This is a genomic window from Mycobacterium sp. RTGN4, assembly GCF_033804635.1.
Classification (GTDB): Bacteria; Actinomycetota; Actinomycetes; order Mycobacteriales; family Mycobacteriaceae; genus Mycobacterium.
The window spans coordinates 227,472-282,962 of record NZ_JAPZLB010000005.1; the positions used below are offsets into that span (position 1 = coordinate 227,472).

58 protein-coding genes, 1 tRNA gene and 2 pseudogenes (2 of these 61 running past the window's edge) are annotated in these 55,491 nt (G+C 65.1%); 22 read left to right on the forward strand and 39 right to left on the reverse strand.

The features are described 5' to 3' along the window. Nucleotides 1–769 carry the 3' portion of a gephyrin-like molybdotransferase receptor GlpR gene (gene glpR, locus SLQ30_RS13080; RefSeq protein WP_319446716.1) on the forward strand. It extends 380 nt beyond the left edge of the window, so only the last 769 of its 1,149 coding nucleotides appear in the window; its start codon lies off the left edge, out of view; it ends in the stop codon at nt 767–769. A gap of 50 nt (nt 770–819) precedes the next feature. Further along, nucleotides 820–895: transfer RNA gene (locus tag SLQ30_RS13085), tRNA-Ala, on the forward strand. An 80-nt stretch (nt 896–975) separates the two neighbouring features. Here the strand turns inward: SLQ30_RS13085 and SLQ30_RS13090 are convergent. From SLQ30_RS13090 to SLQ30_RS13125, 7 genes are all read right to left on the reverse strand, one after another. After that, the gene (locus tag SLQ30_RS13090; protein ID WP_319446717.1) at nt 976–1,674 is read right to left on the reverse strand and encodes a cation transporter; all 699 of its coding nucleotides are present in this window, start codon (nt 1,672–1,674) and stop codon (nt 976–978) included. Further along, nucleotides 1,674–2,000 (reverse strand): metalloregulator ArsR/SmtB family transcription factor, encoded by a 327-nt coding sequence (locus SLQ30_RS13095; RefSeq protein ID WP_319446718.1) that lies wholly within the window; start codon nt 1,998–2,000, stop codon nt 1,674–1,676. Before SLQ30_RS13095 ends, SLQ30_RS13090 begins: the two co-directional genes overlap by 1 nt. 286 nt (nt 2,001–2,286) lie before the next feature. Next, on the reverse strand, nt 2,287–3,111 hold the full coding sequence (locus SLQ30_RS13100; RefSeq protein ID WP_319446719.1) for a hypothetical protein: 825 nt from the start codon (nt 3,109–3,111) through the stop codon (nt 2,287–2,289). Beyond that, nucleotides 3,108–3,737 (reverse strand): TetR/AcrR family transcriptional regulator, encoded by a 630-nt coding sequence (locus tag SLQ30_RS13105; protein WP_413468024.1) that lies wholly within the window; start codon nt 3,735–3,737, stop codon nt 3,108–3,110. The genes SLQ30_RS13100 and SLQ30_RS13105 overlap by 4 nt, the downstream gene beginning before the upstream one ends. Before the next feature lie 202 nt (nt 3,738–3,939). Further along, nucleotides 3,940–4,632 carry an SDR family oxidoreductase gene (locus tag SLQ30_RS13115; protein ID WP_319446720.1) on the reverse strand — a complete coding sequence of 231 codons (693 nt, stop codon included), beginning with the start codon at nt 4,630–4,632 and terminating at the stop codon, nt 3,940–3,942. 49 nt (nt 4,633–4,681) lie between these two features. Continuing rightward, on the reverse strand, nt 4,682–5,536 hold the full coding sequence (locus tag SLQ30_RS13120) for an alpha/beta hydrolase (protein WP_319446721.1): 855 nt from the start codon (nt 5,534–5,536) through the stop codon (nt 4,682–4,684). A gap of 26 nt (nt 5,537–5,562) precedes the next feature. Next, nucleotides 5,563–6,435 carry an alpha/beta hydrolase gene (locus SLQ30_RS13125; RefSeq protein ID WP_319446929.1) on the reverse strand — a complete coding sequence of 291 codons (873 nt, stop codon included), beginning with the start codon at nt 6,433–6,435 and terminating at the stop codon, nt 5,563–5,565. A gap of 92 nt (nt 6,436–6,527) precedes the next feature. On the opposite strand from SLQ30_RS13125, the gene SLQ30_RS13130 reads away from it, so the two are divergent. From SLQ30_RS13130 to SLQ30_RS13140, 3 genes are all read left to right on the forward strand, one after another. Further along, nucleotides 6,528–7,133: a TetR/AcrR family transcriptional regulator gene (locus tag SLQ30_RS13130; RefSeq protein WP_319446722.1), complete on the forward strand. Its 606-nt coding sequence runs from the start codon at nt 6,528–6,530 to the stop codon at nt 7,131–7,133. Between the two features lie 17 nt (nt 7,134–7,150). After that, nucleotides 7,151–8,152 (forward strand): NADP-dependent oxidoreductase, encoded by a 1,002-nt coding sequence (locus SLQ30_RS13135; RefSeq protein ID WP_319446723.1) that lies wholly within the window; start codon nt 7,151–7,153, stop codon nt 8,150–8,152. Nucleotides 8,153–8,311: 159 nt separating this feature from the next. Continuing rightward, entirely contained in the window at nt 8,312–9,220 is a 909-nt protein-coding gene (locus SLQ30_RS13140; protein WP_319446724.1) for a short-chain dehydrogenase/reductase, read from the forward strand. Between the two features lie 16 nt (nt 9,221–9,236). Here SLQ30_RS13140 and SLQ30_RS13145 read toward each other — a convergent pair whose 3' ends face one another. Beyond that, on the reverse strand, nt 9,237–9,917 hold the full coding sequence (locus SLQ30_RS13145) for a TetR/AcrR family transcriptional regulator (protein WP_319446725.1): 681 nt from the start codon (nt 9,915–9,917) through the stop codon (nt 9,237–9,239). 127 nt (nt 9,918–10,044) lie between these two features. Between SLQ30_RS13145 and SLQ30_RS13150 the strand changes: the two genes are divergently transcribed. Genes SLQ30_RS13150 through SLQ30_RS13170 form a run of 5 tightly spaced genes read left to right on the forward strand, consistent with a single transcriptional unit; the run spans nt 10,045 to nt 15,490 of the window. Beyond that, entirely contained in the window at nt 10,045–11,019 is a 975-nt protein-coding gene (locus SLQ30_RS13150; RefSeq protein ID WP_319446726.1) for an enoyl-CoA hydratase/isomerase family protein, read from the forward strand. Continuing rightward, the gene (locus SLQ30_RS13155) at nt 11,016–11,933 is read left to right on the forward strand and encodes an alpha/beta hydrolase (RefSeq protein WP_319446727.1); all 918 of its coding nucleotides are present in this window, start codon (nt 11,016–11,018) and stop codon (nt 11,931–11,933) included. Before SLQ30_RS13150 ends, SLQ30_RS13155 begins: the two co-directional genes overlap by 4 nt. Before the next feature lie 11 nt (nt 11,934–11,944). Next, nucleotides 11,945–13,411 (forward strand): class I adenylate-forming enzyme family protein, encoded by a 1,467-nt coding sequence (locus SLQ30_RS13160; protein WP_319446728.1) that lies wholly within the window; start codon nt 11,945–11,947, stop codon nt 13,409–13,411. Next, a complete protein-coding gene (locus SLQ30_RS13165) occupies nt 13,408–14,652 on the forward strand; it encodes an NADH:flavin oxidoreductase/NADH oxidase family protein (RefSeq protein WP_319446729.1) in 1,245 nt (414 codons plus the stop codon). The genes SLQ30_RS13160 and SLQ30_RS13165 overlap by 4 nt, the downstream gene beginning before the upstream one ends. Then, on the forward strand, nt 14,642–15,490 hold the full coding sequence (locus SLQ30_RS13170; protein ID WP_319446730.1) for an SDR family NAD(P)-dependent oxidoreductase: 849 nt from the start codon (nt 14,642–14,644) through the stop codon (nt 15,488–15,490). The genes SLQ30_RS13165 and SLQ30_RS13170 overlap by 11 nt, the downstream gene beginning before the upstream one ends. 190 nt (nt 15,491–15,680) lie before the next feature. On the opposite strand, the gene SLQ30_RS13175 is transcribed toward SLQ30_RS13170, so the two are convergent. The 7 genes from SLQ30_RS13175 to SLQ30_RS13205 form a co-directional block, all read right to left on the reverse strand. Beyond that, nucleotides 15,681–16,178: a hypothetical protein gene (locus SLQ30_RS13175; RefSeq protein WP_319446930.1), complete on the reverse strand. Its 498-nt coding sequence runs from the start codon at nt 16,176–16,178 to the stop codon at nt 15,681–15,683. A 21-nt stretch (nt 16,179–16,199) separates the two neighbouring features. Further along, a complete protein-coding gene (locus tag SLQ30_RS13180; RefSeq protein ID WP_319446731.1) occupies nt 16,200–17,993 on the reverse strand; it encodes an alpha/beta hydrolase in 1,794 nt (597 codons plus the stop codon). Nucleotides 17,994–18,039: 46 nt separating this feature from the next. Continuing rightward, nucleotides 18,040–18,327: a type VII secretion target gene (locus tag SLQ30_RS13185; protein ID WP_319446732.1), complete on the reverse strand. Its 288-nt coding sequence runs from the start codon at nt 18,325–18,327 to the stop codon at nt 18,040–18,042. Between the two features lie 112 nt (nt 18,328–18,439). Next, complete coding sequence (locus SLQ30_RS13190; RefSeq protein WP_319446733.1) at nt 18,440–19,072, reverse strand: maleylpyruvate isomerase family mycothiol-dependent enzyme; 633 nt, start codon at nt 19,070–19,072, stop codon at nt 18,440–18,442. Next, nucleotides 19,069–19,557: an SRPBCC family protein gene (locus SLQ30_RS13195; RefSeq protein ID WP_319446734.1), complete on the reverse strand. Its 489-nt coding sequence runs from the start codon at nt 19,555–19,557 to the stop codon at nt 19,069–19,071. The genes SLQ30_RS13190 and SLQ30_RS13195 overlap by 4 nt, the downstream gene beginning before the upstream one ends. Beyond that, nucleotides 19,557–19,871 carry a metalloregulator ArsR/SmtB family transcription factor gene (locus SLQ30_RS13200; protein ID WP_319446735.1) on the reverse strand — a complete coding sequence of 105 codons (315 nt, stop codon included), beginning with the start codon at nt 19,869–19,871 and terminating at the stop codon, nt 19,557–19,559. The genes SLQ30_RS13195 and SLQ30_RS13200 overlap by 1 nt, the downstream gene beginning before the upstream one ends. A gap of 89 nt (nt 19,872–19,960) precedes the next feature. Next, the gene (locus SLQ30_RS13205) at nt 19,961–20,320 is read right to left on the reverse strand and encodes an Rv2640c family ArsR-like transcriptional regulator (protein ID WP_319446736.1); all 360 of its coding nucleotides are present in this window, start codon (nt 20,318–20,320) and stop codon (nt 19,961–19,963) included. Nucleotides 20,321–20,417: 97 nt separating this feature from the next. Between SLQ30_RS13205 and SLQ30_RS13210 the strand changes: the two genes are divergently transcribed. The 4 genes and pseudogenes from SLQ30_RS13210 to SLQ30_RS13225 all read left to right on the forward strand — a co-directional run bounded on the left by SLQ30_RS13210 (nt 20,418) and on the right by SLQ30_RS13225 (nt 24,064). Continuing rightward, nucleotides 20,418–20,897, forward strand: coding sequence for an ArsI/CadI family heavy metal resistance metalloenzyme (locus tag SLQ30_RS13210; RefSeq protein WP_319446737.1), 480 nt, complete (start codon nt 20,418–20,420; stop codon nt 20,895–20,897). 4 nt (nt 20,898–20,901) lie between these two features. After that, a pseudogene (gene arsB, locus SLQ30_RS13215) lies at nt 20,902–22,421 on the forward strand (ACR3 family arsenite efflux transporter). 143 nt (nt 22,422–22,564) lie between these two features. Continuing rightward, the gene (locus SLQ30_RS13220; protein ID WP_319446738.1) at nt 22,565–23,512 is read left to right on the forward strand and encodes a tripartite tricarboxylate transporter substrate binding protein; all 948 of its coding nucleotides are present in this window, start codon (nt 22,565–22,567) and stop codon (nt 23,510–23,512) included. Nucleotides 23,513–23,572: 60 nt separating this feature from the next. Beyond that, entirely contained in the window at nt 23,573–24,064 is a 492-nt protein-coding gene (locus SLQ30_RS13225) for a GNAT family N-acetyltransferase (RefSeq protein ID WP_319446739.1), read from the forward strand. 31 nt (nt 24,065–24,095) lie between these two features. On the opposite strand, the gene SLQ30_RS13230 is transcribed toward SLQ30_RS13225, so the two are convergent. Both SLQ30_RS13230 and SLQ30_RS13235 read right to left on the reverse strand, forming a co-directional pair. Beyond that, entirely contained in the window at nt 24,096–26,462 is a 2,367-nt protein-coding gene (locus SLQ30_RS13230) for an arylsulfatase (RefSeq protein WP_319446740.1), read from the reverse strand. 247 nt (nt 26,463–26,709) lie between these two features. Next, nucleotides 26,710–27,333: a TetR/AcrR family transcriptional regulator gene (locus tag SLQ30_RS13235; RefSeq protein ID WP_319446741.1), complete on the reverse strand. Its 624-nt coding sequence runs from the start codon at nt 27,331–27,333 to the stop codon at nt 26,710–26,712. Between the two features lie 190 nt (nt 27,334–27,523). Here SLQ30_RS13235 and SLQ30_RS13240 point away from each other — a divergent pair, with 190 nt between their 5' ends. Beyond that, nucleotides 27,524–28,267, forward strand: a complete 744-nt coding sequence (locus SLQ30_RS13240) for a maleylpyruvate isomerase family mycothiol-dependent enzyme (protein ID WP_319446742.1) — start codon at nt 27,524–27,526, stop codon at nt 28,265–28,267. Between the two features lie 46 nt (nt 28,268–28,313). Here the strand turns inward: SLQ30_RS13240 and SLQ30_RS13245 are convergent, their stop codons facing one another. The 7 genes and pseudogenes from SLQ30_RS13245 to SLQ30_RS13270 all read right to left on the reverse strand — a co-directional run bounded on the left by SLQ30_RS13245 (nt 28,314) and on the right by SLQ30_RS13270 (nt 34,555). Next, complete coding sequence (locus SLQ30_RS13245) at nt 28,314–29,684, reverse strand: hypothetical protein (protein ID WP_319446743.1); 1,371 nt, start codon at nt 29,682–29,684, stop codon at nt 28,314–28,316. Between the two features lie 661 nt (nt 29,685–30,345). Further along, nucleotides 30,346–31,212, reverse strand: a complete 867-nt coding sequence (locus tag SLQ30_RS13250) for an alpha/beta hydrolase (RefSeq protein WP_319446744.1) — start codon at nt 31,210–31,212, stop codon at nt 30,346–30,348. Between the two features lie 80 nt (nt 31,213–31,292). After that, nucleotides 31,293–31,520, reverse strand: a complete 228-nt coding sequence (locus SLQ30_RS13255) for a hypothetical protein (protein WP_319446745.1) — start codon at nt 31,518–31,520, stop codon at nt 31,293–31,295. 55 nt (nt 31,521–31,575) lie between these two features. Further along, nucleotides 31,576–32,664 (reverse strand): galactokinase, encoded by a 1,089-nt coding sequence (locus tag SLQ30_RS13260; protein ID WP_319446931.1) that lies wholly within the window; start codon nt 32,662–32,664, stop codon nt 31,576–31,578. Beyond that, entirely contained in the window at nt 32,658–33,713 is a 1,056-nt protein-coding gene (gene galT, locus SLQ30_RS13265) for a galactose-1-phosphate uridylyltransferase (protein ID WP_413468033.1), read from the reverse strand. Before galT ends, SLQ30_RS13260 begins: the two co-directional genes overlap by 7 nt. Further along, nucleotides 33,686–33,761, reverse strand: a pseudogene (locus tag SLQ30_RS33120) (galactose-1-phosphate uridylyltransferase); the annotation flags it as partial. The pseudogene SLQ30_RS33120 and the gene galT, both read right to left, overlap by 28 nt. Before the next feature lie 5 nt (nt 33,762–33,766). Then, complete coding sequence (locus tag SLQ30_RS13270; RefSeq protein WP_319446747.1) at nt 33,767–34,555, reverse strand: DeoR/GlpR family DNA-binding transcription regulator; 789 nt, start codon at nt 34,553–34,555, stop codon at nt 33,767–33,769. A 167-nt stretch (nt 34,556–34,722) separates the two neighbouring features. Between SLQ30_RS13270 and SLQ30_RS13275 the strand changes: the two genes are divergently transcribed. Both SLQ30_RS13275 and SLQ30_RS13280 read left to right on the forward strand, forming a co-directional pair. Beyond that, nucleotides 34,723–36,429 carry a sodium:solute symporter family protein gene (locus tag SLQ30_RS13275; protein WP_319446748.1) on the forward strand — a complete coding sequence of 569 codons (1,707 nt, stop codon included), beginning with the start codon at nt 34,723–34,725 and terminating at the stop codon, nt 36,427–36,429. Between the two features lie 18 nt (nt 36,430–36,447). Then, on the forward strand, nt 36,448–36,744 hold the full coding sequence (locus SLQ30_RS13280) for a hypothetical protein (RefSeq protein WP_319446749.1): 297 nt from the start codon (nt 36,448–36,450) through the stop codon (nt 36,742–36,744). On the opposite strand, the gene SLQ30_RS13285 is transcribed toward SLQ30_RS13280, so the two are convergent. Both SLQ30_RS13285 and SLQ30_RS13290 read right to left on the reverse strand, forming a co-directional pair. After that, nucleotides 36,725–38,083 (reverse strand): glycoside hydrolase family 27 protein, encoded by a 1,359-nt coding sequence (locus SLQ30_RS13285; RefSeq protein WP_319446750.1) that lies wholly within the window; start codon nt 38,081–38,083, stop codon nt 36,725–36,727. The genes SLQ30_RS13280 and SLQ30_RS13285 overlap by 20 nt on opposite strands. 87 nt (nt 38,084–38,170) lie before the next feature. Next, nucleotides 38,171–39,055, reverse strand: coding sequence for a cutinase family protein (locus tag SLQ30_RS13290; RefSeq protein ID WP_319446751.1), 885 nt, complete (start codon nt 39,053–39,055; stop codon nt 38,171–38,173). A gap of 177 nt (nt 39,056–39,232) precedes the next feature. On the opposite strand from SLQ30_RS13290, the gene SLQ30_RS13295 reads away from it, so the two are divergent. After that, nucleotides 39,233–41,140, forward strand: coding sequence for a glycosyltransferase family 39 protein (locus SLQ30_RS13295; protein ID WP_413468025.1), 1,908 nt, complete (start codon nt 39,233–39,235; stop codon nt 41,138–41,140). 1 nt (nt 41,141) lies between these two features. Here SLQ30_RS13295 and SLQ30_RS13300 read toward each other — a convergent pair whose 3' ends face one another. The 6 genes from SLQ30_RS13300 to SLQ30_RS13325 form a co-directional block, all read right to left on the reverse strand. Then, on the reverse strand, nt 41,142–41,744 hold the full coding sequence (locus tag SLQ30_RS13300) for a cutinase family protein (RefSeq protein WP_319446933.1): 603 nt from the start codon (nt 41,742–41,744) through the stop codon (nt 41,142–41,144). 172 nt (nt 41,745–41,916) lie between these two features. After that, entirely contained in the window at nt 41,917–43,389 is a 1,473-nt protein-coding gene (locus SLQ30_RS13305; protein ID WP_319446752.1) for a S1C family serine protease, read from the reverse strand. A gap of 221 nt (nt 43,390–43,610) precedes the next feature. Further along, nucleotides 43,611–44,006, reverse strand: coding sequence for a hypothetical protein (locus SLQ30_RS13310; protein ID WP_319446753.1), 396 nt, complete (start codon nt 44,004–44,006; stop codon nt 43,611–43,613). A gap of 92 nt (nt 44,007–44,098) precedes the next feature. After that, nucleotides 44,099–44,857 carry an amino acid ABC transporter ATP-binding protein gene (locus tag SLQ30_RS13315; protein WP_319446754.1) on the reverse strand — a complete coding sequence of 253 codons (759 nt, stop codon included), beginning with the start codon at nt 44,855–44,857 and terminating at the stop codon, nt 44,099–44,101. After that, nucleotides 44,854–45,681: an amino acid ABC transporter permease gene (locus SLQ30_RS13320; RefSeq protein ID WP_319446755.1), complete on the reverse strand. Its 828-nt coding sequence runs from the start codon at nt 45,679–45,681 to the stop codon at nt 44,854–44,856. Before SLQ30_RS13320 ends, SLQ30_RS13315 begins: the two co-directional genes overlap by 4 nt. Further along, on the reverse strand, nt 45,678–46,538 hold the full coding sequence (locus tag SLQ30_RS13325; protein ID WP_319446756.1) for an ABC transporter substrate-binding protein: 861 nt from the start codon (nt 46,536–46,538) through the stop codon (nt 45,678–45,680). Before SLQ30_RS13325 ends, SLQ30_RS13320 begins: the two co-directional genes overlap by 4 nt. A gap of 105 nt (nt 46,539–46,643) precedes the next feature. Here SLQ30_RS13325 and SLQ30_RS13330 point away from each other — a divergent pair, with 105 nt between their 5' ends. Further along, entirely contained in the window at nt 46,644–47,546 is a 903-nt protein-coding gene (locus SLQ30_RS13330; RefSeq protein WP_319446757.1) for an NAD-dependent epimerase/dehydratase family protein, read from the forward strand. A gap of 9 nt (nt 47,547–47,555) precedes the next feature. On the opposite strand, the gene SLQ30_RS13335 is transcribed toward SLQ30_RS13330, so the two are convergent. Beyond that, nucleotides 47,556–48,449 carry a fructose bisphosphate aldolase gene (locus SLQ30_RS13335; RefSeq protein ID WP_319446758.1) on the reverse strand — a complete coding sequence of 298 codons (894 nt, stop codon included), beginning with the start codon at nt 48,447–48,449 and terminating at the stop codon, nt 47,556–47,558. 30 nt (nt 48,450–48,479) lie between these two features. Continuing rightward, a complete protein-coding gene (locus tag SLQ30_RS13340) occupies nt 48,480–49,901 on the reverse strand; it encodes a DUF4185 domain-containing protein (RefSeq protein WP_319446759.1) in 1,422 nt (473 codons plus the stop codon). Nucleotides 49,902–50,148: 247 nt separating this feature from the next. Between SLQ30_RS13340 and SLQ30_RS13345 the strand changes: the two genes are divergently transcribed. Together SLQ30_RS13345 and SLQ30_RS13350 are read left to right on the forward strand one after the other, a co-directional pair. After that, a complete protein-coding gene (locus tag SLQ30_RS13345; RefSeq protein ID WP_319446760.1) occupies nt 50,149–50,481 on the forward strand; it encodes a hypothetical protein in 333 nt (110 codons plus the stop codon). Continuing rightward, nucleotides 50,423–50,911 (forward strand): heme-binding protein, encoded by a 489-nt coding sequence (locus SLQ30_RS13350; RefSeq protein WP_319446761.1) that lies wholly within the window; start codon nt 50,423–50,425, stop codon nt 50,909–50,911. Before SLQ30_RS13345 ends, SLQ30_RS13350 begins: the two co-directional genes overlap by 59 nt. On the opposite strand, the gene SLQ30_RS13355 is transcribed toward SLQ30_RS13350, so the two are convergent. Beyond that, the gene (locus SLQ30_RS13355; RefSeq protein ID WP_319446762.1) at nt 50,892–52,091 is read right to left on the reverse strand and encodes a PP2C family protein-serine/threonine phosphatase; all 1,200 of its coding nucleotides are present in this window, start codon (nt 52,089–52,091) and stop codon (nt 50,892–50,894) included. The two genes, SLQ30_RS13350 and SLQ30_RS13355, sit on opposite strands and share 20 nt — an antisense overlap. After that, nucleotides 52,088–52,888 (reverse strand): alpha/beta hydrolase, encoded by an 801-nt coding sequence (locus tag SLQ30_RS13360; protein ID WP_319446763.1) that lies wholly within the window; start codon nt 52,886–52,888, stop codon nt 52,088–52,090. Before SLQ30_RS13360 ends, SLQ30_RS13355 begins: the two co-directional genes overlap by 4 nt. A 241-nt stretch (nt 52,889–53,129) precedes the next feature. On the opposite strand from SLQ30_RS13360, the gene SLQ30_RS13365 reads away from it, so the two are divergent. Next, a complete protein-coding gene (locus tag SLQ30_RS13365) occupies nt 53,130–53,513 on the forward strand; it encodes an STAS domain-containing protein (protein WP_319446764.1) in 384 nt (127 codons plus the stop codon). A 4-nt stretch (nt 53,514–53,517) separates the two neighbouring features. Here SLQ30_RS13365 and SLQ30_RS13370 read toward each other — a convergent pair whose 3' ends face one another. The 3 genes in view from SLQ30_RS13370 to SLQ30_RS13380 are tightly spaced (each overlapping or abutting the next) and all read right to left on the reverse strand, a layout consistent with a single transcriptional unit that may run on beyond the window. Further along, on the reverse strand, nt 53,518–54,156 hold the full coding sequence (locus SLQ30_RS13370) for a MarR family transcriptional regulator (protein ID WP_319446934.1): 639 nt from the start codon (nt 54,154–54,156) through the stop codon (nt 53,518–53,520). Beyond that, the gene (locus SLQ30_RS13375) at nt 54,153–54,584 is read right to left on the reverse strand and encodes a Zn-ribbon domain-containing OB-fold protein (protein ID WP_319446765.1); all 432 of its coding nucleotides are present in this window, start codon (nt 54,582–54,584) and stop codon (nt 54,153–54,155) included. The genes SLQ30_RS13370 and SLQ30_RS13375 overlap by 4 nt, the downstream gene beginning before the upstream one ends. Next, nucleotides 54,581–55,491, reverse strand: partial view of a thiolase family protein gene (locus tag SLQ30_RS13380; protein WP_319446766.1) — the 3' portion only. It continues 241 nt past the right edge of the window; 911 of the gene's 1,152 nt are visible here — the last part of the coding sequence; its start codon lies off the right edge, out of view; it ends in the stop codon at nt 54,581–54,583. Before SLQ30_RS13380 ends, SLQ30_RS13375 begins: the two co-directional genes overlap by 4 nt.

The window sequence follows — 55,491 nt, forward strand, 5'->3', positions numbered from 1 at the left end:
TGCCGAGCAGGCCGAACTACCTCTAGACCTCGGGCTCGACGGGCCGCAAGCCGGTTTCGAGGAAGAGTTCGAGGAAGCGCTCGAAGACTTCGAGAGGGAATCCGAGCAGAAGCCGGCCTCTGTCTCCGAGGTGCCCGACGACTCCACCCAGGCCATCCGGACCGTCACCGAGGCCGACTTCGAGGTCGAGCCCGAGGAGCTGGACGACCTCGATGACGCCGAGGACGAGTACGACGACGCCGAGTCCGACGGCACCGAACACGACTACGAATACGTCGACGACACGTCGGGGCTGGAGGCGCCATCGGAGGCCGAAGGTGAAGCCCCAGAATCGATGTCGCATGCCCGCAGGCGCAGCTACGAGACCGCCACCGCGGCGGCCGTCAGCGCCCGCAAGTTCAAGTTCCGCAAGCGCGTGCTGCTGGCGATGGGCGTCGCGCTGCTCGCCTCCGCGATCGTCGCGTACGTCGTCACCCCGACGATGTGGTGGGTCTGCGGCACGGTCGGCGCGGTGACGCTGCTGTACCTGGGCTACCTGCGTCGTCAGACCCGCATCGAGGAGCAGGTCCGGCGCCGACGGGCCCAGCGCATGGCCCGCTCGCGCCTTGGCGTGGAGAACACCAATGACGGCGAATTCGACGTCGTCCCGTCCCGATTGCGCAGGCCCGGCTCCGTCGTACTCGAGATCGACGACGAGGATCCGATCTTTGAACACCTCGACCACCCGGCGTACGAGGAGTACCACCTGGCGCGGGCGTCGGGGGAGTAGGAACTCGTTTTCGGCAGCGGCGCGCCGACTGGTAGCCTGTGCTACCGCAAGGGGCTATGGCGCAGTTGGTAGCGCGCTTCGTTCGCATCGAAGAGGTCAGGGGTTCGAATCCCCTTAGCTCCACCATGTTTTCGCAGTTCAGGGCAGTGCATTGCCGTTAGGGCCTAACAAGCTGTGTGCAGCAGATTCAATGGCCGCGGCGAAGACTATTCGTCGCAGCATTCGCTCGCGTGCTGGACGGTGGCATCCTTCGCATTGAGCGGTTTGGGGCAGCAGGCGTCACCGTTCCAAGCTCCTACGCCCTCACGAACGGCTACGGCGGCAATCACTAGCGCGGCGATGGGGTCAGCCCACGCCCAACCGAGTAGCGAATTGAGCAGCAAGCCGACCAGCAGGACCGCTGACAGGTAGGTGCATAGCAGCGTCTGCTTGGAGTCTGCGACCGTCGACAGGGAGCCGAGTTCCTTGCCTGCGCGACGCTGTGCCCATGACAACACCGGCATTACGGCGAGGCTGACCGCTGCTAGCGCGATCCCAATCGTTGAATGCTCGGCCTCTCCGAACCCGAACAGCGACCGTGTCGAATCGACAACTACGAACGCCGCTAAACCGAAGAAGGAGAACGCAATTACGCGAAGTGCGACCTTCTCGCGTGCTTCGGGATCACGACCGGCGAACTGCCACGCCACCGCCGCTGCCGATGACACTTCGATCACCGAGTCCAGGCCGAATCCAACCAAAGCCGTTGACGACACCCGCGTTCCCTCGGTGAGCGCGATGACGGCCTCAATGACGTTGTAGGTGATCGTGGCAGCCACGAAGAACCGGATGCGGCGGAACAGCACGCGCCGACGTTGTTCCGGCTGGGCGGGTCGTGACGACGGCGGTCCGAGGTCGTGTGCCATCAGCAGCATCCATCGTCGCTGGACGAGCAGCACGTCGGATCGACGTCAAGCACCAGGCTGACCAAGTCGTTGAGCGCGTGGGCAATGCGGTCATCGGCTAGTTCGTAACGACTGCGGCGCCCTTCCGGGATCGCGACGACCAGCCCGCACCCGCGTAGGCAGGCCAGATGGTTCGACACGATTTGGCGAGACACCTGCATCTCGTCAGCGAGGTCGGATGGGTAGCGTCCGCCGTCTCGGAGGCTCAGCAGGATCAGGGCGCGGGTGGCATCGGAGAGGGCGTACCCGAAGCGAGCCAAGGCGTCTCTGTGCATCAACGTCTGCATTCCGTTGACGGTACATCGATATCTGTATTCAGAAAATCCTGTATCGGAGGGGGTGGGGGTGGACTCATTAATCGCAGTGTCCGCGCCTCGCACGGCCAGCGCCCGCTCTCTCTCCGAGGATCGGAACAAATCTCTTGTGGTGCACCATGCCGCTGGTTACATACTTCTGGGGCGTTCGCAGGTTGTTCGCCAGGACCTTGCGGTGAAGTTCTAGCGCGCTTGACGATGCGATCCGGCTTTCGTTCGCCCTGATGGTGTTGCGTGCATCAGGCGGCCTTCTGCCCACCTATGGATGGGTGACCAGATAGGTTTCGTTGGTCAGTCCGGCGGTGAGTTCCTCGACTACGAAGGGCCGGTCGAGGCGAGCGCGCAGATCGTCGGGATCAATGAGCAGGCTGATCTCAGCGGTTTGGCGGGCAAAGAGTCTTCCGATTCGGGGGTAAAGCCAACGCATCACGGCGCGTTCAGCTGGTGTGCACCGTGACGCGCAGTAGCCGACGTGTCCGACCTCATCGGTGAGGATTTCGCTGTAGAGGCGTTCGACTCGCTCGCAGACTTCGGGTTCCTCGGCGAAGAGTTCAACACCCACGCGGCGGAGTTCGTCGAACATGATGCAGCCGGCCATCTCGGCTGCTCCGACGAAGACGAAGCCCAGCCGTTCCGGCATGAACACCCCGGTCTTGACGAACTGGCGCATGACGAACGGTGGTGGCACTACTTGGAATGTGAGGTCGAACACGTCGAGCACGTAGGCCAGCAGTCGGGTGTGGTAGTGCTCTTCGAGTTCGAGATAGACCCGCTCAGGCGGGAGGTCCTCGTCGCTGTTGAGCCCGTAGGTTTCTCCAAGTCCAACCCCGAACCGTTCGGCTTGGTTGAGCTTGGCGGTGGCCAATAGAAACAGCATCTTGCGGTCCAGGCCGGATTCGGGTTTGCGGCGACGCATGTTGCGTAGGAAGGTCGTTCGGTCGGCGGGGTGCGCTGAGCGGACGGGGTTCGTCTCAAGGCCGTCGAAGAAGTCTTCGCGATTGGCCAAGCGGCGGTTGAGCAAATCGGCCTCCCCGTCGCGCCTCATGAGGAAGTCCCGGTAGCCGTCGATCCTGTTGTCGTTCATCGTGTCTCCATTCCTTTGACGATGGTCGTGACATAGCGACCTACAACGGCGTCCGCCGTCGTTGACGCTTGAGCGCCGGTGGCGAGTAGCGCGAAGAGTCCGGTCATGAAGAACACCCCAAGTTCGGCAGCGTCTGAGTTCGCTGGAACCCGGCCCGCCCGCTGTGCAGTGGTGATCGCGGCAATGACGAACTCCGCCAGGGGGTGCGCCGACACTTCGTCCTCGACTGGTCGGTTCGCGGAAAAGTGCAGCCCCAACATCTCGCGGAAGACCACCGGACCCAGTCGGTGCTCGGCGGCGACAACATGGCGAACGAGGAGCGACAGGACCGACACCAGGTCGTCGGTGCCGGTTTGTGCCACGTCGAGTTCAGCGACAATCCTCGCTTCTTCGTTCAGTTCCAACTCGACCAGAACGTGTTCCTTCGTCGGGAAGTGAAAGTAGAACGTTCCGCGGACCACTCCCGCCGCGCTGGCAATGGCGGTGACGTCAGCACCGGCCAATCCGGACTGGCCAATCTCAACCAATGCGGCATCGAACAACCGCGCTCGCGTTTCCCGCATGCGGACCTGTCGACGGCCTCCGCCCACTGCCTGGACGTCCGCGATGGTGCTTGGGGACTTCATGTCGATACGGTAGCGGCGTTCGTTGGCACTCGTCAATGACAGTCGTCAATGACGGTCATTGCGAGGCGTGAATCCCAGTCGTCGGAGGTGAGGTCGAGGACGTGAAGGTCGACCGATACGCGACCCACGCGGCGGCGCACCTCGAATGGGCCGACTCCCTCCTCTCGTCGGCGCAGCAATTTTGGCGATCCGCGCGGCCAGGTCAGCGGTCGCGGATGAGCGTGCCGAGTTGGGCTCGAACGTGGCGGGTCATGTCGTCGGCGAGCACCTCCTCGGCGCCGGACTCAAGGCCATCGAGGACCTGGCGCACCACGTCGACCGGTGAGGACTTGGGGCTGTCGCCCGCGAAGGAGGCCATGTCGGTGTCGACCAACCCCACGTAGACGCCCACCACCTGCACACCGCGGGGCGCCAGTTCGAGGCGCATGGAATCGGTGGCGCTCCACAGCGCGGCCTTGGTGACGCCGTAGCTGGCGCCGACCGGCCACCAGGCCAGCACTGAGGAGACGTTGACGATGGCGCCGGCGCGCTGGGCGATCCGGTCGGCGAACGCGGACGCCACTGCCAGCGGCCCGAACAGGTTGGTCTCCAACTCTTCTCGCAGGCCGGTGGTGTCGGCCGAGAGCACCGAGGCGCCGCGCACGATGCCGGCGTTGTTGATCAGCACCGACACGTCGGGGGCTGCGGCGGCTGCCGCAGCGATGGACGCGGTGTCGGTCACGTCCAGGCGCAGCGGGACGACGCGTGCATCGGTCGCGTCGATGTTCTCGGGGTTGCGGGCGGTGGCGTACACCTTGGCCACGCCCCGCTCGTCGAGCAGTTGGGTGATGTATTCGCGGCCCATGCCCCGGTTGGCTCCGGTGACGAGGACGGTCTGGCCGGTAAGGGCAGTCACGGCAGGCTCCTGATGTCCATATTCGTTGACGGGCGGGACAGGAAGGCAATCACTTGAGGAAGGCGAGTGCTTCGGCGGCGAACTCGTTGTGGTACTGGAAGATTCCACCGTGGCCGGAGTTGGGGTAGATGACGAGTTTTGAACCCGGGATGCGGCGGTGCAGGTCTTCTGATAGCACGGACGGAACCATGCGGTCGTTGTCGCCGTTGGCGATGAGCGTTGGCTGACGAATTCTCGACAAGTCGGCGGGGGTGGCGCGTCCCCAGCGTTTGATGGCCTTCAGTTGGGTTTGAAAGGCCTTTACGCCGATCTTCGCGTCTCTGTTCTCGGTGCGTTCCTCGAGGCGTTCGACGAACGCGCGTGCGGCGCGCTTGCCGATCTCGTCGCGGTTGAAGAACAGGAACTCCTTGGGGTCTTTTCCGGTGAGGGTGGCCCGCAGGGTGTCGTAATAGGTTGTGCCGGCGACCTTGTCGATCCCGGCTCCTCCTGCGGGTCCGGTTCCCGTCAGGATCAGCTTGCGGACCAGTTCGGGATGTTTGACCACCAAGGCTTGGGCGACCATTCCCCCGAGGGAGAAGGACAGGATGTCGACGGTGTCAAAGCCGAGTGCGGTGATGAAGGTGTAGGCATCGTCGGCCATCGACTCGACGGTGTCGGGGACGGTACCTGTAGAGGCTCCGACGCCGCGGTTGTCGAAGGCGATGACGTGGTGACGTCGAGCGATCGGGTCGATCACGCGAGGGTCCCAGTTGTCCAGCGTGGCGGCGAGGTGGACGAAGAAGATGACGGGGATGCCGCCCTGGGGTCCGAGTTCGCGGTAGGCGTAGGTCACGCCGCCGGCGGTGACGGTGCGCGACGGCGCGAGCTTGAAGCACGTAATGACGTCGTCATGGCTGTTGCTCATGATTATCTCCTAGTGGTGTGAAGCGGTTAGTTGGCGAGGAATTCCAGTGCCTCAGGGACGAAGGCTTCGTGGTGCTGGAACACTCCGCCGTGCCCTGAGTTGGGATAGATCTTCAGTTGGGCGTTGGGAAGTCGGCGTGCCATGTCGGCGGAGTGGGCACTGTCGACCATGAGGTCGTGGTCGCCGTTGGCGACGAACACGGGGTGCGTGATGACGGCGAGGTCGTCGGGCTGACTCTGACCGGCGTGTCGGATGGCCCTGATCTGGGAGACGCGGGCCTGCGTCGAGATCTTCTTGTCCCGGTGTTGGGTGCGTTCTTTGAGTCGTCCGAGGTAGTCCGACGCAGCCCTCTTGCCCTCGGGAGTGCGAGGGAAGAAGAGGAAGTTCCGGGGGTCGCTGCGAGTGAGTAGTGCTTTTAGATAGGCGCCGCCGACGATGGTGGCCATCTTGTCGATGCCGCCGCCGCCGCGGGGGCCGGTGCCGGCGAGGATCATGCGGCGGACCAAGTCTGGTGCCTGCAATGCCACCATCTGGGCGACGCCGCCGCCGAGCGAGAATCCGACGAGGTCGACTTTTTCTAGGCCCAGTGCGCGGATGAACGCGATGGCATCGGCGCCCATTTGCTCGACGGTGGGCGGTACCGAGCCGCCGGTCGCGCCGACGCCGCGGTTGTCGAAGGCGATGACGCGATGGTGGGCGGCGATACCGTCGATGACGCGCGGATCCCAGTCGTCGAGGACCGCGGTCAAGTGGTGCAGGAACACCACCGGTATGTCTGAGCCGGTGCCCAGTTCGCGGTACGCGAACGTCACGCCGTCGATGTCGATGGTTCGGGTCGGTGCGTCTTTCCAAGTGATCACGTCATGAACTTTCTCGTCGGTCTGTGGCGGTGAATCCATCATTGGCGTACGAATGTAATAGTATGACTGTAAGGTAATCGAGTATTGTTCGCAAGGACGGTGCACGAAGGCAACGGAGGAGGGCCCGAGCAGTGGCTAGATACGACGCTGAGCACAAAGCCCGGACGCGGCGACGAATCCTCGAGACTGCGGGCCGACGGTTCAAGCAGGACGGCATCGACGGTGCGGGTGTCGCGGCGCTCATGACCGACGCCGGGCTGACCAACGGCGCGTTCTACGCGCACTTCGAATCCAAGGATGACCTCGTCGCCAACGTCATCGGCGACCAACTCGCCACCCAGAGCGCCGTCCTCGCGGCACTACCTGAGGGCCGGGCGGCCCTGGAACTATTCGTACGCGACTACCTCTCGCCCCAGCACCGTGACCATCCCGGCGCCGGCTGCCCCAACGCGGCGTTGCTCGATGAGATCGGGCGCTGCGACGTCTCCATCCGCGATTCGTATACGCAGGGCATGAAGTCCATCGTCGACGTGATCGCGACGCACCTTTCGCCACAGAACCCCTCCGCCGCCCGCACCCCGGCGCTGGGACTGTTCACGGTCCTCGTCGCGACCCTTCAACTCGCCCGCGCGGTGTCCGACCGGAATCTGTCCGACGACATACTCGCCTCCGGCATCCTCAACGCGCAGATGCTCCTCGACGGCGAGAACTATGCGCGCGAGCCGGAGACACCCTGATGAAAGGAAACACCACCATGAAGGCATTCGTCGTCGCTCGGTACGGCAAGGACCAGCTCCGCGCAGCCGACGTGCCCATGCCCAGGGCCGGTAACAATGACGTTCTCGTCAGAGTGAGCGCAGCGAGTATCAACCCTCTGGACAGCATGGTCCGCAACGGAGAGTTCAAACAGCTCCTGAAGTACAAGCCGCCCTTCGTGCTCGGCCATGACGTTGCCGGTGTGGTCACCGAGATTGGTTCTGACGTTCGAACTTTCGCTGTCGGCGATGAAGTGTTCGCACGCCCCCGCGACCTTCGCATCGGGACCTTTGCCGAGTACATCGCCATCAACCAGAATGACGTCGCACTCAAGCCGGCCGCGTTGACTCTGCACGAGGCGGCTGCCGTGCCGTTGGTTGCGCTGGCCGCCTGGCAGATCCTGGTCGAATCGGCACACGTCAAGCGCGGGCAGAAGATTCTGGTTCACGCCGGTGCCGGGGGCCTGGGGTCCACCGTGATTCAGCTCGCCAAGCATCTCGGCGCGCACGTGGCGACCACCGTCAACGGTGCCAGAGCAGAACTGGTCCGCGACCTTGGAGCCGACGTCGTCATCGACTACACCACGCAGGACTTCACCCAACTCTTGTCCGACTACGACGTCGTGTTGGACTCCGTGGGCGGGGAGAACCTCATGAGATCGCTCACCGTGCTCAAAGCCGGGGGCCTGGCGATTGGGGTTACCGGACCACCCGACGCCGGATTCGCCCAACAACTGGGCGCACCCAAACCGTTCGAGTTCGTGTTGTCGTTCCTGAGTCGCAAGGTCCGCAAGGCAGCCAAGAAACGGGGCGTGCGCTACGCGTTCTTCTTCATGCACGCCAGCGGCGCACAGCTTCGCGAGCTCGCCGAGCTCTATGACGCGGGCCATTTGCGGCCGGTCATCGACACCACCTTCGACTTCGACCAGACCCTCGAAGCGCTCGCCTTCGTCGAGAGCGGTAAGGCCAAGGCCGGCAAGGTCATCGTCACACTCGACTGACCACCCTTCCCTTGATGACCCCGATTGCTGGACACACGCGCAAAAGGCGGCTGCGACGCTGTTCGACCAAGCGGTGGGGAATGACGTTTAGAACCAAACGGCCGCGATAACCGCGCTGACCTATTGCGCTACTGCTATAACGAAGTTATATTATCGATCATGCGTCGTAACCTTGCGGGCCGAAGGCTGGTAATCACTGGAGCTGCAAGGGGAATCGGGGAGAAGGTGGCACGTCTAGCCGCCGCGCGAGGGGCGCGTGTGGCACTCATCGGACTCGAGCCCGATCGGTTGCGTGCGCTCGCCGACGACCTGGGTGCAGGCGCGTCCTGGCACGAAGCCGACGTACGCGACGGCGTCGCCTTGCGGGCGGCCATCGATGATTGCGCAAAGGCCATGGGCGGCATCGACATCGTGCTCGCCAATGCCGGCGTTGCCGCCTATGGAACGGTGCGACAGGCTGACGAAGCGTCGTTCGAGCGCGTCCTCGACATCAACCTGAATGGCGTCTTCCGCACGCTCAAATTCGCGACACCTCACCTCGAGCGCAGTCGAGGCCACGCGATGGTGGTGGCCTCGGCGATATCCTTCACGCCGATTGCCGGGCTGGCCTCCTATGCCGCAAGCAAGGCCGGAGTCGAGATGCTCGCCCTGGCCTACCGCCAAGAGGTGGCGCACCTCGGCATCACGGTCGGACTCGTCCACCCCTCGTGGATCGACACCGACCTCGTCCGAGGCGCCGAAGCGGACCTGCCCTCATTCCAGGGCCTGCGCGGACGGCTTCCGTATCCAGGCAATGTCACCACGAGCGTTGACCGGGCCGCTGCGGCGATCGTTCATGGGCTCGCGCGTCGCCGCAGCCGCGTGTATGTTCCACGCGCTGTGGCGGTGGCCAACTGGGCGAAGGCTGCGCTGAACTCGCCGGCCGTATGGCCGTGGATGAGGGGATTCGCGGCCGAGGTGGTTCCGACCCTTGAGCGTGAGGTCGAGGCCCTGGGAAGGCATGACCAACTGGTTCCGGGGTCTGAGAACCGTTCGGTCACAGTGCCTGCAATAGGGCTCCGTGGCTAAGCCGGGAAGGTCGTCGTCACTCTCGACGGACCTTTTCGAACCGGCGCGCAGCCTTCTTGTGTGAGGCCTCGGCGCGATGGCGTGTATCACCCAGTCCGACAGAGAGATTCACGCCGAGTGGCAGAAATACCTGCCGAACGGGGTCGTCGAACCCATTGAAGGTCTCCGCGAGTTCGAGGGTGATGAAACCGTGCACGAAACTCCACAACTGAGCGGCGATGCCGTCCGGGTCTTGTTGTTTGACCCGGCCGGACATTACGAGCCGTGCGCACGCTTCTGCGACGTGAGCGTAGGCAGCGCGGAAGCCTGGCGAGCTTCCGCTCCCGCCGGAGCATGCGGATTCCACGGGCCGATAGCTTCCACGTGTCGACAGGCCGAACATGAGGTCGTACAGATGGGGATTCTCGCGTGCGACGCGCCGAGTCGTCAGACCCTGAACGGCGAGATCCGCGATCGGATCGTCGGTCGCCGGCAGCGCAGCGAACGCTTCGTCGAGCTCCTTGAAGCCCTGATCGATCACGGCACTGGTGAGCTCGGGGATACCTCCGAAGTGGCTGTACACCACCATCGTCGACAGCCCGGCCGCGGATGCCACCGTGCGAGCCTTGATGGCGGACGGTCCCTGCTCGGCCAGCAGGCCGATGGTGGCCCGAACGAGCCGCTCGGGGACACCATCGGGAGTCGATTTCTCCGGCACGTTTTCGCGGACTCCTTAGCCGAGGGGCGGCCCATCGACGCGGACCCTTGCCACAGGTGGAATAACTTGGTTATAGTATGCGTATAACTTCGTTATAGCACAGCCCCACTCTCACGAAGGCGCGGCGATGACACACCAAGACGACAGCCACCTCGACATCGAGGACCGCGGAACCACCTTGATCGTGCGGGTCGACGGCGGCCCGCACAGTCTGTTCGGCGTCCGGCTGGCCGGTCAGCTCGACGAATTGGTAGAGCGCGTCGGCCGCGATCCCAGCATCCACGCCGTCGTGTTCACCGGCGCGCGTCCCGGCCGGTTCGTCAGCCACGCCGATGTCCGCTGGCTGCAAGAAGGCGGGGCCGTGAAGCCGAAGTTGCGCCGACGCGGCGCGTCGGCCGCGCTGCGGGTGGCCAGAGGGTTGGACCGCGCCGGCGTCCCAGGGCCGGTTGTGGACAAAACCCCGCTACGGGGCGCCGGCCAGCTCGACCGCTTGCATGAGACGTTCATGAAGATGAACGCCAGCGGCGTCATCTTCGTTGCGGCCCTGAATGGTTCGGCTCTGGGCCTGGGGGCGGAATTCGCCTGGGCATGCGATCTGCGCGTCATGGCCGATGGCGACTTCTTCATCGGCCAGCCGGAAGTCCTCCTGGGGATCATGCCGGGCGGCGGCGGCTCCCAACGACTCACGCGGCTGATCGGCACCCACAAGTCATTGGTCGCGATCCTCGAAGGCAAGCCGTTCACGCCAGCGCAGGCGCTGGCCAACGGAGCCGTCGACGATGTCGTGGCGCCTGACGACGTGGTGGCGCGGGCGACCCAACTGGCCGAGTACTTCGGTAAGCGGACCAAGGGTTCAGTCGAAGCGATCAAGAAGGCGGTGTACTTCGGCGGCTCGATGTCGCTGGCGGAGGGATTGCACGTCGAGCGGACCGAGTTCTTCGGCACCGATCAGTCCAAGATCGGTCAGGAACGGATGGTCTCCTATCTCGCGACCACCGAGGCCACCGGCGAGCTACCGCTCTACCGCCCGGACACCTATGCGCAAGCGCTCGAATCGGGCCGGGTACCTGAGGTTGTGTCGAACGGGACGGCGAGCAAATGAGTACGACACGACCCGTCACCCGCCACGAAGTATTGTTCAACTCTAGTGGGGAAACCTGCGCTGCAACGCTTTACCTGCCCACCGGAGTGACGTCACCGCCCGTGGTGATCCTTGGACACGGCCTCGGGGCCACGCGGGAAATGCGGTTGGACGCCTTCGCCGAGCGCTTCGCCCAGGCGGGTATCGCTGCGTTGGCCTTCACTTACCGGCACTTTGGCGACAGTGGTGGGCAGCCTCGTCAGCTTCTGTCGATCAAACGGCAGCTCGCCGACTGGGACGCGGCGATCGATTGGGTGAAGAATTCCGGCGACGTCGACGGCACCCGAGTTGCTGTCTGGGGCAGCTCCTTTGGCGGTGGGCATTCCATCACCGTCGCCTCCCGCCATCCCGAACTGCGAGCGGCCGTGGCCCAGTGCCCGTTCACCGACGGATTGGCCTCCGCGCTCGCGCTGGGTCCGGCGGAATCCCTGAAGGTACTGCCCGCCGTTGCACGGGACCTCGCATCCATGGTCTTTCATAGGCACCCTGCCATGATTCCGCTCGCCGGCGCCCCTGGATCGCTGGCTCTGATGAATGCGCCGGATGCCCTTCCCGGATACGAAGCGCTCCTGCCACCCGACACGACCTTTCGGAACGAGGTAGCGGCGCGGGTTGCCCCGACGATCATGGCTTATCGGCCCGGACGTGCAGTGAAGAAGATCAAGTTCCCAATCTTGTTCTGTGTCAGTAACACCGACAGCGTCACGCCACCTGTCCAGACGCTGCGCTACGCGCGCACCGCACCCCGGGGCGAAATCAAACGCTACGACGCCGGTCATTTCGACTTCTACCTTGGCGAGCCCTTCGAAGCGCTGGTGCGCGACCAGATCGAGTTCCTCACCCGCCAACTGCAGCCTCCCGGGGCCGTCGTGTGATGTCCGGTCGAGTGACGTTTGCTTCTCTACCGGATGTTCGCGCAGGTGCAGATCCGGGTGGGCCCTCGGTGTCTGACGGGACCCAGTCGTTGACCAACGCTGGGCTGTTGCAACGCGTGCGGGCAGCGGCCGGTCAGCTTCACGAGCTTGGCGTTGGTACTGGCGACGTGGTTGCGGTCAAGTTGCGCAACCGGGTCGAGTTCGTGGTCGTGTTGTTCGCGTCGTGGCGGCTGGGTGCGACGGTGACGCCGGTCAACCCAAGCTTGACCGAGGCCGAGGTCGTTCGGCAGCTCGAGACCTCGAACGCGCAACTGCTGGTAGCCGAGGATGGTGCGTCGCGCCCCGGCGCCGCACACACCCTGGCCGTGAGTGATTTGCGCCGAGAGGCCCTCGAGTCGGATCCACCAGCGCACGTGGATCTCTCGACGCTGGCGCTGCTGATCTTCACAAGCGGCACCACCGGGGAGCCCAAGGGCGTGATGCTTGATCACGCCAACCTCGATGCGATGGCCGAGATGGGACGTCAAGCTCTGGGCATCGGGCCGGCGGACCGGTCTCTGCTGATTCTGCCGCTGTTTCACGTCAACGGCATCGTGGTCAGCGTGCTGACGCCGCTGCTGGCCGGCGCCAGTGTGGTCATCGCCGAGCGGTTTGATCCGCACACCTTCTTCGACACCGTTGAACGCCACCGACCAACGTTCTTTTCGGCCGTGCCCACGATCTACACTCTGCTCGCCGCGCTGCCCGACGACGTTCGCCCCGACATGTCGTCGGTGCGGTTCGGCATCTGTGGGGCCGCCCCGGCGTCCGCAGAACTGTTGCGCCGCTTCGAGGCCCGCTACGGGTTTCCCTTGATTGAGGGTTACGGCCTGTCGGAGGCAACGTGTGCCTCCACCATGAACCCGGTCACCGGTGAACGCCGGGCCGGCACGGTGGGGATCGCGTTCCCGGGTCAGCAGATCCGCATCGTCGACGAAGGCGGTACCGACGTGCCGACCGGAGTCGATGGTGAGGTCGTCATCGCCGGCCCCAACGTCATGCGCGGATATCTGGGCCGCCCCGATGAAACCGCGCGTGTCATCATCGGAGGCTGGTTGCACACCGGCGACGTCGGCCACCTCGACACCGATGGCTATCTGACACTGGTCGGGCGGTCCAAGGACATGATCATCCGCGGCGGGGAGAACATCTATCCCAAGGAGATCGAGGACGTTCTCTCTAGCGACCCCACCGTTCTGGAGGTCGCCGTCATCGGCGTGCCCGACGACAAGTGGGGCGAGACCGTCGCCGCCTACGTCCAACCTCGAGAAGGCTGCACCATCGATCCCGAAGCGCTGCAAGCGCTGTGCGCACGCAAACTCGCCGGCTACAAACGCCCGACGTCGATCACCGTGATGGACGCCATCCCAAAGAACGCCGTCGGCAAGACCGACAAGGCTCCGCTGCGCGCTGCCCACCCGAGAGGAACATCGTCATGACTTCCCTGCACCACCCGCTGACCCTGCCGTGTGGACAGGTGTTGCCCAATCGGATCATGAAGGCCGCGTTGAGCGAGGGGCTCGGTGACAAGGAGAACTCTCCCGACGATCGACTCGAACGGCTCTACACCAACTGGAGCCAGGGCGGGTACGGTCTGATCGTCACCGGAAACGTGATGGTCGATCGCCGCCAGCTCGGTGAGCCGGGCAACGTCGTCATCGAGGACGAACGCAACCTGGACGCCTTGTCGCGCTGGGCCAAGGCCACCAAGGACGCCGGCGTCCCGATTTGGGTGCAGCTCAATCATCCAGGGCGGCAGTCCAACCCGCTCGATCTTGGACATACTCCCGTTGCCCCCAGCCCGGTGCCGTTGAACATGCCCGGTGCGGCCACTCCTCGTCAGCTGACATCCGATGAAATCGACGACATCATCGAGCGTTTCGCGGCCGCGGCAGTGGTGTGCGAGACAGCGGGTTTCGACGGCGTGCAGATCCATGGCGCGCACGGATACCTGGTCGCGCAATTCCTCTCGCCGTTGTCCAACCAGCGCGACGACGAGTGGGGTGGTGACCCCCAGCGACGGATGCGTTTCGTGCTCGAAGTCGTGCGCCGCATCCGCGCCCGGGTGTCGCCGAGCTTTGCGGTGGGCATCAAGCTGAACTCGGCCGACTTTCAGCGCGGCGGGTTCACCGAGGATGAATCACGCTCCGTGGTAGCGGCATTGGCGCACGAGGGCATCGACCTGATCGAAGTCAGCGGCGGCAGCTACGAGCAGCCCGCCATGATGGGCAAGGCCGCGGACAGCACCCGCGCGCGCGAGGCCTACTTCCTGGAGTACGCCCGCACCGCGCGAAGCCTTGCCGGCGATATCCCCCTTGCGGTTACCGGCGGATTCCGGTCCCGCGCCGCCATGCACAACGCGGTAGACAGCGGTGAATGTGACGTCATCGGTCTGGGCCGGCCCACCGCAACCACGACCGACGCCGCGGAGGTAATCCTGGCCGGGCGCGCCGATACGCTCACCTCACATCAGGTGCGCGCCGGAATGCGCCGGGTACTGGGCCGGCTCATCGATATCAAATCACTCGACGGGATTCTCGAACTGTCCTGGCACACCGACCAATTGCACCGCATCGGCGCCGGTCTCACACCCGACCTCAACCGCGGACGGATTGCCACCACGATCGCAATGCTGCGCCGCAACGGCACCGTGTCAGTGGGGCGCAAACGTGGCCTCTAAGACAACGCGTTATTCGCTCGCCGATAAGGTCGTCTTCATCACCGGTGCCGGCCGCGGCCTTGGCGCAGCCACCGCCGCCGCGCTGACTCGGCGCGGAGCCCGAGTCGTGCTGGTCGACATCGACCCATCAGCAGCGCAGCAGGTTGCGTCGACGCTCCCAAGCGGCCACAGCCTGGCGTTGAAATGCGATGTCACCCAATTCGATTCCCTCCAGGAGGCGGTGCGCCGAACCCATGAGGAGTTCGGGCGCATCGACGTCGCCGTTGCCAATGCCGGTGTCCTCGGCCGTGGCGGAACATTCCGCACACTGACTCCCGACCAAGTGGATGGTGTCATGTCGGTCAACGTCGCTGGAGTCGTCAACACGGTGGCCGCCACGCTGGAATCGGTGATCAGCAGCCGCGGCCAAATCGTCCTGGTGAGTTCGGTGTTCGCCTACCTCAATGGGGCGGGTGCCATTCCCTACGCGATGAGCAAGGCTGCCGTCGAGCAGCTTGGCCGTGGCCTTGGCGTCGAGTTGGCAAGCCATGGAGCGTCGGCCATGACGGCGTACTTCTCACTCATCGAGACCGACATGATCCGTCAGGGCATTGACGCTGATCCCCACGTGTCAGCCCTGCTCTCGGCGATGCCCAAATTCATCCTCAAGCGGATCCAACCGACTACAGCTGCCGCCGCGATTGCCGACGGCCTGGAACGCCGGCGAACATCCATCATGGTTCCCGGCCGCTGGAAGCCGGTCGCTGCGCTTCGAGGCGTGGCCGGACCGATCGTCGACGCCAAACTCGCGCGAGACGCCGTAGTACAGCGGGCCCTCGCCAAACTCGAGAACCGATAGCACGTCATTTAAGGACGTTGCACTACAGCGGAAAGCGTCGCTAATGTGGATGCCGCCTGGGCGAGCACCTCGACGCGTGGCTAGCGTGGCTGGAAGACGATCACGGGGCTGTCTTGCAACAAGGTCAGGATCATTTGCTGCTATTGCAGATAGCGCCTGTCCTGGACGAAGCAAACGTTCGCCCAACGACTTAACCGAGGGTGATGGCTTCGCCCAACCCGGCCTGCGCCTTGGTGGTGGTCATGTCACGGCATTCGCCGTAGAGCGTGATCTGCACCTTCGCGACGCTGGCGTCGGCGGGCAACAGGACCGCATCTACGTCGTTCTTCTTCAATGTCGTTCCGTGGCTTTTGAATTCGCTGTCTCCGGCCCATCCCGCACTTTGCAGGCTTTGTTTCATTTGGTCGAACTCAGAGGTAGCGGCAGCGGGATCGGTGGGGGCCGAGTAGAAGATGTTGACGACGCCGCGGAACGGCGCATCCCCCTGGTCGTTGCACGAAGAGCGCGAGAAGTTGGCTGACGCAACGGGTTGTCCCACGGCCTTGCTGACATCGGTTGCGGCGGAGATGACTTGGGCTTTGGACTGTTCGGGCGTCATCGGGTTGGTCACGCCGTTGGCCATTGAGGTCACTGTGTCACATCCTGAAAGTAGGGTCGCTGCCACGACCATGGCCAATGCGCGCTGCATGTAGTTCACGTACCACGTTCCTTACTGGTGGTGATGTCCGCTGGTAGGCGTCCGGTAGAGCTCAGGGTCGAAGTCGATCGGCGGTACGAACGGAATGGGCGGCAGCGAGGTGCGGTGCGGTGCGGTCATACCGTCGTGTTCCAGCGCATCGCCATGGCCAGAGGCGATGTCCCCGATGCTGAAAAGCGATTCGGTTCCGGGCTTGTAGTAGTAACTGTGGTCGTTCAACGTGAAGCCGGGCACTTCGGCCTTGAATCTCGTCGACCCGAATCCGTCGACGGAGGGGTCGGCGCCGAGCGCCACCGTGACGTCGGTCCCCGGGATGTGGGCTTGTCCGACACCGCCCAGGAAGGTGATCGGGTCCGTCGAGGCCGCGCCCACATATACGTGGCCGCCCTCGGCCAGGTGGAAGTCCGACGCATTGCTGGCCATGTCAGTGCCCGGGCATCCCACCAACACGACGTCGTTGACGTGCATGCCGTAGCCGGCGGCCGCGTCGGCAACCGTCGTCGATCCGTATGAGTGGCCGATGGCGGTGATGTGGGACGGCACTCCGTCGTGGTGGGTGGCGGCGAGTGCGTTGACGTCGGAGGCGAGCAACTGTCCGCCCTGGTGTGCCAGTCCGGTTTGGCCGACCTGCGGATCGATCAGACTGTCCGGCGCGTCGTAGCCCATCCACGCGATCACCGACACGGGCCTGCCGGGATCGGCCGCCCTGGTCTCCTTGAAGACGTTGGTCGCGTCATCGGAGCTCAACCATCCTTCGGTGACGCTGTGGCTCGTTCCTGGCACCATGACCGCGGTGTTGGCGGCGTCATCGGGGTTGCCGATTGCGATCGCCGCACGGCCCGCCCCTCCGAACTTGTCAGGTTCGTACACCTGCAGATACGTCTGGGCGCCGGTCTGCTCGGTGCCGTGCGCGAGTCCCTTCTTGACCTGCACAGCATTGTTGTAGCGGTCCATCATGACGCCGTCCATGCCGTAGAGCTCGGGGTGGGCCATCACCTCCTCGACCGTCACGCCGCGGCTCTTGGCCACTTCGGCGGGGCGGGCGATGTCGCGTTCCATCACTCTTTGGTTGGCGTAGTCGCGGTCGGCGACCGGGATGCCGTCCAGGTTCCCCATCCGCTCGTCCCAGCGGTCGAGCAGCTCCTGCTTTCTTGTGGGCGGGACTGAATCCCACCATTTCTTGACCTCTTCAGGACTCTTCCCGACGGGGATGTCTGCACCGGTGTCGTATGGCGGCGCTTCCGGCAGCGGTGTGCCGTCCGGCCCCAACTTCATTGGCGCACCGTCTAAGCCGCCGACGGCGGTGCGAAGGTTCTGGCTGAGTTGCCGGTCGGCGGTGTCGAAGCCAGCCAACAGCGTTTTGACATTCGTGGAGTTCGTTGCCGCCAACTGCTGGAGTTTCATGGCGTTGGCCGGACTGGCCTTCGCGTATTGATCCAGTGGGCTGCCCGGGCGAACGGACACCGTCCCATCCGGCCCGACCTGCCAGCCCTGGCCGGACAGTTGGCCGACCGTTTGCAGCACGTTGGTCCGGGTCTGAGTGAGTGCGGTGCCGCCTTGCTGCAGAACGTTCTGCGCCCGATTCAGCGCGTCGCGGATCTGTTGCATCTTGAGCAGCGTTGGCTGCGCCTTGGCGATCGCCGCATCGGAGGCGGGACCCTGCCACTTGTCGCGCAACCCGTCGATCGTGGTGCGCTGGGTGTCGATCTGCGACGACAGACTCGATGCGGTCTGGCCTAGTGCCGATGCCGTGTGGATGAGCGCTTCGGGCTTTGCGGCCTGCACCTGGGGGATCGTCACCGTCATGGCATCAGGCCGACATTGACGAACGCCGCGCGTGCAGCCGGGATGGTCACGGGGCGAATTTGCGCAGGCGGCGCCCGAACTCCTCGTCCATCCGGTGGTAATGATCGGCCGCCGCCGACAGCTTGGTCGAGTGGTCCGTCAACTCCTCGTGCACTGCACTTGCTGCCGAGTCCAACACGTTGGCCGCGAACTGGCACGCCGCTTCGCTGGACAGTCCGGCCATCCCCGCGCCGCCGCTGGCCATCGACTGGCCGTTGGTCATTCCGGACACGAACGTGCCCACATCACCCTGCGTCTGTGCCGCAGAGCGCAAGTGTGTCGGATCTACTAGCAACGTCGCACTCCTCCCGCCTAGACGAGTCTAAAGCCACAATCTTTGGGGAGAACGCACCTTTTTCAGAGCACGGCGTCACGAGGCAAACGTGACTGATCGCCGCTTGCGCAAGCTAGCGGGCGACGCGCCCCGCTAGGGTGGCCTGCCCCGGCCCGGACAGCTCGTCGAGGACTGCTTGCCGACCCGTCATCGCCATCAGGAGTGCTTCGCCGGTTCCGCTGACCTCTGGCCCCTCGCCGTGTTGCCACGCGACGTCGGTGGCCTCAATTCGTAGTCCTCGGATGCGACGCCCTGCACCCAGCCGTGGATTCCCAGGGACCAGCGGCAGGATGCGTTCGAGACGGTCAACGGGCACGGCGCGAGGATGACCGAGTGCCCTCCGGATGTCCTGGTGGTGAACGGTCCCATCGACAAGAGCAATCATGCCGCCAAAGCCAGCGGTCAGTCCCTGAGGACGCAGATGCCGGCTGAGGAACTGCATCAATTCCCGCGGCGACAAAGCCGCAAACTCTGCGACTCCGACCTCGTTGGCACGCACGACCCTGCCCTTCGCGAATCGCTTCATCAACCCGAGCGGGGACAGCTCTTCGTAGCTGATCACGTGCGCGACAACATCTTTGACCGTCCACTTTTCGCAAAGGCTCGGCATGTGCCACTCCTGCGGCGTCAGGGACGCTAGGAAGTGAGCCAGCTCGGTCCGCTCGTCGTAGGCCATGTCCATGAGTGACTTCTCGTCGGTGCTCATTGAGCAACCTCCGTCACCGCCAGCTCGACGTAGCGGCGAAGGTACAGCGGCCATCCTGCTTCACCGTCGACTCCCTTTGCGACGGAATGCCATTCGGTGCCATGCCGTTCAAGGTGTCGGTGCTCCAACTCCACCCGAGTGCGATCATCTGACTCGGCGATGAAGCGCACCTCCACCTCGCTAGTCTTGCTCGGATCGGATTCCAGTTGCCAGGTCGGCCCGATGTCCCACGAGAAGACAACGCGGCTGGGCGGATCAAAGACAAGGACGCGAGACCATTCGCACCGACTGCCGTCTAACCCAACATCGTAGATGTGCCCTCCGACGCGCGGCTCGAAGACCGTTTCGGCAATCGGGACGCTCAGCAGGTTGTGTTCGCGGGGCTTGATTACATCGAATCTTTCGGTGAACAGCGCGAAAGCGCGCTCAACACCGGTGTTGACGACAACGCTCTTACGGATCGGTTCTACCGCTGGTGACGTCATCAGCATTCCTCCTCGTCGGCAATCGATTTGAATGCGTCCAGGGCGTTGCCCCAGAACACGTCTAGTTCTGACCTCAGCGCCTCAACGCCTTTCGGATCCACCTGATAGAAGCGCCGCGTGCCCACTGCGCGATCGGCAACTAGGCCGGCGCATTTCAGCACCTTGAGATGTTGTGAGACCGCTGGCCTGCTGACGGGCAATCCGCGAGCAAGTTCGCTCACTGCCATCGGCCCACCGGCGAGGCGTTTGAATATCGCTCGCCGGGTGCCGTCGGCGAGTGCGCCCCATGCGTCTGTAGCTTGGTCAGCGACCACAAACGGTAAGTCTACACTTACCGATGCTCGCCGTGTCCGTCATGGATGTGGAAACTGGGGCACTGACTCCGCAACCCCGCTGACTAGGACTATTGGCAGCAGTTCGGGTCCAGCACAGTGCACAGCGCCGTGAGGGATTCGCGGTGCGGGCGGTGAAAGACGTTCATCCCACGCCGTGCGGACTCGACGAATCCCGCCCTGCGCAACTGGGTGAGGTGGTGACTCACCGTCGACTCGCTGAGTCCGACCGCCGCAGCGAGGTCGCAACTGCACACCTCGCCAGCGTCCGAACTGAACAACAGCGACACCAGCTTGACCCGCACCGGGTCGGCCAATGCCTTGAGCCGCAACGCAATCTCCAGCGCTGCGTCGTCATCGACAGGACCGGCGGCCATCGGCGAGCAGCACACCGGCGCGGACACGTCCACGGCGGGCAACGTCTTGGGCATGCCGACCATCTTGCCACGGAACATTGACATACGTCGAAGAGGTGGCATCATCAGTGACGTCATAAGTTCGACATAAGCCACATAGGTTGGAGTCGCCATGTCCCGCGCTCAACTCGCACTCAACGTCGACGACCTCGACAAGGCGGTCACGTTCTACTCGAAACTGTTCAACACCGCGCCCGCCAAGGTGAAGCCGGGTTACGCCAACTTCGCCGTCGTGGATCCGCCCTTGAAGTTGGTCCTGTTGGAGAACCCCGGCAAGGGCGGGACGCTCAACCACCTCGGCGTTGAGGTCGAGTCCAGCGATGCGGTCCACGCCGAGATCAGCCGGCTGACCGACGAAGACCTGTTCACCGAAGAGGAAATCGGGACGACCTGCTGCTTCGCCACGCAGGACAAGGTGTGGGTCACCGGACCCGCTGGCGAGAAGTGGGAGGTCTACACCGTGCTGGCCGACTCGGAGACCTTCGGCACCAGCCCCGAGCACGCAGAGGCAGGCAATGCCGAGAGTGGCGTCTGCTGTGGTGGCACCGCCACCGACGCCGAGAAGTCAACTGCCACAAACGCTTGCTGCTGAGTTGGTGAACACGCCCGTCACCACCGACGTCGATCCCGGCGTCGTCGGAAAACTGTCACTCTTGGACCGATTCCTCCCGGTATGGATCGGAATCGCGATGGTGGCCGGCCTGTTCCTCGGTCGGCTCGTCCCAGGGCTGAACACCGCGCTGGACAAGGTGCAGGTCGATGGCATCTCGCTGCCCATCGCGCTGGGGCTGCTGATCATGATGTACCCCGTCCTGGCGAAGGTCCGCTACGACCGGCTCGACACCGTGACCGGGGACCGCAAGTTGCTCGTCAGTTCGCTGCTGTTGAACTGGGTGCTCGGCCCCGCGCTGATGTTCGCGCTGGCGTGGCTCCTGCTGCCAGACCTGCCCGAGTACCGCACCGGTCTCATCATCGTCGGGCTCGCCAGATGCATTGCGATGGTGATCATCTGGAACGACCTCGCCTGCGGCGACCGCGAAGCCGCCGCCGTCCTGGTCGCCCTGAACTCGGTGTTCCAGGTTGTCATGTTCGCCGTGCTCGGCTGGTTCTACCTGTCCGTGCTGCCGGGTTGGCTCGGCCTACAACAGACCACGATCAGCACCTCGCCGTGGCAGATCGCCAAGTCGGTGCTCATCTTCCTTGGCATCCCGCTGCTGGCCGGATACCTCTCCCGACGGCTCGGGGAGAAAGGCAAGGGCCGCGACTGGTACGAGACGAAGTTCCTGCCGAGAATCGGCCCGTGGGCGCTCTACGGTCTGTTGTTCACGATCGTCATTCTCTTTGCACTGCAAGGGGATCAGATCACCAGTCGCCCCCTGGACGTCATCCGCATCGCCCTACCGCTCCTCGCGTACTTCGCCATCATGTGGGGCGGCGGCTACCTCCTGGGCGCTCTGCTCGGGCTGGGGTATCAGCGCACCACCACGCTGGCGTTCACCGCAGCGGGCAACAACTTTGAACTCGCGATCGCGGTCGCCATCGCCACTTACGGCGCAACCTCTGGGCAAGCGCTTGCCGGAGTCGTCGGCCCCCTCATCGAAGTCCCTGTGCTCGTCGCGTTGGTCTACGTCTCTCTTGCCTTGCGACGCCGATTCACTTCGGACGCACCATCATCGACCGCCGTGCCCGATCGGAGCGCACCATGACCGACAGCCCGACAGTGCTGTTCCTCTGCACCCACAACGCAGGCCGCTCCCAAATGGCGCTGGGATACTTCAACCACCTTGCCGGGGACCAAGGCGTGGGCTGGTCCGGTGGATCGGAACCGGGCAACGAGATCAACCCCGCCGCCGTGGCTGCCATGGCCGAGGTCGGCATCGACATCACCCGCGAGTTCCCCAAGCCATGGACCGACGAAATCGTCCAGGCCGCCGACGTCGTGGTCACCATGGGGTGCGGCGATGCTTGCCCGTACTTCCCCGGCAAGCGTTACGAGAACTGGGAACTGCCCGACCCGGCTGGCCAGGGCATTGAAGCCGTCCGTCTCATTCGCGACGACATCGAACGGCGCGTGCGCCTTCTTCTCAGCGAACTCGACGTGAACCTCAGCCGCTGATCCAACGACAGTCCTTTACGGATACGCAAATTGGCTGCGCACTTGCTCACTGCTCAATACATTGGCCTACGCGGCCACGCCCTGTGCCGGCAACCCCAACCGGCAGAGAGCACCCCTTGAAGATCAAATCTTTAGTTGGCACCATGCTGGCTGCCTCGCTCATCCTGACGGCGTGCAAGAACCCCGAGCACGCATCCGCCGAAAAGGGCTATCCCTCAGGGCCGGTAACGATGACGGCAGGAGCCAACCCAGGGAGTGGATTTGACATCACGATCCGCTCTGTCGTCGACGCCTTGCAGAAGGAGAAGCTCGTCAATGTGCCACTACCGGTGCAGAATCGGCCGGGAGCAAGTGGAGCGGATTTCCTGGCCACCGTGGTGGAGCAGTACAAGGGCAAGGATGACCAGGTCTCGGTCACATCCCTGTCGATGATGATCAACCAGCTTCGCGGCAAGTCCAAATACGGATACGACAACGTCACCATGATCGCCCGTTTGATGACCGAGTATTTCGTGATCGTCGTCCGCGCCGACTCCCAGTACAAGAACCTCGGTGACATCCTGGCGGCAATCAAGGCCGACCCGGTCCGCGTGACGGTGGGTGCCGCCCACGACGACGAAGCCCCCTTCGACCTACTGGTGTCGGCGGCAGGTGGCCAGCCGTCATCGGTCCATTACGTCACCCATGAGGGCGGCGGTGACCAGATCGCCGCGCTGAACAACGGCGACATCAGCATTGCCATCGGCGGTGTCAGCGAGTTCATCAGCCTGGTGAAGTCGGGAAACCTTAGGGCGCTTGGTGTTCTAGCCGAGAACCGGTTACCTGGTCTTGACGCTCCCACCGCTCGGGAACAGGGGCTCGACGTCACGCTCTCGAACTGGCGTGGGCTGTACGGGCCGCCGGACATGCCACAGTTTGCCGTTGTCTACTGGCAGAAGGTGCTCGCCAAGATGGTGGAGTCACCGACCTGGAAGCAGATTGCCGAGCGAAGCCAGTTCACCACCACCTTCATGATCGGTGACGAGTTCCAGACCTTCTTGGCCAGGACCCAGGCTGACGTCACGGCTGCCCTCAAGGATGCCGGACGTTGAGTCGATGGCGAGAGCGCCGAAGCCCGCAAAGAATCGCGCTGGAATGATGGACGAATGCCAATGCCATCAAAGGTCGAACTGCGAGCCGCAACGGTTGGAGATGCAGCCTTCATCGTTGAGATGGCACGGCACACTTGCATCATCGAGGATTGGGACCTTCCCGACGCAGACTCCGAAGACACTCAAACTCTCCTGCCACGCGGTCACGATGTGGCCGTAGTCGCCGGCGACACGACTAGGGTGAGGCTAGGGGCCGCATGGACCTTTCACCATGAGCCCCCACTCCTTCTCGACGCTGGCGGCGTCGCCTTGCCGGAAATCGCCATTGCCGTCACGCCCGAGCGCCGCGGAAGCGGCATCGGCGGCGCGCTCTTGGATGAGTTGTTCGTGCGCTGCGCAGCTAGGTACGAGGCGCTCAGCTTAAACGTGCACAAGCGAAACCCGGCCTCACGGTTGTACGAGCGCAAGGGTTTTCGAGTGCTGGGCCAAGGGCGTGGCACCCTCGGTATCGTCATGCGCAAGGATCTGCGGCGATCAGCTTCGAATAGCTGACCCGCAGCACGCACCCAGGGGGTGGTGCCAACTACTGACGTGCCATAGCGATTCGGAATCGTTCGTCGGGGTCGATGTAGTGGTCGGCGTCCTTGGCGTCCTCGCCGAGGTCGATCTGCACCCAGGCGATCTTGCCGTTGAATCGGCTGGTGTGGTGGGTGTAGTCGGGGCTGACCATGGTGCCGGTCTCTCGACTGACATCGGTGGTCTCGTCGGCGGAGAACACGACTCCCTGCGTTTGCTCAACCCGGCCCGTACCGACCTCGGTGCCGTCGCAATACAGCGTCACCGTGCCGCCTTTGCCCATGCCGCCACCGTCGTAGGCGAACTCCATCCGCACTTGGGTCTTGCCGGTCGGGATGGGCGCCGTGGCGTCGACGCTAAATGACTTGATGCCCAACACGTTGTAGTAGAACTTCGCCCGTCCCTCCTTGGCGTAGAGGCTCCACCCGCCGAAGCGGCCGCCCTGGGCGATGACGACGCCGTTCGCGCCCTCTGCAGGCACTTGGAGTTCGGCCGTGACGGCGAATGATTTGTTCTTGATGTCGAGCACACTGTTCTCGGACAGCCGACCCATGCCGCCGAACAGCAATTGGGTGTTGCCCTTGATCAGCGTGGGCCGCCCCGCCACATCGGGGATGAAGCGTTCGATCTGACGATCATCCAGCGGGAGCACGTTGTACTTGACCGCTTCGATCAACCAGAGCCGTTGCAGCTCATGGAGTTTGTCCGGATTCTTCTTCGACAGGTCATTGGCCTGGGTCCAGTCGGAATTGCCGTCGTAGAGCTCCCACACGTCGTCGTCAAAGGCGGGCATCACTGCGCCACCCATCTCCCACGGTGTGCGGTGCTTGGTGACCGCGCTCCACCCCTTATGATAAATGCCTCGGTTGCAAAACATCTCGAAGTACTGCGTCTCATGCCGCTCGGGTGCGTCGGCGTCATTGAAGCTGTACAGCATGCTGGTGCCCTCATAGGGGCTTTGCAGGACGCCATTGACCATCGTCGGCGCCGGGATGCCTGCGGCCTCCAACACGGTCGGGGCCAGGTCGATGACGTGGCTGAACTGGTTGCGCTGATCACCCTTGGCCTTGATGCCCTTGGGCCAGTGCACGATTGTGCCGTTGCGGGTGCCGCCCCAGTGCGAGGCAACCTGTTTGGTCCACTGGTAGGGCGTGTCCATGGCCCACGCCCAGCCGACGGCGTAGTGCCCGTAGGAACCTTCGCCACCGAACTCATCGAGCTTGGACAGCAGGAACTCGGGTGTCTCGATGTCGGCCATACCGTTGAAGTTCGCCATCTCGTTGAACGCGCCTTGCAGCGTGCCCTCGGCCGACGCTCCGTTGTCGCCAACGATGAGGTAGACCAACGTGTCATCGAGCACCGGTCCGAGCGCGTCGAGCAACCGACCGACGTGGTGGTCGGTGTGCTCCATGAAGGCGGCGTACACCTCCATCTCGCGTTCCAACGCCGGCTTGAGCGCCGGGTCCATGTCATCCCACGCCGGAATCTCCGCGTGGCGGGGTGTGAGCACGGCGTCGGGTGGGATCACACCAAGTTCCTTCTGGCGCTCGAAAGTGATCTCGCGCTGGCGATCCCAGCCGTGGGCGAACTTGCCCTTGTACTTTTCGATCCATTCGGGGGGCACCTGGTGCGGTGCGTGGGTTGCTCCAGGTGCGAAGTACATGAAGAACGGTTTGTCGGGTAACAGTGCCTTCTGCTGACCCACCCAGTTGATCGCCTTGTCGGCCAGGTCCTCGGTCAGGTGATAGCCCTCGGCCGGAGTCTTCGGTGGCTCTATCGGAGTGGTTCCCTCGTACAGCGCGGGGTCCCACTGGTTGTTCTCCCCGCCGATGAAACCGTAGAAGTATTCGAACCCGCCGCCTCCGCTAGGCCACGCGGTGAATGGTCCGGCAGGGCTGGCCTGCCACACTGGGACTTCGTGGCACTTGCCGAGCTGCGCCGTGGAGTAACCGTTGAGCTTCAACGTCAAGGCAAGCGGGGCTTTGGTATTGGGCAACACCGAGCTGTACCCCGGGGCTGCTGTCGCGGCCTCAGTGATGCAACCCATCCCAACGGAGTGATGATTGCGGCCGGTCAAAAGTGCCTGCCGCGTCGGGGAACACAACGCCGTGGTGTGAAAGCGGTTGTACTTTAAGCCGCCCTCGGCGAGCTTCTCGAAGTTGGGCGTCTCGCACGGTCCACCGAAGGCGCTGCTGGCACCGAACCCCACGTCATCGATGAGGATGACGAGCACGTTCGGCGCGCCCTCGGGCGGCCGAACGTCCCTGATCGGTGGGTAGCTAGTGTCCGGGTCCTTCGCGTCGTAGGTGGTCAAACCCACATGGGTCACGTCCGGAATCGGCAGCACTGCTCGGGACACCTGGCCATCCGACATGACATCGCCTCCTGAGGCGGCCGCGTCTCGGCCAAGATCAGACTAGGGGGCGGTGGCACCTTCGATGGGGCGTTGGGAAAAGCGCTTCGGGTGACCGACTTCTCGCGGGAACGTGGCAACTTGTTGCCCAAACGAAGGAAAGAATCGTCATCAATGCGCCACTACCGGTGCTGACTCGGGTCAGGAGCCAGTGGAGCGGATTACCCGCAGCACCTAGCTGAGAGTTGGGTGCCATCGACGTCGCTGATCATTGGTGAGCCTCGGTGTCGGGAGTGCCTAATGCGTCGATCAGCCGATTCATGACCGCGCCTGCATCTTGGCGTGCGTGCTCGTGATCTTGCGCTCGGGTTATGTAAAGCGTGGCCTCACGCATGGCGCCGAGCAACGCGTGGGCGGTCGCTTCCACCGGTTGGGGCTGGATGCGGCCGGTCTTGACCGCGTCGGTCAGCAAGGCCGTCACGAGACCGACGTTGTAGCGCTGTCCGATTTCGTTCCAACGTGCCCATCCCAGAACCGCCGGCGCGTCCATGAGCACGATCCGCTGGACTTCGGGGTCAGCGCAGGCATCTAGCCAAAAGCTTGCGCTCATCCGCATGATCTCGAGAGGGTCGGTCAGCTTCGCCGCTGCGACGGACTCACCCATCCGCGCGGCCATTTCCGCCTCGACTCGCTCGAACACCGCGGCGAAGAGCTCGGTCTTGTCCGCGAAGTGGTGATAGAGCGCGCCCCGGGTCACCCCAGCGGCGCTCACGATCGTCTCCAAGGCCACGTCCGCGAAACCGGGCGAGGCGAACATTGGTCGGGCGGCCGCGATCAAGGCCTCGCGGGTGTCTGCTGCGCGCTCGGCCTGCGTGCGGCGTTTGTCGTTCATCCAACCTTGCTCTCAGATACATACAGTATGTATGCTCATGCATACCGTATGTATCTAACTGTGACTGCATTAGGGAGGTCGCGATGCCGACGATCGATCTGTCCCACGGACGGAATCATTATCGACTCGCAGGACCGGAGGCCAGCGCTGCCCCGCCGGTGGTGTTCATCCAACGAGAAGGAGAAGTGAAATGAGTTCCGCAGTGAAGGCCATCGAAACTGACCGAAAGGCGCTGCTGGCGCGATGCGACGTGCTCGACGACGTCGACTGGGCGAAGGACAGCGGTTGTCCAGGTTGGTCGGTACAGGACGTCGTATCGCACATGGCTTGCAGCTTCTGGCTAGCCGTCGACCCGTCGACCCTGCCTGATCCGGGAGGACTTCCCGCCGAGCGGGCAGCCGACTTGTATGTCGAGTCGCGCCGGCACATGACACCCGAACAGATCGTGGCCGACTATCAGTCAGTCAGTGTGCGCGGGCTCGAGCTGCTCGCGGCACTCGACGGCCAAGACGCCGACATCCCACTTGGCGACGTCGGGACCTATCCGGCGTCGGTCGTGCCGACGGCCTTCGCCTTCGAGCACTTCGTCCACACCAGATGGGATCTATTTGCTCCACATGGACCGTTGGAGGGCGCCCCGCCGGTAACCGATGAACTGCTGCTCGCACCAACTCTCGACTGGATCGAGGCATCGTTGCCACAGCAGAACGCACACCTGCTCGAAGGCATGCCGGGGGCCGCCGAGATATTTCTGAGCGGACTGTGTGGTCGGAAGCTTCGGATCGGAGATGGTGACGTGACAGCCCAGATCAATTGCGACTCAGAGGAATTTGTGGCCTGGGTTACTCAGCGGCGCGCCTGGGAAGCCCTCGGCGTGCTGGCGGATGGCGATCGAAGTACCCTCCACATCGCTCGCCAACTGAGGGTGTTCTAGCGACGCCAGCCCCTCCACGAGCTCAGCAGGAACGGGTGGCGTTTGGCTAGGCGACCTCTTGTTGATGAGCGCGGTCGTCAATGCTCGGCGGCGGCAGGCGCCGGCTCGGCGGCCGTAGCGCAATCAGTGAGCCCGACCGGACCACGCCGATGGGTCCGGAGGCCGCCAAGTGCGCGATGCCCGAAGACCTCACGGCCCGAACGGCTTTGGCCTGGCGATAGCCGATGTGCATCCCTGCGGCGGTCGGAATGATGAGTCCCGCGAGCCCAGGCAGGGCCGCCAGGACCATCGCCGACAACGAGACGGCGACGACGAGCGGTCCGCAGGTGTACAAGAACGTCTGCAACCCCTTGGGCATGGCCGCGTTGGGTGTCCGCGCGGCCGTGGACGTCGGCGACGTCCCTGCCGACGCAGCGTTGGTGCCGTAAGCGGATGCCGCTCCGCCCCAACGTATCTGGTCCGAGCCGTCCAAGAGTGTGAAGTTTGCGGTTGCGCCGCTGCCGATTGACGAGCCGGACGTCCGCGTCAGTAGTCCCAGGAGCTGCAGCGGCGATAGTCCACGCTCGTCAAGGCCGGCAGCCCGCCTCCGGTTGTTTTCATCCTCAACTGCGGGTTCGATCGCGGCTACTGCGGCGGCCTCCTCTTCAGGGGCGGCAGGGACTTCCGTCGGCGGCGCAACGGTGTCGGTAGGCGTAGCGACCTCTGTTTGCGAAACGGCGGTCACCTCAGCGGTCGGCGTCGGATCGGGGGTTGGCGTTGACTGGCTCGCATCCTGCTGCGCGGGCGCGGGCGTCGTTGCCCCAGCGGTCGTGTCCGATGACGCCGTGGCCGACGCTGACGCGACTTGGTCGGAGGTCGGCGCCGAAGCATCGTAGGTCGGCAATACCACCACGGTCGCGGCAATCGTGTCCGGCGCGGACGTGTCGTCGGTCGGTGGCGCTGCTGGCTGAGTCGACGGTGGATCGTCGGGCATAGGCGACGACGCCACTTCGTCGGCGGCTGCGTTTCCAGTCGGAGGTGTCGGGTCGTTGGCCGGCGCCGTGTCGTCGTTGATCAATGCGGTGTCGGCGACAACCGCACTGGCGCTCACTTGGGTTGTCGCGCTCCGCGTGATCCGAGTCGTCGGCTTGTTGACCAGGTGGCCGCTCCAACGGCGGGCAGGACGTTCGTCGACTCCGCTTGTTGTCGCCGCGTCCTGATGCGTTTCACGCGCTTCGCCGCCCGTAGCGGAAGTGGTGTCGCGCTTGGTTCCGCGTTCGCTCTTGGCGGCATGACGCTTGGCTTCCGAAGCGCTGTGCGAGTGCTTGCCGTGATGGGATCCGGGATCGGCGAATGCCACCGCGGCACCAGAACCCGACAGCAGACCGGCCACAAGTAGCCACGCGCCAGCTGCAACACATCGTTGTGATGAAGTCATGCCGTTCTCCCGCCCCACACGCTCCCGCCCCGCACGAAAGCTAGCCATCGTGTCCGAAAGTCATAGAAGTGTGGCATGGATTAGTGACATTTCGTGAGTAGTCCCGCGATGTGATTCCGCAGGTCAAGCAGACGACACGAACGAAAGGGCACCCAGCAATCCTTCGAGTTCCGACGGTGTCGGGCGATGTCCTAGTCGATGTCTCGGATCAGAATCGAAGTCCCGTGTGCCACCGGGGGGGAGCGGAGCCCGGTGTCCCGCGATGGGGTGCTGTGCGGGACCGCGCGCTGTTCGGTCGAGGATTGGTCGCCGCGACGGTGGCTGCCGTGTGGCGGTAGCGAATTGTCATCAATTCGGCACTGGACTGATGACACACGGACGGCTGCGAGTCGATGAGGCGTGGGACTGCGGCAATGTGCACCGGAGTCCCGGCGCGCCTTCAGGCGAGTTGGAATCGCGCAAACTTTTGTCGCCGTCAATCAATTAGCTGGGGGACAGGCGGCTAGCTGAGGCTGCGGTGCCATCCGGCCGCGCTGAAGCGCCCATATTGGCAACTGGGGCTACCTCCCGTCGAGCCGCGCAACGCCACGCTCGGCATCACCTGAAGAAACCTGAGTCAACGATTGGTGACCGACGGAGATTCGCCCGCAAATCTGCGCTCCTACCGATCGAGGAACTTCAGGATCGCGGGGGCGGCCATCACCCACGTGTCGAACATGGCGAAGTGCTCCATGTTCGACTTCATGAAGTCCTCGAGTGAGCGCTCCCACGCGTCCTCGGGCCACGGCGGGTCGATCAGCGTCGAGTCCTTGATGAGGCAGCTGACTTCAAGCGAGGTGCGCTTCGGGTGGTCCAGGTCGTGCTCGCCGCCGCGCAGGATCAGGGTGGGAATCTGGATTCGCTCGAACAAGTAGTCGTCGATGCCGGGCAGGGTTTGGCCGGCGGTGGGTACGAAGGCGCTCAGCCAGCGCAGGGCGAGGATGACGAATTCGTCACGGTCGAGCCCCAGGATGCGCGCTCGGTTGGCCGGGTTGGCGGCTATGCGCTCCTGCCACTCGGGCACGCTCAGCAGCCCTTCGATACCGAGTCCGCGAACCGCCTGCAGGCTCGGCAGCACGTAGACGGCGGCGAGGTTCAGCTGGCCGTACATGCCGCCGACGATGTTCCATACGACGAGCTCGGTGACCAGTTCGGGGTACAGGATCGTGGTGAGGACGGAGTCACGCGCTCCGCCCGACCCGCCAGCGAGTACACACGGCCCAAGATCGAGTGTGGTCAGTAGCCCAGCCAGGGTCTCGGCGCGCATGTGTGATTCCGACTGGCCGTAGAACTGAAGCTCGGATGCTCCGCAATTGGGCCGGTCCCACAGGAGCACCCGGTGTCCGCCGTCGACCAGCGCCTCGGCCAGCGGCCGCAGCCCGCGGATGTCCTTGCCGAATCGACCGCCAGGCGTCAGCACGATGAGATCGCCTGCACCGCCGAGAATTTCGTAGACGACGTCGCCGCCATTGATTGCTACCGACGGCACGGCGGCTCCTTGGTTGGATCTGTTCGACGGGTGGTCCTCACCCCCGACGATATGCCAACCGGAACGCGGGTCTGTACCGCTTAGGGTTGTGCCACCAAGCCGGCCGCCGTGGCGGTATTGAGCGCGCGTTGCCATGTCAATTCGGTGATCATGACTATGCCGAGCGCCGAGCCGAGGGCCACCAGCGAGCCAATCCAGTGCATCGGGCCTGTATGAAGGCCGTTGAGCAGCGCCAATGAGGACACGGCGGCAAGTGTCATGACCGCGCCCAGGGCAATCAGCCGCCGATCCATCCGGGAAGTACTCATGCCTCCAAGGTCCTTGGGGCAGTTAATGAGCGCCCAAGGACCGGCTGTGAAATCCCTATGAAAGCGCGGCCCCTGGTCCGGCGTAGGTGCGGCCTATCGTCGGCGGGCCGTAGCCGGCCTCGCTCACCGCCCGATGCACGGCCGCGGTGGCGGCGTCGACGCCTGCGGTGGGAACCAGAGCGATGACGCAGCCCCCGAACCCGCCGCCCGTCATCCTCGCCCCAAGTGCGCCGGAACGCACGGCGGTTTCGGCAATCAGATCGATGTGGTCGGTGGTGATCTCGAAGTCGTCGCGCATCGAGGCGTGCGATGCCGTGAAGATTCGGCCGACTTCGGCGAAGTCGGACTTGGCAAGTGCGGCAACGGCGTCAAGCACCCGCTGATTCTCGGTCAGGATGTGCCGGGCCCGCCGGGCGTCGACGGGATCCTTGACGGACTGCAGCGCGGGCAGGCCGCGGTCCTGCACTTCGCGCAGCGACGCGACTCCGAGGTCAGCAGCGGCGCGCTCGCAGGACGCGCGCCGTGCTGCATATTCACCGCCCGCATGGTGGTGTGGCGCGTGCGAGTTGATGAGAAGTAATGCGACGTCCTGGGTGGCTGGATCGAACGGCACCGGTGAGACGTCCGTTGCCTGGAAGTCGATCAGCAACGCGTGTCCCGGTCGTCCGAACACCGACGCCAGCTGGTCCATCAAACCAGTTGGCGCGCCGACGTATTCGTTCTCCGCGGTCTGCGCGATGCGGGCCTGCTCGACGCGGTCGACGTCCAGCCCGCCAGCGGCAAGAAGGGCGCCGAGCACCGCGCATTCCAGGGCCGCCGACGACGAGAGTCCGGAGCCGAGTTCGACGTCGCTGGTGATCGACATCCGTCCGCCGACCGCGTGGCGGCCGGAGCGGCGCAGCGCCCACACCACGCCCGCCACGTAGGCGGCCCAACCGGTGACGTCGCCCGGGGACGTGTCGAGCGCGATCGCCACCTCGCCGGGCTCGCGGTCGCTACCAACGACGAGCGCGCCACCGTCATCGGGGGTGAAGCTCACCACGGTGCGGTCAGGAAGGGCGATGGGCAGCGCGAAGCCGTCGTTGTAGTCGGTGTGCTCCCCGATGAGATTGATCCGGCCAGGGGCCGCGAAGCTGATCACGATGGCGCCGCTGCAAGTTCGCGCAGCCGCGCAGCGACGCTTTCCGGCGTGACATCGCTGATGAATGCGTCCATCGCCGACTCGGAGCCGGCCAGGAACTTCAGTTTGGTGGCGCTGCGGCGGACCGACATCAGTTCGACGTGGAAGTACCCCTCCCGTTGCGCCTCGGTGTCCGCGTACTGGTGCAAGGCGGAGATGTACGGCAGCGGTGTGGGATACATCAGATCGAATCGCCGAAGCACCTCGCGGTACATCGACGCGAACCCGGCCAGTTCGGCCTCGTCGAGCTCGATCAGATTGCGCACGAACCTGTTCGGATAGATGTGGACCTCCACCGGCCAGCGCGCGGCGAATGGGACGAATGCGGTGAAGTGCTCGGTGCGGGCGATGAGGCGGCTGCCGTCGGCGAGTTCGTGCGCAAGGATGTCGGCAAAGAGGTTGCCTCCGTTGCGCTCCGAGTACGCCCGGGCCTCGGCAAGCATGTGTGCGGTTCGGGGTGCGAGGTACGGATAGCCGTAGAGCTGGCCGTGGGGATGGGTGAGTGTCACCCCGATCTCCTCGCCGCGATTCTCGAAGCAGAACACCTGCTCGATCCCCGGTCGGTCCAGTAGGTCCGCGGTGCGGTGGCGCCACGCGTCGACGACGAGCCGGGCATGGGGGAGTTCGAGGTCGGCGAACGACGCGGTGTGGCTGCTGGAGAACGAAATGACCTCGCAGCGACCATGTCCCGGAGCACTGACGAAGTCGTCCCCGTCGGTGCTCGGGAGGGGGAACGGCGAACTGCCCCCCGACAGGCTCGGAAAGCGGTTCTCGAAAACGACGACGTCGTAGTCGGGTGCGGGCACCTCGCTGGTCAGTCCGGTGGGCCCCGGGCACAGCGGGCAGAGGTCGGCGGCCGGCTTGTAGGTGCGGTCCTGGCGCAGCGCCGCAATGACGACCCACTGTCCGGTCTGACGGTCGAAGCGCAACTGCGACTGCTGGCCGCCTCGATCGGGGAGCGGCCGTCGGTCCGCTACGGGTGCGGGGCGGTGACCGGGTAGTGAGAAGAACAGCAGGTCGCGGCCATCGGCCAACGTCCACGGAATCGGGTCTGCGGTCATGTGTTTCACCCTCCGCTGACGGGTGCGATCACCAGGTCGCCGACGTGCGTGTCGATCACCGCACGGTCCGCGCCGGTCAGGCCGTCATCTACGATCAGGGTGTGCACTTGGCCGAGCCTTGCGAACACGCATGCGCCCACCTCGCCGTACTTGGTGTGATCGGCCAGCACTACCAGCCTGCCGCCGATGCCGATGAGCGTCCGGTTCGTCTGTGCCTCGGCGATGTTCGGCGAGGTAAGGCCTGCATCGGGATCGAACCCGTGCACGCCGAGATAGGTGGCGTCCACCCGGAATGACGCGATCGCGGCGTCGGCCACCGGACCCACCAGTGCATCCGACGGGGTGCGCACGCCGCCGCTGAGATAGACGAGGGGAGCTCCCGCGCCGTCCGCGGTGGGACCGGTGAGCTCTTGAAAGATGTTGATGGAGTTGGTGACAACGGTGATCGAGGATCTGGCGTAGAGGTGTCGGGCCAACTCCGTGGTGGTGGTGCCCGCGCCGATCGCAATGGTCATTCCGTCCTCGACGGTGGCGGCGGCAGCGGCGGCGATCGCGGCCTTCTCGGCGCGTTGCTGGCCGGCCTTGACCGACGACCACGGTTCCTCGCCCCGGTTGTGCCGCGTCACCGCGCCGCCGTGCACCTTGCGCAGCAGGTCCTGGGCGTCGAGGCTGTCGAGGTCGCGGCGCACCGTCATCTCCGACACCGCGAGTTCGGCGGCGAGGTCGGCGACGCGCACCGCGCCTCCGGAGTTGAGCGCGCGCAGGATCGCGCTTCGTCGTTCGGCGGCAAGCATCGCTAGTGGCACTCCCTCCCAAAGACGGCGCGCGGCCAGATCGAACACTAACAAACACCAGTGAACGATCTTGGCAGAATTCTTTGGATTTACTTGTTATCGACTGCGCGATTCTGTTAGAACTTGTTTGGACAGTGGTTCAGATCACAAGGAGATGACGGCCGACGATGACCACGCTCATGGCAGACAACGTGCTGCGGCTCAACGTCGGCGCAGTCGACTACCTCTTGATCGCGGTGTACTTCGCCTTCGTACTGGGGATCGGCTACCTCGCCCGCAGCCAGATTTCGACGAGCCTGGACTTCTTCCTGTCCGGTCGACGGCTACCCGCATGGGTCACCGGCATTGCCTTCGTATCGGCGAACCTCGGTGCCGTCGAGATCATGGGCATGTCGGCCAACGGCGCCCAAATCGGGCTGGCGACAATGCATTACTACTGGATCGGCGCCGTGCCGGCGATGATCTTCCTTGGCATCGTAATGATGCCGTTCTACTACGGGTCCAAGGTGCGCAGCGTGCCCGAGTTCATGCGACGGCGCTTCGGCACCGGCGCACATCTGGTGAACGCCATCAGCTTTGCGGTCGCCCAGGTACTCATCGCAGGCGTGAACCTGTTCCTGCTGTCGACGGTCATCAACGTGCTGCTGGGCTGGGCCACCTGGGTCTCGCTGCTCGTGGCGGCCGCGATCGTGCTCACCTACACCGCGGCCGGCGGACTGTCGGCGGCCATCTACAACGAGGTGCTGCAGTTCTTCGTCATCCTGGCCGCACTGGTACCGCTGACCGCGTTCGGCCTCATCAAGGTCGGTGGCTGGAGTGGGCTGAAGGACAAGATCGTCGACACCACCGGTCCTGCCGGCAAGGTGACCGCGACGGTGCACGAACAGTTGACGACGTGGCCCGGTCAGGCGCTCAGTGGATTCAGCAGCCCGGTCTGGTCGGTCATCGGCATCGTGTTCGGGCTGGGATTCGTGCTGTCCTTTGGATATTGGACGACGAACTTCGTCGAGGTGCAGCGCGCCATGGCGTCGAATTCGATGTCCGCGGCCCGGCGCGCACCCATCATCGCCTCCTTCCCGAAGCTGTTGATCCCGTTCGTCGTGGTGGTGCCCGGCATGATCGCCGCGGCCGCGATCGGTGACATGATCCATCTGAAATCCGCAGGCTCGGGAGACGTCACCTACAACGACGCGATGCTGCTGATGATCCGCGACATCCTGCCCAACGGACTGCTCGGTGTTGCGATCGCCGGCCTCATCGCGTCGTTCATGGCCGGGATGGCGGCGAACATCTCGGCGTTCAATAGTGTGTTCAGCTACGACATCTGGCAGCAGTACCTCGTCAAGGATCGCTCGGACGACTACTACATCCGGGTTGGTCGGTACGCGACGGCCGCGGCGACGGTGCTCGCGATCTTCACCGCACTCATCGCCTCGGGCTACTCCAACATCATGGATTACCTGCAGACGCTGTTCGGCTTCTTCAACGCGCCGCTGTTCGCAACCTTCATCCTCGGCATGTTCTGGAAGCGGATGACCCCGACCGCGGGTTGGGTGGGCCTGGTTGCCGGAACGCTTTCTGCCATCGTCGTTTTCATCCTCTCGAAGGTCGGCGTCATCGACCTACCCGGGCAGGGCATGCCCTTCCTCGCAGCGGCGGCGGCGTTCATCGTCGACATCGTGGTGAGCGTCGCGGTCAGCATGGTGACCACACCGAAGCCGAAGGCCGAGTTGGCCGGGTTCGTCTACTCGGAGACGGACGTCGACATCTTCAAAGACACCGAGGAGGCCGGAAAGCCGTGGTTCCAGCGCGCGATCCCGCTCGGCGCCGTGATGCTGGTGCTGGCCATCGGTTTCAACATCGTCTTCCACTGAGTTCTGAAAGGAGTTGAAATGGCTGTCCCGCACACCAATCGGGTGCTGTCGCATCTTTTCGACATCCGCAACATCATCGGCGCGCTGCTCGCCATCTACGGCGTCGTGCTGACCATCGCAGGGTTCGCGCCCGCCGTGCTCAGGGAGCATTCCGACCCGGCCGCGGCGGCCAACCGAGGCGACCTCTACATCGGCACCGACGCCAACTGGTGGGTCGGACTCTTCCTGCTGGTCGTGGCGGCCGGGTTCATCGGCTGGGCGCTGGTTCGGCCGCTGCGGGCCGACGAGGTCGCCGCTACCGACACCCCGGAGTGATGCGCAGTAGCGCAACGGCATGCGGTGGCAGCACACCGCTGGTGACGGTGCCCGCGGTCGTCGTCTCGCGGTGTGACCACAGGTCTTTCACCCTGTAGCAGGTGCCAGAAGGGAGCCCCGCCGTCGTGGCGTCGGTGGTGATGGTCGACGGTGCCTCACCGGAATTGAAGAAGGCGACGGCGATGGCGCCCCCGTCGAGCGCCCTGACGAGCACCCGCGGATCGGCAGGTAATGGGTGCGCTGGTTCCACCTTCGGGTCCTGGTCGACGGCGATGACGTCGCGATTGGTGAGCATGTCAAGCGCGGGTGCGGTCATCGACCGAATGTCGTTGCCGGCCAACAACGGTGCAGCAAGCATCGCCCAGAGCGAGAGGTGTGCGCGTTGCTCGGGCTCGGTGAGCGTCGGTTGCGAGTCCAGCAGGTCATGCAACTGGCCGTCGGACATCGCCGCCATGGCGTGGAGTTGGCCCAGTTGGTCGGGGCGAACGACGCCCACCGTCAAGTGCTTGCGCATCGAGGCAAAGTGCGCGGCGACGAACTGATTCCACCCGAGACCGCCCACGAGCATGTCGGCGTCGTTCCAGTAGCCGGGCCGACTGGGCGTGCGCACCGACTGAGCGGCGGCGAACTCGTCCGGCACTCCGAGGTAGGAGCCCGCGGCGAACCAGTCGAACGGCCCCAGCGGCGGCAGTGTGTCATGCCAGACCGGCACCAGATCCTCGGTGGCGCGGGCCATGTCGGCGATGCCCGACCAGTCGTATCGCGAGCCTGCGGTGTGGTCGGCTGAACTGTTCGGATTGATGCTGTACAGAATTCGTCTTTCGGTGCCGCGCAAGGCATCCCGCATTGTCGAGAAGACCCGCACCTCTTCCTGGTGGTCGGTCTCGGTGCGGCACCAGTCGTATTTCAGGTAGTCAACGCCCCAGGCGGCGAACGTCTGCGCATCGACGGTCTCGTGGCCGGCGCTGGCAATGGCGGGATTCTCGCTACATCGCTCGTCGTACGGGCTGGCATACAGGCCGAGCAGCATGCCGCGGTCGTGCGCATAGCGGGCCAATGCGGCGATGCCGTCGGGGAATCGGGCGGGGTCCGCGCGCAGCTTGCCATCTGGATTACGGCGATCGTCCCACCCGGCGTCGAGGTTGACGTAGCGGTAGCCGGCGTCCCGCATCCCCGAGGACACCATCGCGTCGATGGTGCTCTCGACGTTCTGCTCCGTGAGCTCGATTCCGGAGTTCCAGGAGTTCCATCCCATCGGCGGGGTCAGGGGAAGTGCCGGCTCGGGGGCGGTGGGCGGCGCAGCGCAACCATTGAGCGGCACCAGGATCGCGGCGGACAACGCGACCCCAACGCGCGCGAGATTGAAGCCAGGCAACCGAAGTGCGAGAGGGCGGTTGCGGGAGCGCAATCTCGTGAGCAAAGAAAACTACGTGAGCGGTGCCGCGGGCGGCGGCGGCGCAGCGAAGACGGGGCCGGGAGGTGGCCCCAATGCTGCCGCAGGCATGTGAGGTGACGGCGCTGCGGGGTTCGCGGGCGAGAGCGCCGGCGCCTGCTGCGCGAGCACTGTTCCTGGGGGCGTGGTCGCAGGGGGCGTCGTTCCGGGCGTGACCGTTCCAGGGGGCGTTGCCGCTGCGTCTGCGGCCCAACTCGCCTGGAGTAGCGTCGCGGCGTAGGTCGCGCCCTGGTCGACAAGGCCGGCATCCATGTACTCGTTGTGGGCAGCGAAGCTCGAGCCGTGCGGATCGCAGACCAGGTCGTTGTCGTTGCACAGGTCGATGGTTTTGCCCGCATAAAGCGGACCGATGGTGACGGCCGGGTCCTTGATGACGTTCATGAAGCGCACCGACGGCTTGCCGAACAAGGCGACCGCCGCGACGTGGTCGGCCACGTCAGGCGGCATCGGAGCAGGCACGTCCGCAGCGGTAACGCCGTCAGGCACGGTGCTCGCAGTGACGAAACCCATGACGGCCGCGCCCTGAGAGAACCCTCCGAGCACCATCTTGGTCTTGGGGCAGTTCGCCGCCGTGGTGAGGATGTGTGCGCGCGCGTCCGTGATGCCGTTGACCGCGGTGGAGAAGGCGGTGGTGGCGGGGTAATCGACGGCGTAGACCCCGAGCGACTTGGCACCGAGTCGAGCGCGCAGCCCGTCGACGAACGCCTGACCGGTAGGGCCGACACCAGGGTCTTCGGTGGTACCGCGGGCAAATAAGACCTCGGCGTCCGGACAACCCTCTGCGTGTGCGAAGGGCATTGGCGCACTCTGCATCAACGTCGCAAACGCAGCGGCGCTGATCACGGCAGCAATTCCCATTCGTCCCACCCGTCAAGCCTGACACACCACGACTGAGCGCGCGCGGTGTCCGGTGGGAGTAAGAGCGGAATTTAGGAAGCCTTCACAAAGGCGCCACGTCGGCGGCGAACGAAGGTTCATAGGTAACACAAAAGTTCTTCATAGAGCCGACACCGGTTGGACTGTCCCAATGGTGAGGTGACTACGACACTCGACGCGCCGCAGGTTGTGGCGGACGCAGGCGCACCTACGACACGGCCGCGAATCAGCAGGCGAGCATGGGATCGCCTCGGACTTGGCGTCCTGTTGGTGGCTACGGCGGCGTTGTATCTGTGGAACATCACCGTCAACGGGATGGGTAATGGGTTCTATGCCGGGGCGGTGCAGGCCGGGTCGAAGAACTGGGAAGCGTTGTTGTTCGGGTCGTTGGATTCGCAGAACTTCATCACCGTGGACAAGCCGCCCGTGTCGCAGTGGGTGATGGGGCTCTCGGGGCAGCTGTTCGGGTTCAGCAGTGCCTCGATGTTGATTCCGGAGGCGTTGATGGCGGTGGCCGCGGTCGCGTTGTTGTATGCCGCGGTGGCCCGGATCAGTGGACCGCGGGCCGCTCTTTTGGCGGGAGCGGTGTTGGCGGTGACGCCGGTGGCGGCGTTGATGTTTCGGTACAACAACCCCGATGCGGTGATGGTGTTGTTGATGATGGCCGCGGCCTATTGCGCGGTGCGCGCGCTGGAGCACGCGAGCGCTCGCTGGCTGGCGTTGGCCGGGGTGGCGTTGGGGTTTGCGTTTCTGGCCAAGATGCTCGAGGGCGTCATGGTGATGCCCGCGATCGGGTTGGTGTACCTGATCGCGGCCCCGACGTCGGTCCGCAAGCGGCTACTGCATCTGTTGGGCGCGGTGGTGGCGTTCTTGGTTTCGGCGGGTTGGTTCGTGTTGTTGACGTTGTGGTGGCCAGCGTCCTCGCGGCCCTACATTGCGGGTTCGACGGACGACAACTTCATGAATTTGGTGCTGGGCTACAACGGATTTGCCCGCGTGCTCGGCAAGAACCACCCCGATGCCGGGCACCCTGCGGTCGTCGGTGCGTCAGCAGCCGCGCACGGAAACTTCGGCCAAGGCGCCCACGGCGGGTTCGGACACCAGACACCTGGCCTGGCAAGGCTTTTCACTGGAGAGTTCGGGTTCGAGATCGGCTGGTTACTGCCCGCGGCGCTGCTCGCGCTGGTGCTGGTCTTGGCTTCCCGGGGCCGGGCACCCCGCACCGATCTGGTGCGGGCCGCAGCGATCCTGTTCGGCGGCTGGCTGGTCGTCGACGGGCTGGTGCTCAGCTACATGGGCGGCACCATCCATCCCTACTACACGCTGTCGCTGGCGCCCGCCGTGGCCGGGCTCTTCGGGATCGGCGTCCACGAGATGTGGGCAAGGCGCGCAACGTGGTTCGGCCGCGGCGGCCTTGCCGCGCTCGTCCTCGTCACCGGAGTATGGGCGTGGTGGCTGTTGGGCCGCAACGCCGACTGGCTGCCTGCCCTGCGCTGGACAGTTCTGGTGCTGACGATCGCTTCGGTCGCCGCGATGCTGAGCGCGATGGCCTCTCCGACGCGCCGACGGCTGGCAGCGGCGGCTCTGGTCGCGGGCCTCGCCGTGGCGCTTGCAGGGTCGACGGCCTATGCGGTCGCCACCGTCGGTCAGTCCCACGCAGGGGGCAACGCGAACGTCGGGCCTGCGGTGGCCGCCCACTCGGGACACGGCGGCCGCGGGCAGGACGTCGACAACCCCGAATTGGATGCGATGCTCGGCGGTACGGACACCGACTGGTCGGCCGCCGTCAATGGGTCGTCGACGGCCGCCAGTCTGGAGTTGTCCACGAACACGGCGGTGATGGCCATCGGCGGATTCTCGGGCTCAGATCCCGTCCCGTCGTTGAGCCAGTTCCAGCAGTACGTCGCGGGAGATCGCGTCACGTACTACATCGCCCCCGACGACAACGGCCACGGACCCGGCGGCGGCAAGCAGCATTCCGACATCTCCAACTGGGTGGCGGCCACGTTCACGCCGATGACCGTCGGCTCGGACACCGTCTACGACCTCACCGCTCCCGTGCGATGAGCTACACCAATCCGGCTACGAAACCCGTCGCCTGGTCGACGTAGGGCGGAGCGTCATAGTTGCTGTGGGCGGACCGATTTCGGCCGTCCGAGCAGATCGGGTCACCCGGACTGCACAGGTCGATGGCCCTGCCCGCGAACTGGCCGCTGCTCGACAACGGCGAACCGAACCTGGCTCCGGGGTTGCCGAAAACTGCGACCGCCGCCACGTTTCCGGCCAGTTCGGGGGGCAGCGCGGGGGCGGACCCGATGCTGCCGATGCGCTCGCCGATGGGAGCGACGCCGGCCAGCATGGACACCGCGGAGGCGCCCTGCGAAAAGCCGCCGAGCGCGATGCGGGTCCCCGGGCAGCGCGCGGCCATGTCAGCGATGTGCGCGGCGGCGTCGTTGGCCCCGTTGCGCGTCGACAGAAAGTTGTAGCTCGCGGGGTAGTCGACGGCGTAGGTGCCCAGCGTGCGCCCGCCGAGTTGCGGCTGCAGTCTGGCCGCCAGGGCGTCGCCCACCCGGCCCAGCCCCGGCGGTTCGCCGGTGCCGCGGGCAAATACGAGTTCGACGTCGGGACAGTCGTCTGCAGACGCCGTCGGTGCGTGCGCGCCCAGCCCGATCGCGGAGGCTACGAAGAGTAGGGCGGCTCCGAGCCGGATGCCATCACGCAGGTGCACGCGCTCATCGTTGCACGGTGCGGGAGCTGCGACTGACCGCAAATCGGGCGGGCCCGTGAGGGTCCGCCCGATTCGAGTTCGTGCTACCGAATTGCGAGCGTCTTGCGCCCGTCGCTCACTGCTGCTGTGCTGCGCCCAGGGTGACGTCGGCAGTCTGGCTGGCACCCGATGCGTCCTCATAGGTCAGCGTCACCTTGTCGCCGGGCGCCTTCGACCGCACCGACGCAACCAGTGCCTCGGGGCCGTCGATCACGTGGTCGTCGACCTTGGTGATCACCACGCCGCTCGGCAGCCCGGCCGCCGCGGCGGGGCCGCCGTCGACGACCTGGGCGATCGCCGCGCCGTGGCTGCTGGGGTCATTGCTGAGTTGCACACCCAGCGAGGCGTGGGTGGCCGTGCCGGTGGAAACCAGCTCGTTGGCCACGCGCTTGGCCTGGTCGACGGGGATGGCGAAGCCGAGTCCGATCGAGCCGGCCTGACCGCCGCCGGAGCCGCCGGGCCCTGAGCCGCCGCCGAGCGACGCGATCGCCGAGTTCACGCCGACCAGTTCGCCGTTCATGTTCACCAAGGCGCCGCCGGAATTGCCGGGGTTGATCGCGGCGTCGGTCTGGATCGCGTTCATCACGCTGCCCTGCGTGCCTTGTTCGCCACCGGTTGCGACGGGACGGTCCAGCGCGCTGATGATGCCCGTGGTCACCGTGCCCTGCAGGCCCAGTGGTGAGCCGATCGCCACGACTGACTGACCGACCTTCACATCCTTGGAAGATCCCAGCGCGATCGGGGTGAGTCCGGAGACGCCCTGAGCCTTGACGACGGCGATGTCGCTCGAGGGATCGGCGCCAACAACGGTGAACGGTGCGGTTTGGCCATTGGAGAAGGTCACCGTGGCCTGCGCGTCCTGAGCGGATGGGCCGCTGTGGCCACTTGGCGCATCTTGAGTGCCCGGGCCGCCTTCGCCGCCGGGAAGCGCGCTGCCGTCCGGAAGCTCGCCGAAACCTGGAATCTGAGCGCTGACCGGTGCTTCGTTGATGGCGGCCACCACGTGGTTGTTCGTCAGGATCAGCCCATCGGAGCTAAGCACGATGCCGGAACCCTCTTCGCCCTGACCGCCCATGTTGATGGCCAACTTGACCACGCTCGGCATCACCTTGGCGGCCACCTGCTCGACCGAACCGGCAGGCATGCTCGCCGCCGGCTGCCCCGGGGGCGCTACCGGTGCTGCAGGAGCGACAGGAGCGCTGGCATGAACATTCGGCACGGACAGGTCTGGCTGGTGGGTCAGCACTACCGCACTGACGCCCGCTGCCGACAGCACCAGTGCGACGGCCGCGGCGCTGAGCGTCACGACGCCGGCGCGAGAACGCTTCTGCGGCACGGGATTCGGAGCCGCCATAACCGGATGAGGCTGTTGCGGAATGTGATGGGGCTCATACACCCGATGGAAGGGCTGGGTGGCGGCGTAGCGCCAATCGTAGGGAGACTGCTGCGAGCCCTGAGCAGACTGGCTTGGGTACTGTTGACCCACAGTCTGATTCGCACCGGATTCCTGGCCTTGTTGAGGCAGCGGGTACCGCGGGGGATTCGTCATTTGGTTGCTTGTTCCTTCTTCGAGTGACAGCAAAGCGTTGGCTCAACAGTGCACTCGTCGACTGAGCCTGGGCTGAGAGTTGGTTCTATGCAGACCAAGACTTTCGGCCATTCGGTCTCGAAACGGTGACGAACCGATAACGGAGCACGGAACAACCCCCGACGGCGTGCCGTCGGGGGTTGCTCCGGCTGTCGTGTGGAAAGCGCTAGCCGGACGGCGAGCTAGCCGGCGTTGGCGCAGAAGTTCGGAACGCAGAAGTTCGCGTGGCCTGGCCCGGCGCTGGCGCTGCCTCCTGGGACGTTCGCCTCAGCGTGGCCCGGTCCTGCGGTCGCACCGGCACCCGGGACGAAGGCTCCGGTGCCTCCGCCGTCAGCCTGGGCACCCGCGCCAGGAACGAAGACGCCCGCGCCACCGTTGTCGGCCTCGGCGCCCGCACCCGGGACGGTGACCTGTGCACCGCCCGGTCCGGCGTTGGCGCAGTTCGGGGCGTCGACGCAGGGCGGCGCCGGATCGGCCAGGGCCGTCACGGTCGTGGCCCCCAGTGCTCCGGCGGCAATGGCCGCTGCTGCGGCGCCAGTTACAAGGAATCGTTTCGCAAACTCAGTTTTAACCAGCATGCAATTTCTGTACCACCTGTGGCTGTGGTCGAAACCTATGTTTTCAAGATTGATCGTGATTTTTCCATCGACGCTGGTCGGCCGGACGGGCGCTAGCGTTCGCCGGTGAACCGCCGCAGAAACTGGCGGGTGCGCTCGTGTTGCGGGTCGGTCAGCACCTGCTCGGGCGGGCCGGCTTCCACGATGAGGCCGCCGTCGAGGAAGCACACCGTGTCGGCCACTTCGCGGGCGAATGCCATCTCGTGGGTGGCCATCACGATGGTGCGCCCAGATGTCGCCAACTCGCCGACGAGGGCCAGCACCTCGCCGACCAGTTCCGGATCGAGGGCGCTGGTGATCTCGTCGAGCAGCAGTAGTCGCGGATCGTAGGCCAGCGCTCTGGCGATCGCCACCCGCTGCTGCTGCCCGCCGGACAGCTTGTCGGGGTAGGAGTCGGCGTGCGCGGAAAGGCCGACGCGGGAAAGCAATTCGCGCCCGCGGTCCTGGGCGTCGCGACGCGTCGAACCGTGCACCACCCGCGGCGCCAATGCGACGTTGGCCAGCGCGGTCATATGGGGGAACAGGTTGAACGACTGGAACACCACGCCCATCGCCTGGCGGGCGGCATCGGTATCGATGCGTGGATCGCTGATGTCGCGATTGTCGAGCAGGATCTGGCCGTCGTCGATGTCCTCCAGCAGGTCGACGCACCGCAGCAGCGTCGACTTCCCCGACCCGGACGCCCCGATCAGGACGACCACCTGGTGTTCGGCGACGTCGAGGTCGATGCCGTTGAGCACGGGCCGATCGTGGTAGCCCTTCACCAGGCCACGCACCGACAACACCGGGACGCGGGGTGTCGGCTCCGTCACAGCGCGCCCTGTCGGGTCGCCACGCGACGCGCCGCCCAATCGGCGAGCCGCGCCGACGGTATCGCCAGCGCGACGAACAGCAGGCCGGCCACCACGTACGGCGTGAAGTTGTAGGTGGTGGCCACCTGGATCTGCGCGGCCCGTACCGCGTCGACGGCGCCGAGCACCGAGATCAGCCCGCAATCCTTCTGCAGCGCGACGAAGTCGTTGAGCAGCGCGGGCGTCACGCGGCGGGTGGCCTGGGGCAGCACCACCAGCCGCATGGTGCGCTGATAGTTGAGCCCGAGCGACTTGGCGGCGGCCAGCTGCGAGGGGTGGACGGACTCGATGCCCGCCCGGAAGACCTCGGCGACGTAGGCGGAGTAGATCAACACCAGCGCGAGCCCGCCGAGCAGCACCGGATTCGTCGGCAGCCCCGATAGGCGCAGACCAGGCAGGCCGAACCCGACGAGGTACAGGCAGATCAACAGGGGCAGGCCACGGAACAGGTCGACGTAGCCGGTTGCCAACGCGCGCAAGGGAAACCACACCGGTCCGCGCAACGTCCGCACCGCGGCCAAACCAAGTCCGAAGATCAGGATCAGCAGCTGGCAGACGACGAGCACGCGGATGTTGAGCCACAAGCCATCCAACAGCGCGGGCAGGCTCTCCCAGCCGACGCGCAGATTGAAGAACGAGTCGCGGACCCGCGGCCATCCCGGCGACGACGTCACCGCGAACAGCAGGACCGCAGCGAACACCGCCGTCGACAACAGCGCGATCAACGTGGACCGGCGCGCCCTGGACTGCCGGTAGGCGACCCGGTCCAGGGCGGCGGTGGTCACGAAAGCATCGGCGCGGCGCCCGCGCCGGCAAGCCACGTCTTCTGCAGCTTGAACAGATCCCCGTTGTCGCCGAGCTCGTCGACGACCTTGGACACACACGCGGTGAGCGGGCTGCCCTTGTCCAGCACGATGCCGAACTGCTCCGTTTTCTCGGTACCTGCGGGCAACTGGCCGACGATGACTCCGTCCGTCAGTTCGCTCTGCACCTCGAAGGCCGTGGGCAGATCCAGCACCAGCGCGTCGATTTGGCCGCTCGACAGCGCGGCCTTGGCGTCGTCGTTGTTGTTGAAGACGGCCACGCCGGAATCGATCGCCTTTGCGGCGGTGTAGCTCGTCGTGCCGACCTGCGCGCCAAGCTTGAGCCCGTTGAGTCCGGCGAGGTCCTTCACCGCTGCCGCAGGTGAGGACTTCACCGTGACAACCGCTTGAGTGACGTCGAAGTAGGGGGCGGAGAAGTCGACCGCCTGCTTGCGCTCATCGGTGATCGAGAACTCATTGAGGTTGGCGTCGAACGTCTTTGGGCCCGGTGCGATGGCTGCGTTGAACGGCACCCGCACCCACTTCACCTGTTCCTTGCCGTATCCGAGCTTGTCGGCGACCGCGTAGGCGACCGCGGATTCGAAGCCCTTGCCGTTGGTGGGATCGTCGTCGAGGAACCACGGCGGGTAGGCCGGCTGATCGGTGCCGAAGGTGATGGTGCCCTTGCTCAGGGTGGCCAACGTGTCCTTGTTGCACGACTCGGCCGCCGCCGCGGTGGACGATGTATTCGACGAGGTGTTGTCAACGGGGGCACAGGCGGTGGCCGTGGCCAGTCCTAGGACGGCCAGCACCGACATGAGACTCAAGACATTGCGCATGGGCGGCATCATCGCGCACCCGCTGATTGCGCGCCAGTATTCCGGTCGTGACGACCTGGATCGATTCCGCGCCTGTGTCGATACCTCCGCGCTTACCATCAGCCCATGCGTGGCTCCAAGATCCTGATCACCGGTCCCACTGGCCAGGTGGCCGCTCCCATCGCCATGGCCCTGGCCGCCGACAACGAAGTGTGGGGCATCGCCCGCTTCACCGACGCCACCGCGCGGGAGGGGCTCGAACGAGCGGGAATTCGTTGCGAGCAAGTCAATCTCGCGACGGGTGACTTCACCGGGCTCCCGTCGGACTTCGACTACGTGCTCAATCTGGGAGTGGCCAAGAGTGGACGGTGGGACAAGGATCTGGCCGCCAACGCGGAAGCCGCTGGCCTGCTCATGGCGCACTGCCGCAGCGCCAAGGCGTTCCTGCACTGCTCATCGGGAGCGGTCTACGACCCGCCGGACGACGCACCCCGAAGCGAAGGCGCGTTCCTCGGCGACAACCACAAGCCCATGTTGCCGACCTATTCAATCTCAAAGATCGCCGGCGAGGTCGTGGTCCAGACGATGGCGCGAGCGCTCGGCGTGCCCACCACCATCGCGCGCCTCAACGTGCCCTACGGCGACAACGGTGGGTGGCCGTTCTTCCACATGGAGATGATGCTCGCGGGCATCCCGATCCCGGTCCCTGCGGGTGGACCGGCGCGCTACAACCCGATCCACGAGGACGACGTCATCGCGCACATCCCGAAGCTGCTCGAACTGGCTTCGGTGCCTGCCACCACGGTCAACTGGGGCGGCGACCAAGTGGTCAGTCTCCAGGAGTGGTGTACCTACCTCGGGTCGCTGGTGGGCACGGAGCCGGTGTTCGAGGAGACCGCCGCGGCGATTCGCGGGAACGTGCTCGACGTGACCCGCATGCATGAGCTCGTCGGCGGAACGACCGTCGACTGGCGCGACGGGATGCATCGGATGGCGGCCAAGTTCCGTCCTGAGCTCGTCGGCGCGTGAGGGCCTGAGTCAGCCTGCGACCGAGGCGTCGTAGATCGACTGAATCGCCTCGTCGAGCGTCGCGTCGAACTCCTGGTCCGACTGCTGGGCGGAGAGCCCTTCGGTGAGCGCGCGGCTGAAACTTGCGATGACACCGGTGTTCTGGGCGAGCAGGGCGTCGGCTTCGTCCCGCGAATAGCCGCCGGAGAGGGCGACCACGCGCATCACCTTCGGATGTTCGGTCAGCGGGTGGTAGTGGTTCGCGACCGTCGGCAGCGACAGCTTGAGCATCACCCGTTGGCCCTCGGGGATGTCATCTAAGTGGGCACCAAGCTGGTCGCGGAGGATGTCCTCGGCGGCGGCCTTGTCGGCGATCGTGATGGTCACCTCGGGTTCGAGGATGGGGATCAGCCCGTGCGAAAGTACTTGCTGCGCAACGTCGAACTGTTGTCCGACTATGGCGGCGATGCCCGCTTCGTCAGCCGCTGCGATCACCGATCGTTCCTTGGTGCCGAATATGCCCTTCGCCACGGCCCGGTCGAGCAGGTCGTCGAGTCCGGGTATCGGCTTCATCAACTGCACGCCATCCACGGCATCGGCCAAACCCTTGTCGATCTTCAGGAAGGGCACGACGCCCTTGTCCTCCCACAGATAGGTCGCCGACGGCTTGTCGCCGAAGTCGCGGTCCACGGTCTCTTCGAACAGGATCGCCGCGAGCACCCGGTTGCCGCCGAACGCGGGGGACATGACGATCCGTGAGCGCATCTGGTGGATCAGGTCGAACATCTCGGTGTCCGACGAGTAGGCACTGTCTTCGATCCCGTACAGGCGCAACGCCTTCGGGGTTGATCCGCCGCTCTGGTCGAGGGCGGCGATGAACCCGTTGCCCGACGTCATGCGTTCCGCTTGCGCTTGGTCAACCATCACGCGAGCATATGCCCCTGCGGCCTGGCGCTAGGGCAGCACCGTGTGCATCAACATCACGTTGTAGCCCGACCACAGCGAGAGGTTGTAGTACAACTCCTTGCCCGTCGACCACGGATGAAGGAACGGCGCGTAGATGCCGCCGGGAATCTCGTTCGACGTCACCAGCACCTGCTCCGGACCCCACGGTCCCTGCGGGGCAGGCGCCGTCCTCATCACGACGTCATTGGGTCCGTTGCAGTAGAGCGCCACGTACTGCTTCAGATACGTGTTGTACTGCGCGGACATCTCGCCCATCGGGCCAGGGATCACCGGCACCGCGGCCGCTGGGTTGCCGGGGACCCAGGTTCCGCCGTCCCAGTACTCGTACTTGGTCAGGTCGGGAACGAGGTTGGGGGGCACTCGCGAGATGTACGCCGAACCGCCGCGGCCGTTCGGTGTGCCAAACGAGTAGAGGTACGGATCGCCGGGTCCGGGCTTGAGGAACGCGCCCATCTGGAACTTCTCATTGCCGCCGTCGGGGGTGCGGATGGTGCCCGGGTAGACGCCCCAGGACTCACCGTTGTTCGAGGACATCGCGATGGCGGAGAAGTTCGTCGACCACGAGCCGGGGTTGTCCCAGTCCCGTATCGACATGAAGTTGACGTATTGGTTGCCGCCGACCGAGGTACCGGCAGTCGGGATGATGCCCGTCTCCTCCGGCGCCCGCCCGATGCTGTTGATGATCTGCTTGGAAATGCCGACCTTCCACACCGGTGAGCCCGAGAAATTGTTGTTGGGCACACCATTCGGCACCTCGACCGTCTTTGACAGCGCACCGTCCGAACTGCGCATCAGCGTGTTGTACCGCCACTGCTTTCCGGGGATGCCGCAGTAGCCATTCGTGTCGCCGAAGGCCATCAGCACCTGATGGTTGGCGGGATTGCCGTTGTCCCACATGATCCCGAGGTCGGTGCCGGTGATGGCGAACTTCTGGATGGTGTTGTTGGGGCTGTCCGGTCCGGTCACCCATCCGACGAGTGATGTCCCCGGCGGCTTGCCTGGGTCCGGCGCGGCCGCAGGGGCGGGCGCGGCGGCCGCCGGGACCGGTTGGGCAACGGGCGCGGGTTGCTGGTTGCCCCCCGGATTTGGCTGAGGTACCACCGCCGCCTGCTGTTGCACCTGCGCTGACCGCGGGGTGAGGGCCTTCAGGATGGCGGGCAGCAGGCCCAGTTTGGGAAGCGGTGCCGCGTCATTGGCGCCGACGGGTTTGTGCCCGATCGGGCGGTTGAACGGCGCGATCGCGGACGGACTCGGGATTCGGAAGGCCTGGTTGGCCATGGGTTGGGCTTCTGCCGCCGCACCCGTGCAGGGATCGGCGGCCGCTGGCGGCGCCACGACGGCCGCGACGATTAGCCCGACTGCGGCGGCCGAGGCCACCGATACGGATGCGATTCGACGACGCGGCGACATGTCACACCTTTCCCAGGAGGACGTCGCATGGACGTCAACAGTTGCTGATGTGACGATAGTGATCAGTGGGACTGTTGTGGTCAGTGATCTGTCGAAAGGTATGCATTCGTGACCGCGTCGCAACACAAGCCTTTGCTGCTGCCGGTGGCGCTCGCGGAATTTCAAGCGTCAGTGGTACCGGCTTTGCGGTGGTACTTTCCGTTTGATCGGTCGCCGAATGACGACCCGAGGAAGGAACGTCATGCCAGTGAGTAATTCAGGGGTGGCGTTGCTCTTCGCCGCCATGGGCGCCGCGCTGGCGATCGCCGCTGCACCGGTTGCCGCTGCGGACCCGCCGTGCGACCCGGCGGTCGTGGCCTGCGATGCGCCCGGGAACGTCGATTCGCCGGGGAACGTGGAGATCAACGACGCCCCATCAGTGGTCCCCTCACCCGACGAGGATTATCCCTTCGACAACGACTGGTACTTCGACGCCGCGGGCGGTGGGACGGCGCTACAGCCGAACCACCCGGGCGGCGGCAGTGGCGGCGGTGGTGGTGGCGGCGGTCACGGTGGCGGTGGTGGTGGCGGACACCGCTAACTCAATTCGGCTCGCCGTCAACAACTTCGCCGTCAACAACTTCGCCGTCAACAACTTAGGAGAATTGCCCATGATGCTTTCCACTTCTGCCGCGCGTCGCGCGGTCGCAGGCGCCATCGGTGCGGGCGCGATCGTCGGCGCGACGTACTTCGCCGTCCCATCCGCGAGCGCAGCTCCGCCGCCCCCACCGCCTGCGCCGGGTTGCTCGGCGGGTGACTACGAGCAGATCACTTCCGAGGTCTCGGCGGCGACCTCGGCTTACTTCTTCAGCCATCCCGACGTGAACGCATTCTTCTCCACGCTCAAGGGCCGGCCGAAGGATCAGACCAAGAGTGAGGTCGCGACCTACTTCGACGGCAATCCGCAGGCGAAGACCGACCTCGCCGGAATCCGGCAACCCCTGCACGACTTCAAGACTCGCTGCCAGTAACGGGGATTGCCGACGGCACGCCGAGCGCCATGACGGCGACGTCGTCCTCGAGCCCACTTCCGAAGCTGCCGAGCAGTGTCTGGATCGCGGCGACGATGCTCCTCGGCGTGGCCGGACCATGCGCGGAGGCGAAGTCGAGCAGTGCATCGTGGTCGTCGTACCGGGCGGTGCCCGTCCCCATCCGCGCCTCGGTCAGGCCGTCGGTGTACACCACGAGTGTGTCGCCGGGCGCCAAATGGACTCGGGCCGAGACGAATTGAGGGTCGGGCAGGATGCCAACCGCCTGTCCGCCGATCGTGTCCACGTAGCGGGCCCGCCCGTCGGCCCCGATGAGAAGTGCCGGCGGGTGCCCGCCCGTCGCCAACTCGATGTCGAACCCCTCGTCGCGACCGGCCACCAAGATCCCGAACACCACGGTGCAGAACCTGGGATCGTCGCCATGAAACTCGTGGCTGAGCACTGTGTCGAGGTTCCTCAGCACCTCCACCGGGTCGTCGTCGTATACCGCGGCGGCACGCAACGTGTACCGGGTCAGCGATGTCACCGCCGCCGCACCGGCACCCTTGCCCGACACGTCGCCGAGGAAGAAGCCCCATTTGTCGCGCGCGAGCGGAAACAGATCGTAGAAGTCGCCGCCGACGTCGTCGAACGACGCGGGGTGGTAGTAGGCGCAGGCCTCCAAGCCGACGGGCGGGGCCAGCAGGGGAGGTATCAGCGACCGCTGCAATGTCGTCGCGAGCTCCTGCACCCGCGCACGCTCACGATCGGCAATTTGCCGGGCCTCGAGCAGTTCACGCTCGTAGGCACGCCGGTCGCTTGCGTCCTGCACCGTGACGCGCACCAACAGGGGCCGGCCAGCGTCGTCGTCCTTGACGTTCGCCGTCAGGAATACCGGTAGCCGAGTGCCGTCGGAGGCGACTAGTTCGACGGTGACGCCCGCGAGTTGGCCCTGCATTTGCAACAGGGGGCCGAAGTGCGTCTCGTAGTGAATCCGGCTGCCGACGCTGAGTAACTCGGTGAATAGCCTGTCGCGCAACGCATTGCGCTCGTACCCGAGCCACCGAGACAGGGTGGCGTTGACGGATGCGATGCGACCGTCCGGCCAGTGGGAGAGCTGCCCGCTCGGGGCATGCTCGTAGAGATCCTCGTAGTCGTCGAGCGGGTGCTGGCCCGGCGTCATACGCGTTCGACGAACGCGGCGATCGCGTCCGCGGTGTCGTCCGGGCTGCTCAGCTGTGGGCAATGCCCGGTCGCATCCAACGTGACGAGCTCGCTACCCCCGATGTGCTCGTGCACGTACGCACCGACCGCTCGCGGGGCGAGCGTGTCGTGCGCGCACTCGACGACGAGGGTGGGCACCGTGACGTGAGGAAGGTCGGCGCGGTTGTCGGACAAGAAGGTGGCGCGGGCGAACACCAGTGCCTTGGCCGGGTCGGTTCGGCAAAAGCTCTCGGTGAGCTCGTCGTTGAGTTCGGGCCGCTCGGGGGTGCCCATGATGACCGGCGCCATCGCCCGCGACCACCCAAGATAATTGCTCTCAATCGAGTCGAGAAGTTCGTCGATGTCGGCCCGCGAGAATCCGCCGTGATAGCCGTCGCAGTCGATGTACCGCGGAGAGGGAGTGAGCAGGACCAGGCCAGCGAAGCGCTCGGGCTCGGCGACCGTGGCGAGCACGCCGATCATCGCCGCCACCGAGTGGCCGACGAAGACGACGTCGGTCAAGTCCAACTCCCGGATGATGTCGAGCACGTCGTCGGCGTACCCCACCAACGACGCGTACCGCGCTGCGTCCCACGCCGACGGGTCCGACGAGCCTGAGCCGACATGGTCGAACAACACGACCCGGAAGCGCGGCGTCAACCGCTCGGCCACCAACCGCCACAAATTCTGATCGCATCCGAATCCGTGCGCCAGCATCACGGTCGGACCATCCTGCTTTCCGACGATCTTGACGTTGTTCTTGGCGTACACGTCCACGCGCCGATTCTCGCATCCGCCCCGGTCGTGCAGCAGGAAAGTGAACTACGGAGCACCTATTGACGAATGCGTCATTGGGTCTGGACCCGCCCCTGATCGACATCAGGATGCTCCGCTAGGGTGGGCCGAGCACTGCGGCGTCCCATTGACGCCGCGGACGTCCTCGAGTTGAGCCTCCAGCTCGAGGTGTTGTTGAGCGCCGCCCGCGGTGGGCATGTGCGCGCGGGGAGTGAGGTCCTTCATGAACGAGCCAAATATGGCCGACGACGATCAGTCGCCGAGCCAACAGGCATTCGCCGTCGACCAGTCGCGGATCGCCGGTGCCGTGGTGCTATCCGTCCGTGGTGACATCGATGCGCTCACGGCGCCGCACTTGACCGACGCGATGCTCGCGGCGCTTCCCGAACCACCGTCGGCCGTGATCGTCGATCTCTCCGACGTCGACTTCCTGGCCTCTGCTGGTATGACCGCGCTCGTCACGGCCAACGAACGGACCGCGCCCGGTGTCCGGTTTCTGGTGGTCGCTGACGGATCGGGAACCAGTCGGCCGCTCAAGCTGATGGGACTCGACCGCGTGCTCGCGCTGTATCCGACCCTCGACGAGGCAGTCCGCGCCTTGTCGTGACCGGCTAACCCCGCGCGGGGCGCAGCTGGCCCTTCGGCCGGTGCACGCGACGAATCGGGTCGTGGGCGGTGCCGTGGGCGAGCTCGTCGCGTAATTGTTGGATGTTCGACAATTCGCCGTAGAGCGCCCGGATCGAATAGTTCAGCACCGCCATCGACGAGCGAAGTCCTGGGTCATCGCTGATCCCCAGATCCCTCGTGCGCTGCTTGCTCCACAGAGCTTCGTCGAGCCGGCTGCGCGTCACGGCGAGGTGATGGTCGAGCATCTCGACCACGCGCTCCGGATCGCTGTCCCGCGCGAGCCACGTCTTGAGGATGACCGAATGCTTGATGATGACCTGGTCGGTGACGGGCAGTGCGTCGACCCACCGACGCAGCGTGGACAGTCCGCGCTCGGTGGCCTGATAGAGCGTGCTGGTCCGCTTGCCCGTGCGAACCTCCTTGGCGGTGACCATGTCTCGGTCCACCAGCCGAATCAGCTCGCGACGGACGTGGCTCACCGACGGCGACCAGTAGAAGTGCCCGACGGAGAACTCGGCGCGGGTCTTGAGCTCGCCCGCCGTCAACTGCTCGTCGTTGGTGGCCAGGATGCCCAGCACCAGGTAGGCCGTGGTCGGCAGGTCACCGACCGCCCGCGGGCTCACGGCACCGGCCGGAAGTAGGGCAGCCACAGGTCGTCGCTCACCTCACGGAAGTCGACCTGCACCGGCAGTCCCACCCGTAGCTCGGCGGTGCTGGTCCCGATGATGTTCGTCAGCATCTGATAGCCCTCGTCGAGCGTGACGATGGCTGGCGCGTAAGGAGTTTCGAACACCGGCGTGGCGGCGCGGTACACCACCGTCCAGCTGTACACCACGCCACGGCCGCTGCTGGCCTCCCACCCGACGTCGAAGGACAGGCATTGCCTGCAGTGCTCGGCGGGCGGGAAGTCGGCGGCGTGGCAGGCGGCGCAGCGCTGAAAGCGCAACGTCTGTTCGGCGCAGCCCTCCCAGAACGGCTTGGTCAATGGTCCTGGCGTGGCGTGCGGAACCGCGGCCCGCTGGGCATTCAGTTCAAGCTCGTTGTCGTTCATCGTGATTCGGCCCCCAGCAGTAGGACGGTGGTGAACAACGCGCCCGCGCCCCCGTTACTGCACAGGGCGATGTGCGCGTCGGGCACCTGGAGCTCACCCGCTTCACCGCGGATTTGCTGCACTGCGCGGATGGCCCGCTGCATCATCTGCGGATTGGTGCCTGCGTGGCTGAACGACATGGTGCCCCCGTCGGTCGTGACGGGATGGCTCCCGGTGATCGCGATGTGGCCGTCCGCGACGAAGGGGCCGCCCTCGCCGTCCTGGCAGAACCGGAAAGCCTCCAACTGGCGAATGATCTCGAACGAGAACGGGTCGTAGAGCTCCAACACGTCGACGTCGTCGCGATCGAGTCCGGCGTGCGCGAAGGCCTTGTCCGCGGCATGCCTGCCCACCAATCCGTTCGGGTCGAGGCCGCGTCGGCCGGCCAAGTCCCACGCCGGGGGATGCTGGTACGACGGTCCGTTGAAGTCCGCGCCGCTGCCCAGCACGTAGACTGGCTTGCGCGACGCGTCAATCCGGTCGACGTTGGCGACCACCACCGCGCACCCACCCTCGGACGTCGTCGCGCAGTCGAGCAGATGGAAGGGATCTGCGATCATGCGTGACGCGGTGATGTCGTCAGGGGTGAACGGCCCCCGGCCCGCGTACACGGCTGCCGGGTTGGCGGAACCATTGTTGCGGATGGTGGCCGCGACGATCGAAAGTTGTTCGCGCGTCGTGCCATACACCTCCATGTGCCGCCGCGCGATCAATGCGAATTCGGCGGTCGTGAACATGCCCCACGGTGCGACGAACTCGTTCTCAGGGCGGGTCCACGGCGCGGTCGCGGAGTGGTCGCGATACTCCTGGGCCTGCGCGGCCACCAGCACCACCACGTCGGCGAGCCCGTTTTCGATGGCGGCGACGG

Coding starts and splice junctions, on each gene's coding strand:
- SLQ30_RS13290 (WP_319446751.1), bottom strand. CDS start 39,055: ATGGGAATTGCTGCCGTGATCAGCGCCGCTGCGTTTGCGACGTTGATG.
- SLQ30_RS13150 (WP_319446726.1), top strand. CDS start 10,045: ATGACACACCAAGACGACAGCCACCTCGACATCGAGGACCGCGGAACC.
- SLQ30_RS13120 (WP_319446721.1), bottom strand. CDS start 5,536: ATGAGCAACAGCCATGACGACGTCATTACGTGCTTCAAGCTCGCGCCG.
- SLQ30_RS13275 (WP_319446748.1), top strand. CDS start 34,723: ATGACCACGCTCATGGCAGACAACGTGCTGCGGCTCAACGTCGGCGCA.
- SLQ30_RS13125 (WP_319446929.1), bottom strand. CDS start 6,435: ATGGATTCACCGCCACAGACCGACGAGAAAGTTCATGACGTGATCACT.
- SLQ30_RS13140 (WP_319446724.1), top strand. CDS start 8,312: ATGCGTCGTAACCTTGCGGGCCGAAGGCTGGTAATCACTGGAGCTGCA.
- SLQ30_RS13105 (WP_413468024.1), bottom strand. CDS start 3,737: ATGAAGTCCCCAAGCACCATCGCGGACGTCCAGGCAGTGGGCGGAGGC.
- SLQ30_RS13280 (WP_319446749.1), top strand. CDS start 36,448: ATGGCTGTCCCGCACACCAATCGGGTGCTGTCGCATCTTTTCGACATC.
- SLQ30_RS13165 (WP_319446729.1), top strand. CDS start 13,408: ATGACTTCCCTGCACCACCCGCTGACCCTGCCGTGTGGACAGGTGTTG.
- SLQ30_RS13225 (WP_319446739.1), top strand. CDS start 23,573: ATGCCATCAAAGGTCGAACTGCGAGCCGCAACGGTTGGAGATGCAGCC.
- SLQ30_RS13240 (WP_319446742.1), top strand. CDS start 27,524: ATGAGTTCCGCAGTGAAGGCCATCGAAACTGACCGAAAGGCGCTGCTG.
- SLQ30_RS13220 (WP_319446738.1), top strand. CDS start 22,565: ATGCTGGCTGCCTCGCTCATCCTGACGGCGTGCAAGAACCCCGAGCAC.
- SLQ30_RS13340 (WP_319446759.1), bottom strand. CDS start 49,901: ATGTCGCCGCGTCGTCGAATCGCATCCGTATCGGTGGCCTCGGCCGCC.
- SLQ30_RS13355 (WP_319446762.1), bottom strand. CDS start 52,091: ATGACGCCGGGCCAGCACCCGCTCGACGACTACGAGGATCTCTACGAG.
- SLQ30_RS13325 (WP_319446756.1), bottom strand. CDS start 46,538: ATGCGCAATGTCTTGAGTCTCATGTCGGTGCTGGCCGTCCTAGGACTG.
- SLQ30_RS13175 (WP_319446930.1), bottom strand. CDS start 16,178: ATGCAGCGCGCATTGGCCATGGTCGTGGCAGCGACCCTACTTTCAGGA.
- SLQ30_RS13090 (WP_319446717.1), bottom strand. CDS start 1,674: ATGGCACACGACCTCGGACCGCCGTCGTCACGACCCGCCCAGCCGGAA.
- SLQ30_RS13365 (WP_319446764.1), top strand. CDS start 53,130: ATGAACGAGCCAAATATGGCCGACGACGATCAGTCGCCGAGCCAACAG.
- SLQ30_RS13210 (WP_319446737.1), top strand. CDS start 20,418: ATGTCCCGCGCTCAACTCGCACTCAACGTCGACGACCTCGACAAGGCG.
- SLQ30_RS13100 (WP_319446719.1), bottom strand. CDS start 3,111: ATGAACGACAACAGGATCGACGGCTACCGGGACTTCCTCATGAGGCGC.
- SLQ30_RS13135 (WP_319446723.1), top strand. CDS start 7,151: ATGAAGGCATTCGTCGTCGCTCGGTACGGCAAGGACCAGCTCCGCGCA.
- SLQ30_RS13335 (WP_319446758.1), bottom strand. CDS start 48,449: ATGGTTGACCAAGCGCAAGCGGAACGCATGACGTCGGGCAACGGGTTC.
- SLQ30_RS13375 (WP_319446765.1), bottom strand. CDS start 54,584: ATGAACGACAACGAGCTTGAACTGAATGCCCAGCGGGCCGCGGTTCCG.
- SLQ30_RS13205 (WP_319446736.1), bottom strand. CDS start 20,320: ATGCCCAAGACGTTGCCCGCCGTGGACGTGTCCGCGCCGGTGTGCTGC.
- SLQ30_RS13155 (WP_319446727.1), top strand. CDS start 11,016: ATGAGTACGACACGACCCGTCACCCGCCACGAAGTATTGTTCAACTCT.
- SLQ30_RS13255 (WP_319446745.1), bottom strand. CDS start 31,520: ATGAGTACTTCCCGGATGGATCGGCGGCTGATTGCCCTGGGCGCGGTC.
- SLQ30_RS13310 (WP_319446753.1), bottom strand. CDS start 44,006: ATGCTGGTTAAAACTGAGTTTGCGAAACGATTCCTTGTAACTGGCGCC.
- SLQ30_RS13245 (WP_319446743.1), bottom strand. CDS start 29,684: ATGACTTCATCACAACGATGTGTTGCAGCTGGCGCGTGGCTACTTGTG.
- SLQ30_RS13190 (WP_319446733.1), bottom strand. CDS start 19,072: ATGAGCACCGACGAGAAGTCACTCATGGACATGGCCTACGACGAGCGG.
- SLQ30_RS13330 (WP_319446757.1), top strand. CDS start 46,644: ATGCGTGGCTCCAAGATCCTGATCACCGGTCCCACTGGCCAGGTGGCC.
- SLQ30_RS13180 (WP_319446731.1), bottom strand. CDS start 17,993: ATGACGGTGACGATCCCCCAGGTGCAGGCCGCAAAGCCCGAAGCGCTC.
- SLQ30_RS13305 (WP_319446752.1), bottom strand. CDS start 43,389: ATGACGAATCCCCCGCGGTACCCGCTGCCTCAACAAGGCCAGGAATCC.
- SLQ30_RS13270 (WP_319446747.1), bottom strand. CDS start 34,555: ATGCTTGCCGCCGAACGACGAAGCGCGATCCTGCGCGCGCTCAACTCC.
- SLQ30_RS13235 (WP_319446741.1), bottom strand. CDS start 27,333: ATGAACGACAAACGCCGCACGCAGGCCGAGCGCGCAGCAGACACCCGC.
- SLQ30_RS13095 (WP_319446718.1), bottom strand. CDS start 2,000: ATGCAGACGTTGATGCACAGAGACGCCTTGGCTCGCTTCGGGTACGCC.
- SLQ30_RS13230 (WP_319446740.1), bottom strand. CDS start 26,462: ATGTCGGATGGCCAGGTGTCCCGAGCAGTGCTGCCGATTCCGGACGTG.
- SLQ30_RS13195 (WP_319446734.1), bottom strand. CDS start 19,557: ATGACGTCACCAGCGGTAGAACCGATCCGTAAGAGCGTTGTCGTCAAC.